The 56,496-nt window shown below is 63.6% G+C and carries 57 protein-coding genes (1 of these 57 running past the window's edge); 16 read left to right on the top strand and 41 right to left on the bottom strand.

Going from position 1 to position 56,496, the window contains the following annotated elements:
- Positions 1-46: 46 nt before the first annotated feature.
- Positions 47-703, bottom strand: coding sequence for a peroxiredoxin (locus QCE88_RS35950; RefSeq protein ID WP_309910311.1), 657 nt, complete (start codon positions 701-703; stop codon positions 47-49).
- 411 nt (positions 704-1,114) lie between these two features.
- Here QCE88_RS35950 and QCE88_RS35945 point away from each other — a divergent pair, with 411 nt between their 5' ends.
- Positions 1,115-2,614: an amino acid permease gene (locus QCE88_RS35945; RefSeq protein WP_309911024.1), complete on the top strand. Its 1,500-nt coding sequence runs from the start codon at positions 1,115-1,117 to the stop codon at positions 2,612-2,614.
- A gap of 62 nt (positions 2,615-2,676) precedes the next feature.
- On the opposite strand, the gene QCE88_RS35940 is transcribed toward QCE88_RS35945, so the two are convergent.
- From QCE88_RS35940 to QCE88_RS35845, 20 genes are all read right to left on the bottom strand, one after another.
- Complete coding sequence (locus QCE88_RS35940) at positions 2,677-2,979, bottom strand: hypothetical protein (protein ID WP_309910310.1); 303 nt, start codon at positions 2,977-2,979, stop codon at positions 2,677-2,679.
- Complete coding sequence (locus QCE88_RS35935) at positions 2,972-4,804, bottom strand: carbamoyltransferase (RefSeq protein ID WP_309910308.1); 1,833 nt, start codon at positions 4,802-4,804, stop codon at positions 2,972-2,974. The genes QCE88_RS35940 and QCE88_RS35935 overlap by 8 nt, the downstream gene beginning before the upstream one ends.
- A gap of 5 nt (positions 4,805-4,809) precedes the next feature.
- A complete protein-coding gene (locus QCE88_RS35930) occupies positions 4,810-5,808 on the bottom strand; it encodes an SGNH/GDSL hydrolase family protein (protein WP_309910307.1) in 999 nt (332 codons plus the stop codon).
- A 34-nt stretch (positions 5,809-5,842) separates the two neighbouring features.
- A complete protein-coding gene (locus QCE88_RS35925; RefSeq protein ID WP_309910305.1) occupies positions 5,843-6,961 on the bottom strand; it encodes a hypothetical protein in 1,119 nt (372 codons plus the stop codon).
- Positions 6,962-7,402: 441 nt separating this feature from the next.
- Positions 7,403-9,403, bottom strand: a complete 2,001-nt coding sequence (locus tag QCE88_RS35920; RefSeq protein ID WP_309910304.1) for an acyl CoA:acetate/3-ketoacid CoA transferase — start codon at positions 9,401-9,403, stop codon at positions 7,403-7,405.
- 115 nt (positions 9,404-9,518) lie between these two features.
- Positions 9,519-11,444 (bottom strand): potassium transporter Kup, encoded by a 1,926-nt coding sequence (locus tag QCE88_RS35915; RefSeq protein ID WP_409018277.1) that lies wholly within the window; start codon positions 11,442-11,444, stop codon positions 9,519-9,521.
- A 159-nt stretch (positions 11,445-11,603) separates the two neighbouring features.
- Positions 11,604-12,440 carry a ThiF family adenylyltransferase gene (locus QCE88_RS35910; protein ID WP_309910303.1) on the bottom strand — a complete coding sequence of 279 codons (837 nt, stop codon included), beginning with the start codon at positions 12,438-12,440 and terminating at the stop codon, positions 11,604-11,606.
- A gap of 72 nt (positions 12,441-12,512) precedes the next feature.
- A complete protein-coding gene (locus tag QCE88_RS35905) occupies positions 12,513-13,247 on the bottom strand; it encodes an ABC transporter ATP-binding protein (protein WP_309838060.1) in 735 nt (244 codons plus the stop codon).
- A 133-nt stretch (positions 13,248-13,380) separates the two neighbouring features.
- Positions 13,381-13,770 (bottom strand): DUF1493 family protein, encoded by a 390-nt coding sequence (locus QCE88_RS35900; RefSeq protein WP_309910302.1) that lies wholly within the window; start codon positions 13,768-13,770, stop codon positions 13,381-13,383.
- Entirely contained in the window at positions 13,767-14,141 is a 375-nt protein-coding gene (locus QCE88_RS35895) for a DUF1493 family protein (RefSeq protein WP_309910300.1), read from the bottom strand. The genes QCE88_RS35900 and QCE88_RS35895 overlap by 4 nt, the downstream gene beginning before the upstream one ends.
- 29 nt (positions 14,142-14,170) lie before the next feature.
- Complete coding sequence (locus tag QCE88_RS35890; RefSeq protein ID WP_309910299.1) at positions 14,171-14,506, bottom strand: DUF1493 family protein; 336 nt, start codon at positions 14,504-14,506, stop codon at positions 14,171-14,173.
- A gap of 16 nt (positions 14,507-14,522) precedes the next feature.
- A complete protein-coding gene (locus QCE88_RS35885; protein WP_309910297.1) occupies positions 14,523-15,005 on the bottom strand; it encodes an STM2901 family protein in 483 nt (160 codons plus the stop codon).
- A gap of 12 nt (positions 15,006-15,017) precedes the next feature.
- The gene (locus tag QCE88_RS35880; protein ID WP_309910296.1) at positions 15,018-15,488 is read right to left on the bottom strand and encodes a type VI secretion system tube protein Hcp; all 471 of its coding nucleotides are present in this window, start codon (positions 15,486-15,488) and stop codon (positions 15,018-15,020) included.
- Positions 15,489-15,624: 136 nt separating this feature from the next.
- Positions 15,625-17,568 carry a branched-chain amino acid ABC transporter ATP-binding protein/permease gene (locus tag QCE88_RS35875; RefSeq protein ID WP_309910295.1) on the bottom strand — a complete coding sequence of 648 codons (1,944 nt, stop codon included), beginning with the start codon at positions 17,566-17,568 and terminating at the stop codon, positions 15,625-15,627.
- Between the two features lie 10 nt (positions 17,569-17,578).
- Positions 17,579-18,451: a branched-chain amino acid ABC transporter permease gene (locus tag QCE88_RS35870; RefSeq protein ID WP_309820144.1), complete on the bottom strand. Its 873-nt coding sequence runs from the start codon at positions 18,449-18,451 to the stop codon at positions 17,579-17,581.
- Between the two features lie 85 nt (positions 18,452-18,536).
- Positions 18,537-19,745, bottom strand: coding sequence for an ABC transporter substrate-binding protein (locus tag QCE88_RS35865; protein ID WP_409018304.1), 1,209 nt, complete (start codon positions 19,743-19,745; stop codon positions 18,537-18,539).
- A gap of 347 nt (positions 19,746-20,092) precedes the next feature.
- Positions 20,093-21,082, bottom strand: coding sequence for a dihydroxyacetone kinase subunit DhaK (gene dhaK / locus QCE88_RS35860; RefSeq protein ID WP_309910293.1), 990 nt, complete (start codon positions 21,080-21,082; stop codon positions 20,093-20,095).
- A 21-nt stretch (positions 21,083-21,103) separates the two neighbouring features.
- Complete coding sequence (gene dhaL / locus QCE88_RS35855; RefSeq protein WP_309910291.1) at positions 21,104-21,739, bottom strand: dihydroxyacetone kinase subunit DhaL; 636 nt, start codon at positions 21,737-21,739, stop codon at positions 21,104-21,106.
- A gap of 82 nt (positions 21,740-21,821) precedes the next feature.
- Positions 21,822-23,660, bottom strand: coding sequence for a glycoside hydrolase family 15 protein (locus tag QCE88_RS35850; RefSeq protein ID WP_309910289.1), 1,839 nt, complete (start codon positions 23,658-23,660; stop codon positions 21,822-21,824).
- 106 nt (positions 23,661-23,766) lie between these two features.
- Positions 23,767-23,991, bottom strand: a complete 225-nt coding sequence (locus QCE88_RS35845; RefSeq protein WP_309910288.1) for a hypothetical protein — start codon at positions 23,989-23,991, stop codon at positions 23,767-23,769.
- Between the two features lie 139 nt (positions 23,992-24,130).
- Here QCE88_RS35845 and QCE88_RS35840 point away from each other — a divergent pair, with 139 nt between their 5' ends.
- On the top strand, positions 24,131-25,756 hold the full coding sequence (locus tag QCE88_RS35840; RefSeq protein WP_309910287.1) for a Na+/H+ antiporter: 1,626 nt from the start codon (positions 24,131-24,133) through the stop codon (positions 25,754-25,756).
- Here the strand turns inward: QCE88_RS35840 and QCE88_RS35835 are convergent, their stop codons facing one another.
- Together QCE88_RS35835 and QCE88_RS35830 are read right to left on the bottom strand one after the other, a co-directional pair.
- A complete protein-coding gene (locus QCE88_RS35835) occupies positions 25,757-27,181 on the bottom strand; it encodes a hypothetical protein (protein WP_309910285.1) in 1,425 nt (474 codons plus the stop codon).
- 243 nt (positions 27,182-27,424) lie between these two features.
- Positions 27,425-28,216, bottom strand: coding sequence for a TerC family protein (locus QCE88_RS35830; RefSeq protein ID WP_309910284.1), 792 nt, complete (start codon positions 28,214-28,216; stop codon positions 27,425-27,427).
- A gap of 141 nt (positions 28,217-28,357) precedes the next feature.
- On the opposite strand from QCE88_RS35830, the gene QCE88_RS35825 reads away from it, so the two are divergent.
- Both QCE88_RS35825 and QCE88_RS35820 read left to right on the top strand, forming a co-directional pair.
- The gene (locus tag QCE88_RS35825; protein ID WP_309910283.1) at positions 28,358-29,239 is read left to right on the top strand and encodes a LysR family transcriptional regulator; all 882 of its coding nucleotides are present in this window, start codon (positions 28,358-28,360) and stop codon (positions 29,237-29,239) included.
- 95 nt (positions 29,240-29,334) lie between these two features.
- A complete protein-coding gene (locus tag QCE88_RS35820; protein ID WP_309910279.1) occupies positions 29,335-29,760 on the top strand; it encodes an HPF/RaiA family ribosome-associated protein in 426 nt (141 codons plus the stop codon).
- Between the two features lie 75 nt (positions 29,761-29,835).
- Here QCE88_RS35820 and QCE88_RS35815 read toward each other — a convergent pair whose 3' ends face one another.
- The 3 genes from QCE88_RS35815 to QCE88_RS35805 form a co-directional block, all read right to left on the bottom strand.
- Positions 29,836-30,078 carry a hypothetical protein gene (locus QCE88_RS35815; RefSeq protein WP_309910278.1) on the bottom strand — a complete coding sequence of 81 codons (243 nt, stop codon included), beginning with the start codon at positions 30,076-30,078 and terminating at the stop codon, positions 29,836-29,838.
- A 52-nt stretch (positions 30,079-30,130) separates the two neighbouring features.
- Positions 30,131-30,424 (bottom strand): hypothetical protein, encoded by a 294-nt coding sequence (locus QCE88_RS35810; protein WP_309910277.1) that lies wholly within the window; start codon positions 30,422-30,424, stop codon positions 30,131-30,133.
- Positions 30,425-30,687: 263 nt separating this feature from the next.
- Complete coding sequence (locus tag QCE88_RS35805) at positions 30,688-30,876, bottom strand: hypothetical protein (protein WP_309910275.1); 189 nt, start codon at positions 30,874-30,876, stop codon at positions 30,688-30,690.
- A 36-nt stretch (positions 30,877-30,912) separates the two neighbouring features.
- Here QCE88_RS35805 and QCE88_RS42125 point away from each other — a divergent pair, with 36 nt between their 5' ends.
- The 7 genes from QCE88_RS42125 to QCE88_RS35775 all read left to right on the top strand — a co-directional run bounded on the left by QCE88_RS42125 (position 30,913) and on the right by QCE88_RS35775 (position 34,596).
- Positions 30,913-31,152 carry an aminotransferase class I/II-fold pyridoxal phosphate-dependent enzyme gene (locus tag QCE88_RS42125; protein ID WP_409018276.1) on the top strand — a complete coding sequence of 80 codons (240 nt, stop codon included), beginning with the start codon at positions 30,913-30,915 and terminating at the stop codon, positions 31,150-31,152.
- Positions 31,107-31,511 carry an aminotransferase class I/II-fold pyridoxal phosphate-dependent enzyme gene (locus QCE88_RS42120; protein ID WP_409018275.1) on the top strand — a complete coding sequence of 135 codons (405 nt, stop codon included), beginning with the start codon at positions 31,107-31,109 and terminating at the stop codon, positions 31,509-31,511. The genes QCE88_RS42125 and QCE88_RS42120 overlap by 46 nt, the downstream gene beginning before the upstream one ends.
- 31 nt (positions 31,512-31,542) lie before the next feature.
- Complete coding sequence (locus QCE88_RS35795; protein WP_309910273.1) at positions 31,543-31,743, top strand: hypothetical protein; 201 nt, start codon at positions 31,543-31,545, stop codon at positions 31,741-31,743.
- A gap of 213 nt (positions 31,744-31,956) precedes the next feature.
- Positions 31,957-32,664, top strand: coding sequence for a pyridoxal-dependent decarboxylase (locus QCE88_RS35790; protein WP_309910272.1), 708 nt, complete (start codon positions 31,957-31,959; stop codon positions 32,662-32,664).
- Positions 32,665-32,670: 6 nt separating this feature from the next.
- Positions 32,671-33,081: a hypothetical protein gene (locus tag QCE88_RS35785; protein ID WP_309910271.1), complete on the top strand. Its 411-nt coding sequence runs from the start codon at positions 32,671-32,673 to the stop codon at positions 33,079-33,081.
- 138 nt (positions 33,082-33,219) lie between these two features.
- Complete coding sequence (locus QCE88_RS35780) at positions 33,220-33,459, top strand: hypothetical protein (RefSeq protein ID WP_309910270.1); 240 nt, start codon at positions 33,220-33,222, stop codon at positions 33,457-33,459.
- 132 nt (positions 33,460-33,591) lie between these two features.
- On the top strand, positions 33,592-34,596 hold the full coding sequence (locus QCE88_RS35775) for a hypothetical protein (RefSeq protein ID WP_309910268.1): 1,005 nt from the start codon (positions 33,592-33,594) through the stop codon (positions 34,594-34,596).
- Here the strand turns inward: QCE88_RS35775 and QCE88_RS35770 are convergent.
- The 8 genes from QCE88_RS35770 to QCE88_RS35735 form a co-directional block, all read right to left on the bottom strand.
- Complete coding sequence (locus tag QCE88_RS35770; RefSeq protein WP_309910266.1) at positions 34,593-36,980, bottom strand: DNA polymerase II; 2,388 nt, start codon at positions 36,978-36,980, stop codon at positions 34,593-34,595. The two genes, QCE88_RS35775 and QCE88_RS35770, sit on opposite strands and share 4 nt — an antisense overlap.
- A 163-nt stretch (positions 36,981-37,143) precedes the next feature.
- Positions 37,144-37,803 carry a flagellar transcriptional regulator FlhC gene (flhC, locus tag QCE88_RS35765; RefSeq protein WP_309838019.1) on the bottom strand — a complete coding sequence of 220 codons (660 nt, stop codon included), beginning with the start codon at positions 37,801-37,803 and terminating at the stop codon, positions 37,144-37,146.
- Between the two features lie 18 nt (positions 37,804-37,821).
- The gene (flhD, locus tag QCE88_RS35760; RefSeq protein WP_309910265.1) at positions 37,822-38,139 is read right to left on the bottom strand and encodes a flagellar transcriptional regulator FlhD; all 318 of its coding nucleotides are present in this window, start codon (positions 38,137-38,139) and stop codon (positions 37,822-37,824) included.
- 525 nt (positions 38,140-38,664) lie between these two features.
- Positions 38,665-39,732 carry a purine nucleoside permease gene (locus tag QCE88_RS35755; protein ID WP_309910264.1) on the bottom strand — a complete coding sequence of 356 codons (1,068 nt, stop codon included), beginning with the start codon at positions 39,730-39,732 and terminating at the stop codon, positions 38,665-38,667.
- A gap of 215 nt (positions 39,733-39,947) precedes the next feature.
- Positions 39,948-42,524: a mechanosensitive ion channel domain-containing protein gene (locus tag QCE88_RS35750; protein ID WP_309910263.1), complete on the bottom strand. Its 2,577-nt coding sequence runs from the start codon at positions 42,522-42,524 to the stop codon at positions 39,948-39,950.
- A 459-nt stretch (positions 42,525-42,983) separates the two neighbouring features.
- Entirely contained in the window at positions 42,984-43,913 is a 930-nt protein-coding gene (locus QCE88_RS35745) for a cation diffusion facilitator family transporter (protein ID WP_309910262.1), read from the bottom strand.
- A 23-nt stretch (positions 43,914-43,936) separates the two neighbouring features.
- Positions 43,937-44,983, bottom strand: a complete 1,047-nt coding sequence (gene selD / locus QCE88_RS35740) for a selenide, water dikinase SelD (RefSeq protein ID WP_309910260.1) — start codon at positions 44,981-44,983, stop codon at positions 43,937-43,939.
- Between the two features lie 70 nt (positions 44,984-45,053).
- Positions 45,054-45,599, bottom strand: a complete 546-nt coding sequence (locus QCE88_RS35735; RefSeq protein WP_309910259.1) for a putative glycolipid-binding domain-containing protein — start codon at positions 45,597-45,599, stop codon at positions 45,054-45,056.
- Positions 45,600-45,831: 232 nt separating this feature from the next.
- Here QCE88_RS35735 and QCE88_RS35730 point away from each other — a divergent pair, with 232 nt between their 5' ends.
- Complete coding sequence (locus tag QCE88_RS35730) at positions 45,832-46,254, top strand: BspC domain-containing protein (protein WP_309910257.1); 423 nt, start codon at positions 45,832-45,834, stop codon at positions 46,252-46,254.
- 15 nt (positions 46,255-46,269) lie between these two features.
- Here QCE88_RS35730 and QCE88_RS35725 read toward each other — a convergent pair whose 3' ends face one another.
- A complete protein-coding gene (locus QCE88_RS35725) occupies positions 46,270-46,794 on the bottom strand; it encodes an Rrf2 family transcriptional regulator (protein ID WP_309910256.1) in 525 nt (174 codons plus the stop codon).
- Between the two features lie 430 nt (positions 46,795-47,224).
- Between QCE88_RS35725 and QCE88_RS35720 the strand changes: the two genes are divergently transcribed.
- Positions 47,225-47,446, top strand: coding sequence for a hypothetical protein (locus QCE88_RS35720; RefSeq protein ID WP_309820084.1), 222 nt, complete (start codon positions 47,225-47,227; stop codon positions 47,444-47,446).
- A 90-nt stretch (positions 47,447-47,536) separates the two neighbouring features.
- On the opposite strand, the gene QCE88_RS35715 is transcribed toward QCE88_RS35720, so the two are convergent.
- The 5 genes from QCE88_RS35715 to QCE88_RS35695 all read right to left on the bottom strand — a co-directional run bounded on the left by QCE88_RS35715 (position 47,537) and on the right by QCE88_RS35695 (position 50,698).
- Positions 47,537-48,331, bottom strand: coding sequence for an anti-sigma factor (locus tag QCE88_RS35715; protein WP_309910255.1), 795 nt, complete (start codon positions 48,329-48,331; stop codon positions 47,537-47,539).
- Positions 48,328-48,852 carry an RNA polymerase sigma factor gene (locus tag QCE88_RS35710; protein ID WP_309910254.1) on the bottom strand — a complete coding sequence of 175 codons (525 nt, stop codon included), beginning with the start codon at positions 48,850-48,852 and terminating at the stop codon, positions 48,328-48,330. Before QCE88_RS35710 ends, QCE88_RS35715 begins: the two co-directional genes overlap by 4 nt.
- 43 nt (positions 48,853-48,895) lie before the next feature.
- On the bottom strand, positions 48,896-49,033 hold the full coding sequence (locus QCE88_RS35705) for a hypothetical protein (protein ID WP_309910252.1): 138 nt from the start codon (positions 49,031-49,033) through the stop codon (positions 48,896-48,898).
- 103 nt (positions 49,034-49,136) lie between these two features.
- A complete protein-coding gene (locus QCE88_RS35700) occupies positions 49,137-49,520 on the bottom strand; it encodes a hypothetical protein (RefSeq protein ID WP_309910251.1) in 384 nt (127 codons plus the stop codon).
- 167 nt (positions 49,521-49,687) lie between these two features.
- Positions 49,688-50,698 carry an AraC family transcriptional regulator gene (locus tag QCE88_RS35695; protein WP_309910249.1) on the bottom strand — a complete coding sequence of 337 codons (1,011 nt, stop codon included), beginning with the start codon at positions 50,696-50,698 and terminating at the stop codon, positions 49,688-49,690.
- 217 nt (positions 50,699-50,915) lie between these two features.
- Here QCE88_RS35695 and QCE88_RS35690 point away from each other — a divergent pair, with 217 nt between their 5' ends.
- Positions 50,916-51,956, top strand: a complete 1,041-nt coding sequence (locus tag QCE88_RS35690; protein ID WP_309910248.1) for an aldo/keto reductase — start codon at positions 50,916-50,918, stop codon at positions 51,954-51,956.
- Positions 51,957-52,285: 329 nt separating this feature from the next.
- Entirely contained in the window at positions 52,286-53,467 is a 1,182-nt protein-coding gene (locus QCE88_RS35685; protein ID WP_309910247.1) for a 4-hydroxybenzoate 3-monooxygenase, read from the top strand.
- A gap of 45 nt (positions 53,468-53,512) precedes the next feature.
- On the opposite strand, the gene QCE88_RS35680 is transcribed toward QCE88_RS35685, so the two are convergent.
- Positions 53,513-55,789 (bottom strand): amylo-alpha-1,6-glucosidase, encoded by a 2,277-nt coding sequence (locus QCE88_RS35680; RefSeq protein WP_309910245.1) that lies wholly within the window; start codon positions 55,787-55,789, stop codon positions 53,513-53,515.
- A gap of 179 nt (positions 55,790-55,968) precedes the next feature.
- Here QCE88_RS35680 and QCE88_RS35675 point away from each other — a divergent pair, with 179 nt between their 5' ends.
- Positions 55,969-56,496: the 5' portion of a sulfite exporter TauE/SafE family protein gene (locus QCE88_RS35675; RefSeq protein WP_309911021.1), read on the top strand. 267 nt of this gene lie beyond the right edge of the window; the window shows 528 of its 795 coding nt (coding positions 1-528); it begins with the start codon at positions 55,969-55,971; the stop codon falls past the right edge of the window.

The raw sequence follows: 56,496 nt of genomic DNA, 5'->3' as shown, positions 1-56,496 counted from the left end.
CCGCTCGTTGCGGCCCGGCGCTTCATCGACGCGAAGCGAACGACGCTTACTTCGGCTGCGCGACCGTGCGCAGATAAGGCTTCAGTGTCTTGAAGCCATCCGGGTACTTCTTCTTCGCATCGTCGTCCGATACCGACGTGGGAATGATCACGTCATCGCCCGGCTTCCAGTTCACCGGCGTGGCCACCGCATGCTTCGCGTTGACCTGCAACGCATCCAGCAAACGCAGCACTTCGTCGAAGTTGCGGCCCGCGCTCATCGGATACGTGAAGGTGGCCTTCACCTTCTTGTCCGGACCGATCAGGAACACGGCGCGAATCGTTGCATTGTCGTTGGCGGTGCGCGGGCTGCCGCCGCTCGCGTTCGGATGGATCATGTCGTAGAGCTTCGCGACATTCAGGTCCGCGTCGCCGATCATCGGATAGTTGACCGCGCTGCCCTGCGTTTCCTCGATATCCTTCGCCCATTGCGCGTGATTCGTGACGGGGTCGATGGAAAGACCGATGACCTTGGTATTGCGCTTGTCGAATTCGGGCTTGAGTTTGGCCATGTAGCCGAGCTCGGTGGTGCAGACCGGTGTGAAGTCCTTCGGATGCGAGAACAGGATCGCCCAGTGGTCGCCAATCCACTCGTGAAAGCGAATCGTGCCTTCGGTCGTTTCCGCCGTGAAATCGGGCGCTTCATCACCAATGCGAATAGCCATATCTAATCTCCACATATAGAAAGAACCGGTGAACATTCCGCATGGGGCAGGAATGGTTTCCGGGTTGAAAACACTGAAAGTGCAACAGTCACGCCGATTATAGAGCGCGACGCCGGGCACGCGCTTCCGGCTTCCAAAGCCCTTGCACGCCGTGTGGCCTTGTCGCGCTGCGGTTCGACGTGAACACCCGTTACGCTGCGGCACGTTTCCTGCTGCCTTCGTGCTGTTTTGCAGACCTGCCGACGAGGCGTCGCTCGAATTCGACGGTGAAATCTGCTATTACGGAACGACGTGGTAACAAGAAGAAGTGGCAGGACCGCGCAAGATCCCGCATTCGAACAGGCGGACAGCCTTCGCCGTGCCACGTGGCGCGGCCGCCCTGCCGCCGCACAGGAGGCGATCGTGACCGTCATGCAAAGAAAATCCATCGCTACGCTGCAGGACGAAGCCGACGCGACCGATGACGCCCTTCAGGAACACGGCGGCCACGCGCTGAAACGTTCGCTCAGTTCGCTGGACGTCGTGATGCTGGGCATAGGCTGCATCATCGGCGCAGGCATCTTCGTGCTGACGGGCCATGCGGCGGCCACCAATGCCGGTCCGGCGATCATTCTATCCTTCGTGCTCGGCGCGATCGTCTGTGCGCTGGCGGGACTCTGTTACGCCGAGATGGCCTCCACGGTGCCGGTATCCGGCAGCGCCTATACCTATGCCTACGCGACGATGGGCGAACTCATCGCCTGGCTCATCGGCTGGGATCTGATACTCGAATATGCAGTGGGCGCGACGACTGTTGCAATCGGCTGGTCCGGTTATGTCGTGAGTTTCCTGCATTCATTCGGCGTCGACGTACCGGCGCAATTTGCACAGGCGCCGTTCTCGTATGAACCGGGACACGGCTGGAGCCATGCCGGCGGCGTGCTCAACATCCCGGCCATGGTGATCGTCGGACTGATCACCCTGCTGCTCGTGTTCGGCATACGCGAGTCGGCGCGCGTGAACAGCTTCATCGTGCTCATCAAGGTGCTGATCGTGCTGGCTTTCATCGGCGCCGGCATCGCTTACGTGGATACCGGCCACTGGGTTACCGCGAAGAACCCGACCGGCGCGTTCATTCCGCCCAATACGGGTGAATCCGGCGTGTTCGGCATGAGCGGCGTGTTGCGCGGCGCGGCGGTGGTGTTCTTTGCCTATATCGGTTTCGATTCGGTGTCGTGCGTCGCGCAGGAGACCAAGAACCCGAAACGCGACATGCCCATCGGGCTGCTCGGCTCGCTCACCATCTGCACGATTCTCTACGTGCTCGTCGCCTATGTGCTCACGGGCATCGTGCCCTACGACAAGCTCAATGTGTCGGACCCGATCGCGGTGGGCGTCGATGCCATCGGCATGCGCTGGCTCTCGCCCATCGTCAAGCTCGGGGCGATCTTCGGCCTGACCTCGGTGATCCTCGTGCTGCTGCTGTCCCAGCCGCGCATCTTCTATTCGATGTCGAGAGACGGCTTGCTGCCGCCGTTCGCATCGAAGATTCATCCGCGCTTTCACACGCCCTACATCACGACGATCATCACCGGCCTCATCGTGATGGTGCTCGCGGGATTGCTGCCCATCGGGCTGGTTGGCGAACTGGTGAGCATTGGGACGCTGTTCGCCTTCATGGTGGTCTGCATCGGCGTGCTGGTGCTGCGTATCACGCAGCCCGAGCTCAAGCGCTCGTTCAGGACGCCGGCGGTGTATGTGGTCGCGCCGCTGGGCGCGTTGTCGTCGCTGTTCCTGATGTCGGGGCTGCCCGCCGATACGTGGATCCGGCTCGTGGTGTGGATGGCGATCGGCGTCGTCATCTATTTCGTGTACGGCATCCGTCACAGCAGACTGCGCGATCAGCGCGACGGGCAGCCGGCGCGTCGCTGATACGTCAGATGTGAAAGAGCCGCCTGATCAGGCGGCTCCATCTTTCCAAGCGTCGAAAGCGCTCAGTACATGGCGTAAATGAAGTTCGACACCTGCTGAGTTTCCTCATCCGTGGCGCGCAGTTCACCCGCCATACTGCGCCATTCTGCTTCGAGCGCCGCGAGCGAGTCGAGCCCCTGGCGCCTCCAGATGTCCACGAGCGAGGCGATCATGTCGTCCTCGCTCACGATGGGCTCCGGCTCGAAGACATCCTGCAGATAGGACGCGCAGTCAGCGTCGAAGGCCGTGGGAATGAAGCCTTCGACTTCGGGCTTCAAGGGCGCGAGCCGTGTGGCGAAGAACTGGTTCAGGTCGGCATCAGTCAAGTTCATACTCCTTCTTCCAGGATTCATCCATCTCGACCGCAGCCTGCTCGTCGCGATAGAGAATGTAGTTGCCCAGCACGAGCGCGTCGATCTCGGTGCGCATGAAACAACGGTAAGCGTCCTCCGGCGTGCACACAATCGGCTCGCCGCGCACGTTGAACGACGTATTCACGAGCACCGGGCAGCCGGTGAGTTCATCGAATGCGCGCAGCACGGAGAACATGCGTGGATTCACATCGTGCGTCACGGTCTGGATGCGCGCGCTGTAGTCGACGTGCGTGATCGCGGGCACGTCGCTGCGCACCGCATTGACGATCTCCAGCATGTCCTCCGGATCCGCGGCGTCCTTCGGCGTGACGCGATGCGTCTCTTTCACCGGCGCGACCAGCAGCATGTAGGGACTGTCCGCGTCGATATCGAAATAGTCGGCTGCGCGCTCCTTCAGCACGATGGGCGCGAACGGGCGGAACGACTCGCGAAACTTGATCTTCAGGTTCATGCGCGACTGGGTATCGGCGGCACGCGGATCCCCGAGGATGGAACGTGCGCCCAGCGAACGCGGGCCGAACTCCATGCGCCCCGAGAACATGCCGACGATCTTCTCCTGCGCCAGCAGCGACGCCACCTGCTGCGCGCCCTCTTCGCCTTCCGGCAGCGCATGAAACACCGCGCCCTGACGCTGCATGAAGGAGAGGATTTCATCGTCGCGATACGCCGGTCCGATGAAACTCCCGCTTTGTGAATCGCCATGCGGTGCGACTTCGGGACGCGTTCCGCCGAGCACGTTGAAGTCGGCGAGATAGGCCGCGCCAATGGCGCCGCCTGCGTCTCCGGCGGCGGGCTGAATCCAGATCTCGTCGAAAATGCCTTCGCGCAGGATCTTGCCGTTGGCGACGCAATTGAGCGCCACGCCACCCGCGAGACACAGCTTGCTTGCGCCGGTGAGTTGCCTCAGCCCGACACACAGCTTCACCATGACTTCCTCGGTGACCGCCTGGATCGATGCCGCGAGGTCCATCTCGCGCCGCGTGATGCGCGATTCGGGCGTGCGCGGCGGACCGCCGAACAGGTCATGAAAGCGTGCGTTGGTCAGCGCAAGGCCGCGATGGAAGTCAAAGTAATCGAGATCGAGACGGAAGGAGCCGTCTGCCTTGATATCGATGAGATGCTGGCGAATCTTGTCGGCATAGACCGGCTTGCCATAGGGCGCGAGGCCCATCAGCTTGTATTCGCCGCTGTTGACCTTGAAGCCGCAATAGAACGTGAAGGCGCTATACAGCAGCCCGAGTGAATGCGGATAGCGGATTTCCTTCAGGATATCGAGCTTCGAACCGCTGCCGAAGCCGAGACTGGTCGTCGACCATTCGCCGACGCCGTCCACGCACAACACCGCCGCTTCCTGGAACGGCGAAGGAAAGAACGCCGACGCCGCATGCGAATAATGATGTCGCGAGAAATAGATCGGCACGTCGTCGCACGCGAGCATTGCGCGGATCTGTTCCTTGAAGTACGGCTTGACGCCGAAGAAGGACTTGACCGCTTTCGTGAAGAAGGCCTGCGACTCGGGCGCGAAGGCAATCGACGAGCGAATGATGCGGTCCGCGGTCAGCGCCGGATCGTCATAGAACGCAATGGCCGAGAGATCCGTGCCGTCGATCTCCGCCTCTTCGAGACAGTAGTTGATCGCGCCCGCCGGAAAGCCCGGATCGTGGCGCTTGCGCGTGAAGCGCTCTTCCTGCGCCGCTGCGACGATCTCGCCGTCCTTGAGAATCGCCGCCGCCGAGTCGTGATAAAACGCCGAGATGCCGAGTACGTAGCGTGCCATTGTCGTTATCCGATGATGTTTCGAAGCTGATTGGCCAAGGCTTCCCCCACCGCCCGATGCGCGGGCGGTGTCATGTGCACGTCGCCGCGAAAGCGGAAGCCCCGGCGCGTCTCGTCGTCGAACTTCCACAGGTCGTCCACGACGTGATGCACCGGCGCGCCGCACTCGGCCGCCAGTTCGTCGAAACGCTTGCGCACGTTCGCATAACTCGCCGTCTTCTCGACGTATTGATACACCGGCAGCACGGCGATCAGCACCGGCACCTTCACTTCGGCGCGCCAGTGCAGCAGGATCGCGCGCAGCAGCTTCCACGCGTGGCTGTCGGGCGAATCGTATTCGGGCACGGGCTGGAAGCGCGTGAGCTTCTGCACCTTGTCCTTGAACTCCGGCCCCATGCCGTTCACCATCTGACGCGCCTTGGAGAACAGGCCGCCGCCGGGCGCCGGCGTCTGATCCGCCTCGCGATGAAACGGCTGCGGCACAGGCACGCCCTGCAGGTCAATCGCGCCACAGTCCGACAGCTCGAACCACGGCTTCGGCACATAGAGCGGCGCGCCCTCGCGGTCCGACCATTCACGATGCTTCAGGACATTGCGCTGGATGTTCTCCACCAGCACGCTGATGACGACGGCATCGAACTCGATCTTCTTCGCGAACTCGCGATACACCAGATATTGCTGGTCCGTGCCGCTGCCAGACAGGCCGAAGTTGAGCACTTCCGTGTCGGGCAGGTTGTCTTCCAGTACGTCGGAATAGCGCTTGCCGTTGCTGACGCCGTCGCCGGCCGTGAAGGAATCGCCAAAGACCAGCACGCGGCGCGCGTGGCTCTTCTGCGGTGTGGCTTCGTGATTGCAGCGGAAGCCCGCGCCGTTCGTCTTGACGAGATAGCCGCCGCCCTCATGCGGGATCCGCAGCTTCAAACCTGGCACGAAGCGATAGCCGAACATCTCGTCGTACTGCATGAGCTGGCGGTGCAAGGGCGGCGCTTCTGCGCGTGCATTCATCGATCTCTCCGGTTCGCCCGTGGGGCGTCATTGCTTATCCCGCGACGGCCAGTTCGCCCGCGCGCACACCGTTCACGACTTCCGCCACGCCATCGACATAGACGTGACGCGGACTCGATGACGCAAGCAGATGCGCGAAGCCCGCGCTGCCCTCGCCGCCTTGCCATGCGTGCGGCCGGTCATACAGGCACAGATCGGCGCGCATGCCCACGGCAAGCGAGCCGAGATCGCGCAAGCCGAGCGCGCGCGCCGCGCCGTGCGTGAGCGAGTCGATCCACGCATCGCAAGCGGCGGCCGGACAGGCGCCCATCTCTTCCGCGCCCTGCGCGAGCCGGTGCAGCGCGGCGGCATCGAACGAGCAGGCCAGCGCGCGGGCGTTGAGCCAATGTGCCCAGATTCGATGCTCGACCAGCGAGGCCCGCACGAGCGGCGCACCGCACACGAGATTCACATCCGTTTCCGCGATGAACGCCGCGTCCTGGCGCGACACGTCGGCGGGACCGAACAGCGTGGTCTCGCGGCTCAGGATCGACAGGTAGGACAGCAGCCCGACCTCGGTGAAGTAGCGCGTCTGCCGATACTCGCGCTCGTCGTCATGCGAAGGACACAGCTTCACGCACAGGCGCTTGCGCAGACGCTCCGCCGCCGACGCTACCGCAAGCAGCGACGCAGCCGACCAGATGCGCGCGGGCACCACGGCGGGCAGGAGCATGCAGCGCGGATCGGGTGTGTCGAACGAGGCGTGCAGGTCGGCTTGCGGCGGCTCGTCGAGTTCGACGTAGATCAGCCGGCGCAGGCCGCCGCTACCCGCGAATGCGCAGGCATCAGGAAAACCGCGCTGGAACGAGCCGGCGGTGGTGATGCCGTGCGTGAGAAGCAGATTCGAGTGCTCGGGCCATGCGCCGGGCGCGATGCCCGCGTCGGCGTCGATGAGGCCGGGGACGCAGACGAGATCGCCGGCGTCGAAACGGTCCGTGCGTACGGACTCGCGCGGGGCAAGAATCCGTGCGATGCGATCGCCGTCTATCTCCAGGTCGCCGCGCACGAAACGGTGCGTGAGCGAATCGAAATACCACGCATCGGACAGCACCCACTGATTCGCATGGCACGCAAGCTGATCCAGCGCATTCATCTCGGCCCCCGTGTGCGTCATGCCGAGTCCCGGATGCGACTGTCCAGGCAAGAATCGGCACGCACGACGACTGTCCTCGCGCGGCGCACATGCGCCTGTCCGCGATGGCTTCGGTTCAGAATAGAAGTGCTATCCGGCGCGCGCCGCGGGTCTTGCGCGGCGCTTTCCTCGCGTACTGCGGCGGGTTTTGCGTTTGCGAATCCGCGCAGCTTTCCGGAGTGAAAACATTTTCTTCAGCGCGTTGACGGGCCGATGTGCGGAAAGCCACAAAGCCGCAAGCGGCTCAAAGCGTGCCGCTTGACCCGGTGCGATGCATCATGATCGTGCAGAGCGCCTGTTCATGGGGCTTCCGGGCGCTTTCAAGGTGCGTTTTCAGCGCCGTTTTTGTGCATCGCGCCAGCCGGCCGTGGCCGATAGGCGCTATGAAATGGCCGCTGCGCGACCCCGCTTGAACGCCGGCTTTCATTCCGCCGCGCGCCGGGATTCGTGTTCGCGCGCTTCTTCGGGACTTTCGTAGATATACGGCGCAAGTCCGCGGCGCTTCAGCGCATCGCCCAGCTTGAGGCGCAGGAAACTGCTGGTGGTGTAGCGCGTTACGCGCTCGTACAGCGTGTTGACCAGACGCGTGACCATCTCCGAATAGGCGTCGAGCATGTCGGGACGGATCGAGAAGTTGTCGTAGTTCACGATGGCATGCGGACGCGCCCTCGCGCCGCTCAACTGCTTCTCGACTTCGCGCTGGATCGCCTCGACGTCGCTTGCATTCTGCACTTCGTGTCCTTCGAAATTGATGAAGAACAGATTCTTCTCCGCGTCGTAACTGAAGCGTTCCGACAGATCCAGCCGCAGCAGGAGCGTGCGCAAGCCCATCGGTGCATCGCGAAAGATGCGTTCGTCCATCAGGCGCGGCGGCGGGTCCATCAGCGGGGCGAACCCCATCCTTGCGACGATGTCCCGCTCGATATCCACACCCGGCGCCACTTCTGTCAGCCGCAGCCCGTGTTCCGTGAGTTCGAACACGCAGCGTTCGGTGATATAGAGCACGGTCTGGCCGCGCTCGGCGGCGTACCGGCCACTGAAGGTACGGTGCTCCACCGCGTCCACGAACTTGACGCAATCGCCGTCGCGATGGATGCGCAACTGGCCGTCTTCTATCGCGAGATCCAGCTTGCCCGCATTGAAGGTGCCGACGAACACCACTTTCTTCGCGGCCTGGCTGATGTTGATGAACCCGCCCGCGCCCGCCAGCTTGGGGCCGAACTTGCTGACGTTCAGATTGCCTTCGCGGTCGGCCTGCGCGAGACCGAGGAACGCGATGTCGAGACCGCCGCCGTCATAAAAGTCGAACTGATAGGGCTGGTCGATGATCGCCTGCGTGTTGGTGGCCGCGCCGAAGTTGAGGCCGCCCGCCGGAATGCCGCCGATCACGCCCGGCTCGGTGGTCATCGTGAAAAGGTCGATGACCTGCTCTTCGTTCGCGACGCTCGCGATGCCCTCCGGCATGCCGATGCCGAGATTCACGACGCTGTTGGCCATCAATTCGAACGCGGCGCGGCGGGCGATGATCTTGCGTTCGGTGAGCGGCATCGGCGGCACCGAACTCGCGGCCACGCGCAGTTCGCTTGCGAATGCCGCGCTGTAGGGCTCGCCGAAGGTTTGCCAGTGATGGTCCGGCCGCGCGAGCACGACGCAATCCACCATCACGCCGGGGATCTTCACCTGACGCGAATTGAGCGTGTTGGATTCCGCCAGCCGCTCGACCTGCGCGATCACGATGCCGCCCGAATTGCGCGCGGCCATCGCGATGGACAGCGCTTCCAGCGTCAGCGCTTCTTTTTCCATCGTCACGTTGCCGTTGAGGTCGGCGGTGGTGCCGCGCACGATCGCGACATCGATCGGGAAGGTCTGGTAGTACAGGTACTCGATGCCGTCGATGGGCATGAGCCGCACGATGTCTTCGGTGGTGCGTGCGTTCAGCTTGCCGCCGCCGTGACGCGGATCGACGAAGGTACCGAGACCGACGCGCGAGAGCTGACCGGGACGATGCGCGGCGATGTCGCGGAACAGCTGCGAAATCACGCCTTGCGGCAGGTTGTAGGCTTCGATCCGGTTGTCGATGGCGAGCTTCTGCAAGCCCGGCACGAGCCCCCAGTGCCCGCCGATCACGCGCTTGACCAAGCCTTCGTGCGCCAGATGGTTGAGGCCCTTTACCCGGCCATCGCCCTGGCCCGCCGCATACACCAACGTCAGGTCCGCAATGGGCTCGGCGCTCTCGCGAAAGCGTTCTTCCAGCGCCAGCGCCACTTCCTCGGCAAAGCCGATGCCGACGAAGCCGCTCGTCGCGAGGGTATCGCCGGAACGGATCAGCCGCACGGCCTCGTGCGCCGACACGATCTTGCCGCGCTCGACGAGCCGTGCGGTGGAAGGAAACGGCTGGCGGGTCGGCGGGCTGCTGGCGGTCATGGCGTCTCCTGGTTGACGTGATCTGGTGTGCGTCGAGTGCATGCCTCGTGAAGTCTGACCTGATCCGGACGTGCCTGCCTGTGTGGGGCGCCCGCAAATCAGCCGATTTCCGCCGTCATATCTCGACGCGCGCGCCCAGTTCGATCACGCGATCGGCGGGCAGGCGCAGGTAAGCCGCGACATTGCCCACGTTGTGCAGCATGACCGCGAAGAGCCGCTCGCGCCATAACGCCATGCCCTGGCCCGGCGTCGGCACCACGGTTGCGCGGGACAGGAAATAGGAGATCGTCGCGCGATCGAACTTGAGCCCCGACGGACGGCACTTCTCCAGCGCGGCGGGCAGGTCCACTTCGTCCTTGAAGCCATAGTTCACGGTCAACTGGAAACAGCCGTCGCCGAGCGGCTGCAACGAGACGCGGCGCCCTTCCTCGACCCACGGCACCGGCGCGGTCGCGACGGTCAGGAAGACCGTGTGTTCGTGCAGCACGCGGTTGTGCATCAGATTGTTGAGCAGCGAATGCGGCACGCCGTTCGGATCGTTCGACATGAAGATCGCCGTGCCCTCCACGCGCGCCGGCGCCTGCGCATGCAGATTCGACAGAAACTGCTGCAGCGGCATCGTGCCCGCGCGCACGCGCGCTTCCTGCACCATCAGTTGGGCGCCGCGTCCCCAGGTGGCCATGATGGTGAACATCACGAGGCCGATTGCCACCGGAAACCAGCCGCCCTCCGCGATCTTGAGCAGGTTCGCCGAGAAGAACATGGCGTCGATCACGAAGAAGAACGCGGTCGCGAAGAGGCACAGGGCCCAGTTCAAATGCCACGCATAGCGGATCACGAAGAAGGTCAGCACGGTGGTGATGAGCATCGTGCCCGTCACGGCGATGCCGTACGCGGAGCCGAGCGCCGTCGACGAGCCGAAGCCCAGCACGGCGGCCACCACCGCCAGCAGCAAGGTCCAGTTGATGCCCGGCACATAGATCTGGCCGATCTCCCGCGCAGAGGTGTACACGACGCTCATGCGCGGCAGGAAGCCGAGCTGCATGGCCTGCTTGGTCATCGAATACGTGCCGGAAATGACCGCCTGCGAGGCGATGACGGTCGCGATGGTCGACAGCACCACCATCGGATACAGCATCCACGATGGGAACATCCGGTAGAACGGATTCTGCAGCGCCGTTGGATCGGCAATCAGCAGCGCGCCCTGACCGAGATAATTGAGCGCGAGCGCCGGAAAGACCACCGCGAACCAGGTAAGGCGGATCGGCAGTGCGCCGAAGTGACCCATGTCGGCATAGAGCGCTTCGGCGCCAGTCAGCGAGAGCACCACGGCGCCGAGCGCCACGAACGCGAGCCAGCGATGATGCACGCAGAACGCCAGCCCTTCGAGCGGATCGAGCGCGGCGAGAATCTTCGGCATGGCCACGATGTTCACGACGCCCGACACGGCCAGAATCACGAACCACAGCACCATGACCGGCCCGAACACCGCGCCGATGCCCGACGTGCCGTGCTTCTGCATCAGGAACAGCGCGACCAGCGCGACGAGCGTCACGGGCACGACATAGGGCTGCAGGCCGGGCGCGGCAACTTCGAGCCCTTCCACTGCGCTGAGCACCGAGATCGCCGGCGTGATGACGCCGTCGCCATAGAACAGTGCGGCGCCCATCACGCCGATCAGCAACAGCGCCTGCTTGAGGCGCTTCTTCGATTCGACCGACGACGCCGCGAGCGCGAGCAGCGCCATGATGCCGCCTTCGCCGTGGTTATTGGCGCGCAGGATCAGCGTGACGTATTTGAGCGAGACGATCAGTGTGAGCGACCAGAAGATCAGCGAGACGATGCCGATGACGTTGGCTGGCTGCAAGGCGAGCCCGCCTGCGGGATCGAACACGGTTTTGAGGGTGTACAGCGGGCTCGTGCCGATGTCGCCGTACACGACGCCGAGCGCCGCCAGCGAGAGCCCCGCCCACGCCGCGCGGCCGTGCGAACCGGACGCGTGCGGGTCGCCGGCCGGCATGCCGGGTGCAGTCGATCCCATGATTCCTCCCTGCGTTTTACGGGCCGCAGCGCGTGCGGCGGCCGATTTGTCAGAGGATGAGCGTCTGCCTTGTCTCGATAGCAGTATAGGGACGGTTGCGGGCTTGTGTTCGTGTTCGTGCTGGTGTTCGTGCTTGTGTTCGGGTTAGTGCGGTGCAACTCAGGCGTAGCGGATCTGCGCGACGGCGCGCAGGTCGTCGGCGCTTGCCGTGCCGTAGCCGAAGAACTCGAGATAGGCGGGAATCATTTCGAACAGCATGTCGGTGCCTACTTGCACCTTGCAGCCTTTGTCCATGGCCGCACGCAGCAGCGGCGTGTATTCCGACTTCATCACCACTTCGCCGACGAAGGTAGAAGGCGCGATGCGGTCGATATCGAACGGCAGGGGATCGCCCTCTTTCATGCCGAGCGGCGTCGCGTTGACGATCACGTCGAAACCGGCGGGGTCTTTGGTGTCGGTGCGCACGGTCAGCTGCGGATAGTGTTCACGCAGCCGCGACGCGAGTCCTTCCACCGATGCCGTGTTCATGTCGAAGACCGCCAGTTCGGCAACACCGGCGGCGGCGAGTGATGCGGCAATCGGCGAACCGACGCCGCCGCTGCCCAGCACCAGCACGCGCGCCCCGTCGAGCTTGCAACCCTTGCGTTCGACGCCGCGCACGAAGCCCGCGCCGTCGAACTGATCGCCCAGCAAGGTGCCGTCCGGGCGCTTCAGGATGGCGTTGCACGCGCCGGCGATGCGCGCGGTCGGGCTGACTTCATCCATCAGGCCGAGGGTCGTGATCTTGTGCGGCATCGTAACGAGCGCGCCGCGAATGTTGGTGAGCTTGAACAACTGCGGCAGGAAGGCGACGAAATCGTCCGGTTTGACACCCATCGGCATGACGACTGCATCGATGCCCTGCTTGTCGAACCACGGGTTGTAGATCATCGGCGCCTTGAAGGCTTCGGTCGGGTAGCCGAGATGGGCGATGAGAGTGGTCTTGCCGCTGATCATGGCTGCTCCTTGCGCAAAGGTAGGCACCGCGGAAAGCGCGTGCCTCCTCCATGATAGTGCGGTTCGCCAGGATCAGTGGCTCGCGCCGAGGTAGGCCGCCTTGACCGAGGGGTCGTTGCGCAACTGCTCCGCCGGGCCATGTGTGGCGACCCGGCCGTTTTCCAGCACGTAGCCGTAGTCGGCCACGTTGAGCGCGGCCGCCGCGAACTGTTCGACCAGCAGCATCGTGACGCCGTCCGCCTTCAGGCGCTCAATGATGCGAAAGACTTCGTCGACGAGAATGGGCGCGAGGCCCATCGACGGTTCGTCGAGCAGCACGAGATCCGGGTTCAGCATGATCGCGCGCGCCATGGCGAGCATCTGCTGTTCGCCGCCTGAGAGCGTGCCGGCCAGTTGATGGCGACGTTCCTTCAGCCGCGGGAACAGTTCGATCGCGCGTTCGAGATCGGCGTCCACATCGCCCTTCGGACGCGACCATGTCAGGCGTGGGAAAGCGCCGAGCAGGAGGTTGTCGGTGACGGACATCGTCGCGAAGACGCGGCGGCCTTCGGGAGAATGCGCAAGACCCAGGCGCGCGATACGGTGGGAGTCGAGCGAGTCGATACGCCGGGTGTTGCTGCCGACGCCCATGGTGATCTCGCCGTCGGTCGCCTTGATCATGCCGGAGATGGCGCGCATGGTCGTGGTCTTGCCCGCGCCGTTCGAGCCGATCAAGGTGACGACTTTTGCTTTCGGCACGTGAAGCGAGATGCCGTGCAGGACCTTGACTTTGCCGTAGCCGGCGTGGAGGTTGTTGATGGTCAGCATCGTGGGCGGGCTCTCTTCGTCTTCGGCGCGGGTTGTGCGGTGGGTGCTTTTTTCGGGGTGCTTTTTGCGGTTGCTTTTTCTGATTAGATACCCGTGGTGCGCGCTGGTCTATTAGCAACGGCCCTCGCTTGGATCAGGTGATTGGGTCGCGGATGCGGCGCAGGGCGTCGGTGTCCCATCTGCCCATGTCGATTGCGTGCTGAAGCATGCCGAGGGTCAGGGGTTCTGCAACCCGGTAGTCGACCAGTCCCCGCCTCTTGAACAGCCACTTCGTCAGAATTGGAATTCTGATACTGCGGAACGGATAGTAGCGGTTGTAAGCAAAATCGCCCCAGTCGATAGCAAAGCGTTCGAAATATTCCGCAAGTAGGTCCTCTATGTCCTCCGGCGCCATCTGAAGATCTTCTTCCAGCCGGTCACTCAGTTTGAATGGCTGGCGTTTTGGGTTACAGCCGTAATTTTGAATCAGCGCCTCAAAATCAGGCGAGAGTGCTAATGGTTGCGTCATTGCATTTGTAGTCAAGAGCTTGGATTGCCGATGCGCCGCAGCGCGTCAGTGTCCCATCTGCCCACGTCGATTGCGTGCTGGAGCATCCCGAGGGTCAGCGGTTCCGCAACCCGGTAGTCGACAATGCCCCATCTCTTGAACTGCCACTTGGTCAGAAACGGAATTCTGATTCCCTGGAACGGGAAGTAGCGATTGAAAGCGAAATCGCCTGGATCGACGGCAAATCGTTCGAAATACTCCACGAAGAAATCCTCTAAGGCTTCGGGGGACATTTCGAGATCTTCCAACAGACTGTGACTCGGCTTGAATAGTGAACATTTTGGATTGTGTCCATGCTTGCGAATCATTCCCTCAAGGTCAGCGGAGAGTGCCAAGGGTTCTGTCATGTGATCGACCTGTGGCGTTCTGCAAGACTTCACGGGCACTTACTCTCTTCGCCGACTCGTCGCAGCTCGTCAGTGTCCCATCTGCCAATATCGATAGCGTGCTGGAGCATTGCGAGAGTCAATGGCTGCGCCTCTTTATAATCGATAACGCCCCACCGTTTGAGCAGCCACTTTGTCAGGAAAGGAATTCTGATTCCGCGGTACGGAAAGTATCGATTGAAGTCGTAATCGCCCAGATCGACGGTGAAGCGTTCGAAATACTCTTCGAGCAGATCCGCCGCCGACTCTGGAAGCATTTCAAGGTCTTCGTCCAGACGGTCACTGAGGACAAGAGGCTGATGACCTGACTTGTAGCCGTGGTTCAAGACGACTGCCTCCAACTCAGCCGAGAGTGCCAAGGGTCGTGTCATTGATTCTGTCCTGCGGTCGAACGAGCGAGTTATAGCGGAGCATGGTTTTTATCTGAATCACAACGAGATCGTAGGCGACGACAGGCATCGAAAGAAAAGGCAGCCATCTACCTACGAAAGCACCGAGATGGCTGGTATGTCTGACTCGCGGCAGTAAGTAGCCCACGAGCGTAGGGAGGCGTTTCTTCATCTTGACATTCAGGAATTCCCGACAGATTACAGAAGCGAGTGATGTTCCTGGAATAGTGCCTTTTGGCTTTAATCGCGTCCCCAGCATTGGCGCGCCCAACACAATCGCAAACACAGCAGCAACCTCAACGACATCGAAGTGCTCGCAGATAGTCTCCACAAGCACGCAGAGATAAAGCTCCTCCTTCGTGAGATCATGCAGGTCCCCATAGCTATACAGGGAGGCCGATAACTCCCCATCGCTAATGAGCGCTTCGTAGCTCACGTCCCACCGCCGTTATCGAAACTGCCGCAGATCGATCACGGCCGTCACCGCGCCCATTGCGCCGCCGGTGATGCTTTGCGGGAAGTACTCCTGCTTCATGGTGGTGAAGGAGAGACTGACCGTCTCGATTGCCATGCTGCCTCCACCGGCCGGAGACACGTGGGTGATCACTACATCGCCAAGAGTTATCCGAAAGTATTCGAACGGCACCCCACCCGCTTTACGCAAGGTCAGCCTGACCTGCCTGATGCGTGTCCCGTTGAAGCAGTACACTGCGAGATTGGGCGAAGCGCGATCAATCTGGTGTATGAACGTCAGGTCTCCAGCACTGGCTTTGGATGCCCCGCCACCCGACCCTGACATGTTCGCCGCGTTCTGCCGAATATCCCAGTTCCACGAACTGGCCTGAATGGCACGAGGGTGCATTGCGTCCTGCGATTCGCCCTCGATACCGTCGATGTCTACAAAAATATCGCCAGACATGGATCTCCGCGCGCGGCCGAGGAAGCCGCTCCTCAGCGGCGGAATATCCTGACCGCTGAAGTCGGGATAAGTCGAGGTGAAGGCAGCTTATCGCCTGCGCGAAAACCTGATAACCCCGAAATATCCGAAATCGCCTTCACACCGCCTCAGCCGCCTGCCCGCCCAGATAGGCCTCTATAACCTTCTCATTCGCCTGAATCTCGGCAGGCTTTCCCTCGGCGATCTTCTGCCCGAAATCCAGCACCGAAACGATGTCGCACACGCTCATCACCACATCCATGTGATGCTCGATCAGCACCACCGTAATGCCGTGATTTCGCACCTTGCGAATGATCGCCACCAGCTCGCGGATATCCGGCGCAGTCAGCCCCGCCGCCGGTTCGTCGAGCAGCAGCAGTTGCGGATCGAGCGCCAGCGCCCGCGCAATTTCAAGCAGACGCTGCTTGCCATAGGGAAGATTGCGGGCCTCCTCGCCGGCCACATGTTCCAGTCCCACGAAGCGCAGCATGTTGAACGCCCGCTCCCGAGCCGCAAGCTCTTCGCGCCGGTAACGCGGACTCATCACGCCGACATCCGCAAGGTTCGACCTGAACGTATGATGCAAACCAACGAGCACGTTCTCCAGCGCCGTCATCTCGCCGAACAGCTGCACGTTCTGGAACGTCCGCGCAATGCCCGAAAGCGCAATGCTCGATGAAGTGCGCCCCGCAAGTGACTGTCCCTCGTACTCGATGGCGCCCGCCGTCGGCACATAGATTCCTGTCAGCACGTTCATCATCGTGCTCTTGCCCGAGCCGTTCGGTCCGATCAGCCCGTGGATCGTGCCGCGCCTGACCATCAGGTTCACGTCGTTGAGCGCCTTCAGTCCGCTGAACTGCATCAGCACGCCGCGCACGTCGAGGATCGCATCCGTGCCCGCCGCCTCGACCGCCGATACCGCATCGTCCTCGCGCGTCTGGTGGGCGAGTTCTTCGGTATCCACCTTGGTCACGCGCACGCGGCCGAGATTCAGTGTCTTGCGCACAAAGCCGACAATGCCGTCCTGCAGGTAGTACACGACGAGCAGGATCATCAGGCCGAAGATCGTCAGACGCCAGTCGGTCAGTGCCTCGATCCAGAACGAGAACACGGCGAGCCCCGCCGTGCCGATCACCGGCACCGCCACGCGCTGCAAGGTCGTGGTCTTGCGGGCCAGCGCCAACACGGCGCCCGCTACTACGATAACGGCCAGCGCCGTGGCAACCACACGAAAGTTCGAGATATCGTCGAGCAACTTCGGCAGCAGCACGATCACCGTCGAGCCGATGATCGCGCCCGTCCGCGTCTTGCGCCCACCCATGATGATGGCGAGCAGGAACAGGATGGTCAGTTCGAAGTTATAGGTATTCGGCGAGATGTACTGCTCCGAATACGAATACAGACAACCGGCGAGCCCCGCGAAACCCGCGCTGATCACGAACGCATACACCTTGTAGCGATACACCGACACGCCCATGCAATCGGACGCAATCGGGCTGTCGCGCAACGCTTCGAACGCGCGGCCCAGATGCGACTTCAACACCCGGTGCACGACGATCAGCGACACCACCAGCAGCGCCGCGACGAGCCAGTAGTACTGGACTTCATCGAGCCGATGCCCGGCGAACGACGGCTTCGGGATCTTGAGCCCCATCGGGCCGTTGGTGAGGAAATCCATCTCGTTGATGAGGATCTGGATGATCGTGCCGAACGCGAGCGTGACCATCGCGAGATAGGGACCGGACACGCGCAGCGCGGGCAATGCGAGGATCGCCCCGAAGCCGGCGGTGACGAGGATCGAGAGCGGCGCGGTCACGTAGAACGGCATGCCGAGCTTGATGAACAGCACGCCCGCCGTGTAGGCGCCCACGCCGAACAGCCCCGCATGACCCAGCGAAACCTGGCCGGTGTACCCCACCACGATATCGAGCCCGAACAGCAGGATCGCGTAGATCATGATGGTTTCGACGAGATGGATGTAATACGGATTGCCCGACGCCAGCGGAAACACCACCAGGGCGGCCAGGCCGACGAGCGCTGCGATCCAGTTCTTTGCTTTCATCGTGGCCGCCTCAGACTTTCTTGATCGCAGTCTTGCCGAACAGACCCGCGGGCTTCACCGCCAACACGATCAGCAGCAGCACGAGTCCCGGCACGTCCTTGTAGCCGGTGGAGATATAAAAGCCGGTCGTCGTCTCGGCGATGCCGAGGATCATCCCGCCCACGATGATGCCCATGCCGCTCGACAACCCGCCGATGATCGCCACCGCGAACGCCTTGAGGCCCAGCACCGCCCCCATCGTCGCGCCCGTCAGTGTGAGCGGCGCGATCAGCACGCCGGCGAACGCGGCCGTCAGCGACGACAGCGCATACGAGAAGGTAATGACGAGCCCGGTGTTGATGCCCATCAGCGCAGCCGCGTCGCGGTCATTGGCGGTCGCGACCACGGCCTTGCCGAAGATCGTCTTGCGATTGAAGAACTCGACCGCGAGCATCATGACGAGCGCGCCGCCGACCACGAGCAGTTCCATCGGCAGCACGTTCGCGCCGAAGACCTTGAGGGGCGCTTCCGGCAGCGGCGAAGGAAAGCGCAGGTCGTCGCGGCCCCATACGTTCTCCGCCACATTCTTGAAGATGATGCCGAGCGCGATGGTCGACATGATCCAGCCGAACTCCGACTTGATCCGGATGGCGGGCCGCACGCCGATGCGCTCGACGAACGAACCCTGCACGAGCCCGAACAGGCAGACCAGCGGAATCATCAGCCAGTAGTTGACGCCCGCCGAGACCAGCGTCAGGCCGACGAGCGCGCCGAGCATCAGCGCGTCGCCCTGGCCGAAGTTCAGCGTGCCCGACGTGGCGAACGTGAGTTGGTAGCCGAATGCGATCACGGCGTAGATCATGCCGAGCGCAATACCGCTGTAGACGAGTTGCAGGAGGATCATCGTCGGGGACCAGAAAGAGCATGAAAAAGCCGCACTCGCCTTTTTGGCGAGCGCGGCTCATATCCATATGCCGGAACGGCCGGCCTTAGTTCGCGGCCGTCGTCTGCTTGGTGCGCAGCGTGCTGCCGCCCTTCTTGTCGGCGTCGTAGGCATAGACCACGCGGCCGCCCTTCACCTCGCCCACCACCGGCACGTTCGGGCTGATCGCCTCGTGGTCGGTCTTCGTGAACGGCTTGTCGTAGACCATCACCACGCCTTCCACCTTCGTGTTCAGGTTCTCCAGCGCTTCCTTGACCTTCGGGCCATCGGTGCTGTTGGCCTGCTTGATCGCCGCCGCGAGCAGATACACCGAGTCATAGCCCTGCGCCGCCGACACCGGCGAATCGATGCGTTCGTTCTTCGGCTTGAACTCCTTCAGATACGCTTCGATGAACGCCTTGCGCTTCGGCGTGTTCGCTTCCTGAATGAAGGTCTGCGGCATGCGCGCGCCTTCGCCGTTGCTGCCGGCATTGTCGATGTAGTTCGCCATCGAAAGCGTCCAGCTGCCGATCAGCGGCACCTTCCAGCCAAGCTTCGCCATGCCGTTCGCGATCTGCGCGAGTTCAGGTCCGATGCCATAGGTCAGCACGGCCTCGGCGCCCGCTTCCTTCGCCTTCAGCAACTGGGCCGTCATGTCGACGTCCTTGATGTTGAACTTCTCGACCGCCACCGGCTTGACGCCCTTCGCGGCCAGCGCCTTCTCCAGATCCTCGCGGCCGAGCTGGCCATAGTTGGTCGAATCGGCGAGGATCGCGACCTTCTTGAAGCCGCGCTTCGTGACCGCTTCCTCGACGATCATCGGCGCCTGGATGCGGTCGGCTGCGGCGTTGCGGAACACGTAGTTGTCGGGCTGGTCGTCGAACTGCTTGGTCACCACCGTGCCGGTCGCGACGTTGTTGAACACCGGGATCTTCGCTTCCTGGAAGAAGCGCTGCGAAGCGAGCGCTACGCCGGTGTTGATGTAGCCCACCACCGCGACCACCTTCTCCTTGTTGATGAGTTCCTGCGCGATCTGCACGCCGCGCTCGTTCTTGGCTTCGTCATCGCGTTCCACCAGCACGATCTGGCGTCCGAGCACGCCGCCCGACTTGTTGATCTCGGCGGTCGCGAGACGCACGCCGTCGCGCATGCTCACACCCATGGACGACGAACCGCCGGTGAACGGCCCATCGACGCCGATCTTGATCGGGTCGGCCGCGTGCGCCAACGAAAATACGCCGAATGCGAGCACGCCCGCGATGAGCTTCATCTGCATACCCATGTGTGTCTCCGTCGCCTCAATTGTTATGAGAAGGTCGGCGCGACGAACCATCGGCGCGCGTGCCCGGTCCCGCTGCTTGATGCTCGCCGGCGCATGCAACGCTGTTAAGTGCGGTCTGCGTTATCGATTACATCGGCTTTGACCGATATTAGAAAAATGTAAGGATATGACCATATTCGGACATACCCGAGGGCGCGCGCGCTGGCACACACCCGGTGCATCGCACCGGTGCATGGCCTGGAATAAAGGGAAGTCGAGTCGGATGCGGGATGCGCCTGAACAGCATCCCAAAGCTTTTTGACGGCGTAACGAAAGGCGTCGGTTCGCGGGTATACGCGTAGCTACATGCCCCAGCGCAATCCCGCCGTGTGCACCGGGCTGTCCCAATGACGGGTCATCTCGTCGTCGAGCGTGCACAGTGTGATCGAGGCTCCCGCCATTTCGAGCGACGTGGTCAGCGCGCCGACCTGCGAACGCGCGATGCCGAGACCGCGTCCGTCGAGCCACCTGCGCACGGCGTCGTACAGCAGATACAGTTCGCCCAGCGCCGTGCCGCCCAGTCCGTTGACGAGCACGAGCAGGCGCGCATCGGCGGCGGGCTTCAAGTCCTCGACGATGGCTGTCAGCAGCTCGTCGGCGATCGCATCGGCCGTGGCGAACTTCGCGCGCCTGCGCCCCGGCTCGCCATGAATGCCGACGCCAATCTCGATCTCGTCGTCGCCGAGCGAGAACGTCGGCTTGCCGGCGGCAGGCACCGTGCAACTCGAAAACGCGACGCCCATCGACGCGATGCGCCCCGCCACGCGTTCTCCGAAAGTGCGGCACGCTTCCAGGTCCGCGCCCGTTTCGGCGAAGCTGCCGACCAGCTTCTCGACGATCACCGTGCCCGCGACGCCGCGCCGGCCCGTCGTGAAGCTCGAGTTCTCGACGGCGACATCGTCGTTGACGAGCACCGTGGCGTTGGGCATCTCGCAGAGCTCGGACGCCATCTCGAAGTTCATCACATCGCCCGAATAATTCTTCACGATGAACAGCACGCCCGCGCCGGTGTCGGCGGCTTGCGCGGCGGCCAGCATCTGGTCCGGTGTCGGCGACGTGAACACCTGGCCCGGACAGGCGGCATCGAGCATGCCGTAGCCGACAAAGCCGCCGTGCAGCGGCTCATGCCCCGAACCGCCGCCCGATATGATGGCGACCTTGCCCGGCTTGAGCGTCTTACGCACGATGAACGCCGGGTCGCTGTTCACCGTGACGAGATCCGCATGCGCGGCGCCGAAGCCCGCGAGACTTTCGCTCAGGAAGTCATCCACGCGATTGATGAACTTCTTCATGTCTCCGTCTCCTTGTGAGGTTCAGGCCGCGTCTTGCGCGAGGTGCGCGCAGACTGCCGCGATCATGAGCTGACTGGAACGCGCGCCTGGATCGATGTGACCGCGCGAGCGTTCGCCGAGGAACGAAGCGCGCCCCTTGGTGGCGAGCATGTCGCGCGTGGCGAGCATGTGCTCCTCCGCGACGCGCGGCAGCGCGTCCAGCACGTCCGCTCTCGACGCATTCGCGTCGGCCAGCGCGGTGAAGCGCTGTGCCACGGGAATCAGGACGTCCATCATGGTCTTGCTGCCGGTCGAGGTCTTGCCGCGTTGCCCGACTGCCTCGACGCCCGCCGCGAAAGCCCGCGCGAAGGCGGCGACGCTGTTGGCGCCGTCATCGACCGGCGTCTTGGCCATGCCGGTCAGCATCGAGAAGAACAGCGGTCCGGACGAACCGCCGACCGTGGAAAGCGTCTTGGCCGCCGCGAGCTTCAGCGCGGGCGCGAACGCTTCGGCTTCGATCTGCGCGCGCATGGCCACGAGTGCATCCATGCCGCGCAACAGGTTGATGATGTGATCGCCGTCGCCGATCGCCTGATCCAGCGACGCAATTTCGTCTGCATGTTCCTTGAGCGACGCGTGCGCCGCGTCGATGCACGCCATGACCGTCTTGCCGTCCATGCGCCGATCCTCCGTTCACGGGCAGAGTGAGCTGAGAGGATACCGCGTCGTGCCGGGTCACGTGGTTTGTCGAGCGGACGCTTCAGGTCCACGGAACATGCACACGGTCCAGATCCCGGTCGAGCTGATACGCGGCGCTGATGAGCGCGAGATGCGTGAGCGCCTGCGGGAAGTTGCCGAGTGCTTCGCCGCTCGTCGCCACTTCCTCGGAGAACAAGCCGACATGATTCGCATAGGCGAGCATCTTTTCGAAGACCAGCCGGCCCTCGTCGACGCGGCCCGCACGCGCCAGCGCCTCCGCGTACCAGAACGAGCACGCGGAAAAGCCGCCTTCCGTGCCGGGCAGACCGTCCAGCGTCGGGCCGCGCGTATAGCGGAAGATCAGCGGATCGACGCGCAGTCCACGGCCGATGGCATCCAGCGTGCCGATCCAGCGCGGATCCTTCGGCCCGATGAAGCGCACCAGCGGCATCATCAGCGTGGAGGCGTCGAGCGTATCGGAATCCGGGGTCTGCACGAAGCTCTGCAGTTCCTCGTTCCAGAAGTGCTCGTGGATGTCGCGATGAATCTCGTCGCGGGTGCTGAACCAGCTTGCGAGCGGCGCGGGCAGTGAACGCTTCTCCGCGAGACGCAGCGCGCGGTCCACCGTGACCCAGCACATCAGCCGCGAATGCAGCAGCGGACGCGTGCCGTTGCGGAACTCCCAGATGCCGTTGTCCGCATCGCGCCAGTGCTCGACCACGTAATCGACGGTGCGCGTGACGTGCCGCCAGCCCTCGTATGAGATCGCGGCGCCATACTTGTTGTACAGATAGAGCGAGTCGAGCAGCGCGCCATAGACATCCAGCTGAATCTGCGCACGCGCCTCGTTGCCGATCAGTACCTGTCCGCGGGCATCGCCCACGAGGCTGTCGAGACTGGCTTCCGCGAGCGCATCCTCGCCGTCGACGGAATACATCACACGCAACTGCCCATGGGAACTGCAATCGCGGCTGCGTTCGGCGATCCACTTCATGAAGCCCTCGGCCTCGCCGGTATAGCCGAGCCGCAACAGCGCATACACGCTGAAGGCGGCGTCGCGGATCCAGGTGAAGCGGTAATCCCAGCGGCGCGAACCGTCCTGCGCCTCGGGCAATCCGAAGGTCGGCGCCGCGACAATCGCGCCAAACTCCTCCGAACTCAACAGCTTGAGCGTCAGCGCCGAACGCAACACGACTTCGCGATAACGCCCGCGATACGTCGAGCGCGCCGACCAGGTCTTCCAGTAGTCGATCGTCGCCGCCAGCACCGCATCGTGTTCCGCCTCGATGTCCGCGAGGCCTTCCGGCAAGCCGAAGGCAAAGCATACGCAGTCGCCTTCTTCGAGGTCGAGCGTGGCGCAGGCGCGCGTGCCGTCGAGCGACAGCGGCACATTGGCGAGCAGTTGCACGGGCGACGAGCCATCGGCGGGAATGAATTCGACGCCCCGCTCCACCGCCCGCGCCTCGTGCGCCGCGCGCGCATAGTCGAAGCGCGGATCGCAGTTCACCTCCAGCGTCATGCGGCCATAGACGAGCCGCACGATGCGCAGCACGCAGTTCGGCGTCTGATCGGCGCGCGGCGCGTCGGCGGCCACCGGCATCAGGTCGAGCAGTTCGCAGACGCCGTCGCCCGTCATGAAGCGCGTGAGCAGCACGTTGGTCTCGGGCAGATACATCTGCTTGACGTTGGCATGCTGCGCGCGCGGCGTGATGGCGAACGAACCGCCGCGCTCGCCGTCGAGCAGCGCGGCAAACAGCGTCGGTGAGTCGATACGGGGAAAGCACATGAAGTCGAGCGCGCCGCGCAGCGAGACCAGCGCGGCCGTCTTCATGTTGCCGATCATGCCGCGCCCATCGACAGGCAACGCGACCGGTGGAACCTGCTGGGGATGATGTCCCATGACGATGTGCTCCCGGCGAGCCGTGGTTGGCGTCGTCGAAACGGAGCAAGTCATATTCCTGTCGCGCGCGCCAGAAAGCATCAGAGCGCGACAAAGCCTGGACAGATCAGCGCGCGGCGGCTTGCTCGGAGGTGCCTGCGGCGGGTTCAGCCGGCGCGCTGCCGAATATCGGGGCGCTCGCTGCGCCGTCCTGTGCGGCCAGCGACGTAGTGTGCGGCACCGGTGCCGCCGCAGTACGCGAATGGCCGATGCCCGCGATATAGACCACCGCCGCCACGGCCACGCCTATCAACACCGCTGCCACGGCAAAGCCTGACGACTTTCGCCTCATTGTTCCTCCTGATCGGATACGATGTCCCCGGCCCGCGGGCCGGCCCCGCGCCGATGGTAGCAGCGCCGCCCGTCCAGGCCGCGTGGGCCGCCGCGCATTGCAGCACAGATCGATCAAAAACCTGACCCGAGGGACATTCATGCACGCCGTCACGGCCTTCAATCTGGTGCTCATCTCGTTGATCGCGATCATCGCGCTCGAAGTCCTCGCGCGCAGGCTGCGTCTGCCGCCCGCCGCCGCGCTGCTGATCGGCGGCGTCGCCATGGCCTTCGTGCCGGGATTGCCGAAGTTCGAACTCGATCCCGAACTCGTGCTGGTCGTGTTCCTGCCGCCGTTGCTCATGTACGGCGCGTATTTCTTCGTATGGGACGACTTCAAGCGCAACCTGAGCGGCATTCTGCTGCTGGCAATCGGCGCCGTGGCCTTCACCACCTTCGTGGTCGGCGTGGCCGTGCATCTCGTGGTGCCATCGCTGCCCTGGGCTGCCTGCTTCGCGCTGGGCGCGGTCGTCTCGCCGCCCGATGCCGTCGCCGCCAAGGCCGTGCTCGAACGGGTCGCGTTGCCGCGGCGGCTGATGGTGCTGCTCGAAGGCGAGAGCCTGCTCAACGACGCAGCCGGCCTCGTGCTGTTCCGCTTCGCGCTTGTCGCGGCCATGAGCGGCGTCTTTAGCGCGCCGCGTGCCGTCGCCAGCTTTGCGGGGCTCGCGATCGGCGGCGTGGTGGTCGGCATCGTGGCGGGGTACATCGCCGTGAAGCTGATGCGCGCGCTCGCCGACGACTATCTCGTCATCACCACCTCGATGCTCACCGCGTGGGTCAGCTATATGGCGGGCGAGATGCTCGGCGTGTCCAGCGTGATCGCCACGGTGACCTGCGGCATGATGGTCGGCTGGCATCAGCACGAAGTGTTTTCGGCGGCGCAGCGCATGCGCGGCACGGCCTTCTGGCAGGTCGTCGTGTTCGTGCTGGAGGCGCTCGTGTTCGTGCTGATCGGCCTGTCGCTGCGCGGCATCGCGCTGCGCCTGGGCGGCGTCGGCGATGCCTTTTCGCTGCTCGGGCCTGCGTCGGCCGCGGTGATCGGCGTCGTGATCGTCTCGCGCTTCGTGTGGGTGTTCGGGGTCGAGGGACTGAAAGGCATCGTGTGGACGCTCAAGGGTCGCAAGCATGCGAATGCGGGCGCGGATGCCGAAGACGCCCGCGCCATGAAGCCCGACTGGCGCGCGGCCACCGTGGTCAGCTGGGCGGGCATGCGCGGCGTCGTGACGCTCGCGGTCGCGCTCTCGCTACCCGAGGACATGCCGGGCCGCGACCTGATCCTGTTCGCGGGCTTCGCGGTGATCCTCGTCACGGTGCTGCTGCAAGGCGCGACGATCGGCCCGCTGATCAAATGGCTCGCGCTCGCGGCGGGGCACGAACGCTCGGCGCGGCATCTGAGCGAGCCGCAGGCGTGGGCGCGCATGGAAACCGCGCAACTGGCCGCCATTCAGCCGCTCGTCAGGGACGCGAATGGCGAGGTCATTCACCCGCGGCTGCTGGAGCAGTACACCTATCGCGCGGATTTGTCGTCGCGCTTCCAGAACGAGGAAGACTTCCCGACCGAGGCACGTCATGCGCACTACGGTGTCGTGCTCGCCGCCATCGCCGCAGGGCGTGCCGAGTTGCTGAAGATGCATCGCGGCGGGCAGATTCATGACGAACTGCTGCATTCGCTCGAACGCGACCTCGATCTGCAGGAGATCATCGCGCTGCATTCTCGCGGTGCGTGATCAGTTGCCGGCGTCGCGGGAATGAGCGGGCGCGGCGAGCGGCAGGTCTTCCGGCGTTTCATCGCCCGACATCCAGGCGAAACTCGTGACCGCCGCGCGCGCGTTGTTACGCAGGCGGATGATCCATTGCCCGGGCGGCGCTGCTTGCGCCGTGGGCTGAACGGCGACGAGGATCATCGGCCGGGCGCCGCGCGCGCCCCGGCCGAGATGCACCACGCTGCATAGTGTCTCCGCGCGCCGCATGCAGACGCCGATCTCACCGCGCGTAAGCCACGCACTGCCGACGCCGTCCGGCGTGACCACTTGAATGTCGATGTCCGGTTCTGCGCCGGCGCCGTCGAGCCAGATCTCCGCGAAGCTCGGCGACGCGCAACCAGCAGGCACCGGCCACGGCAACGCAGCCTGCGTGATGATGGTTCGGGTGTCGCGGCACGGCGCCCAGTTGTCCGTACCGGACGGAAGAATGATGGAGCACGCGCCGATGTCCATCAGCTCGTCGAGCGCGCCTTCAATCAGCGAACTGCCGTCCTGCTGCCACGCGACGTCGCCGGCGTTCATGCTGACGAGCGGATGGCTGCGCGGCCCGCCAATATCGTGTGCCCGCTGCGCCACATAGCGGACGGCGTCGAGCAGGCTGGCATCCGGGCTGGGCCCGACGCCGCCACGCAGCGTGTGGCCGCGCGCAGCGTGGCGGAGCTGTACTCCGATCATCGGCGGGCGTTCCTCAGGGCCTGCGGGCGGACCCGGACGATGCGCAAGCGCCTCACTCGACGCGGTGCATGCATCGCTCAATAGCGCGTTCATCCGGTTCTTCAGCAGTTCACCGCCGTACCCGAGACCGCGCGCGCTGTTCACTGCATCGTTCTGGTTCCAGAAGCAATGAAAGCGCGTGTCCGTGCCGAACGAATACTGCGCGTGACGCCGATGAAAAAATGAAAGCTCCTCTTCACACACGCCCACGATCATGCGTGCCGGAAAAGCGCAGGCCGGTACGGGGCTGAGCGCGGCCCTGCCGTGAGGACGCACGCCGTTCGACGGCGCGAGCGTCGCCATTCCGGTCAGCCGTTCGATTTTTCCGGAAAGATCGGTTCCGAGCCGTGTGAAGAATTCGCGCGTGACGTGAGCGGTGCAAAAACGCGTGCTGTCGAGCCTGTCCGGAGGTTCGCGATACAGCGCGGACATCCAGATCCAGTCCTGCCAGCCATGGCGATCGATTTCCTGTGCGAGCTGCCGCGCCGTGACGCCGCCCCGTTTCAGTTCGAGCGCGATCGGCATGCGTTCGTCCGACCCGCCGCCGCGATGGCCGCGCCTGCCCAGGTATGCCCACACGAGATAGGGGTCGAGCCGGATCCCGGACGCGAGCGTCTGGCGGGCTGCTTCGCCAAACACATCGCGGGGATCAGCCCTCTCCCAATGCGGCGCCATGCCTGTTTCCCTTTTTTTATCCGTGTCGCCGTAGCTTGAACGAGGTTGACCTCGAGCTTCACGGCAACACAACTCATCTGTTTATTTCGGGTAACGAAATTCAAAGCGCGCCCGATCAGGGCATACCGTAGTCACTCGGCGCGCGCTTGGCAAGCGGGATTGCCCTTGCCTTTCGCACGCAAGGTGGCTCCTCCGACATTACGCACACGATTGCGGTGTACCGAGTGTTATGGGGCAAGTGCTTCATTCGACCGCGCGCGGGTCCGGTTCGGGAAACACGGGCGAGAGCGTCCGCGCATCGCGCGACGTCTTCTTTCTGCGCGCCAGCAGATTCAGGCCTTCGACAAAGCCCGCGAAGCCCATCGCGGCGTAGATATAACCCTTGGGCACATGCGTGCCGAACCCTTCGGCAATCAACGTCATGGCGATCACGAGCAGGAACGACAGGGCCAGCGTCACCACCGTCGGATTGCGTTCGATGAAGCGCGACAGCGGTTGCGCTGCAAACAGCATCGTCGCGACTGCGAAGATGACGGCGATGAACATGATCGGCAGATGCTCGGTCATGCCGACCGCCGTGATGATGCTGTCGACGGAGAATACGAGGTCGAGCAGCAGGATCTGGCCAATCGCGGACCAGGCGGTCATCGTGGCGACACTCGACGCGACGCCCGGCGCATCGTGCGCGCCCTTCCCGACGTGATGATGCATCTCCTTGGTCGCCTTCCACACGAGAAACAGGCCGCCCGCCAGCAGGATCAGGTCGCGCCAGGAGAAGGCATGATCGAACAGCGAAAACACGGGTGCGGTGAGACGCGCGATCCACGCGACCGTGCCCAGCAGCGCAAGACGCATCACGAGGGCGAGCATGATGCCGATGCGCTGCGTGCGCGCGCGTTGCTCGACGGGAAGCTTGTTGCTGAGAATCGAAATGAACACGAGATTGTCGATCCCGAGCACCACTTCCATCACGATCAAGGTGACGAGTGCGGCCCAGACGGCGGGATCGGTGGCAAGCGCAAGAAGATATTCCATGAATTTTTTCTGGAGGTTGGTCAGCTGAGGAATGCTGCCATCATCCACAGTCCGTCTCGACGGAAAAATCAGCGATAATCGAAACGGTACTTCGGTTTTTCCGAAGCTGGAGTGACGCCAACGCCGCCGGGGAATATTCGCATGCTCAATTATCGTCACCTGCACTACTACTGGGTTGTCGTCAAGGAAGGCGGTTTCGCGCGCGCCGCCGAACGGCTCGACATGGCCGTGCAGACCATCAGCGCACAAGTGCGCGAGCTGGAAAAGTCACTCGGGCATCAGTTGCTCAAACCGGCGGGACGCGGCGTCACCATGACCGAAGCGGGCCAGGCCGCGTTCGCCCGTGCCGAGGAAATCTTCCAGCTGGGGCAGATGATTCAGGACGAGGTGCGCGAAGCGGCGAGCGGCACGCTGGCACGGCTCGCGGTCGGCCTGTCGGACGGCATCTCGAAGCTCGCCGCGCATGCGTTGCTTGCGCCGGTCCTCGAAAATCCTTCGCTGCGGCTGTTGTGTCATGAAGGCGAGACCGACGAACTCCTCGGCGAACTGGCGCTGCATCGGCTCGATCTCGTCCTGTCGAGCCATCCCGCGCCGCATAACCAGAACCTGCGGCTGACGAGCGAGCGGCTCATCGCGTCGCCGGTGGATTGGTACGGGCCTGCGTCGATCGTCCGCAAGAGCGCCATCGACCGCTTTCCGGAAAGTCTCGCCACGCTGCCAATGCTTCTGCCCACGGGTCACTCCTCGCTGCGCGCGCGGCTGGATCGGTGGCTGGAAACGCAGGCGATTGCGCCGCGCATCGTCGGCGAATTCGAGGACAGTGCACTGATGGCGGTATTCGGCGCGCGCGGGCTCGGCGTGTTTCCGCTCGCCGAATACGGCGCCGGCGACGCACCCCTGCTGCGCGGTCTGCGCTGGCTCGGCCGCTCGCCCGACGTGAAGGAAGAGGTGCATGCCATTGTCTCGCGGCGCGGGCGACATCATCCGTTGACACAACAGGTACTCGCCAGCGCGCTCGGCTAACTTCGGTTTTTTCGAAGTCTTGTTTCCATCCACTCTGCTTTTTCGAAGCGCTGCCGCCTCTTAATCTGAACCTCACGTTCACCAAGGAGGCGTTCATGAAAGTCCTGTTCAAGTCCCGCGACCCCGAAGCCATCGCGATGCACGAACTGGCGAAAACCCGCAGCGAATTCGTTTTCCGGCGTCTGGCGTGGCTCATTTCCAAGGCGACGGTCAGCCTGTCGGACATCAACGGGCCGCGCGGCGGCCTTGACAAGCGCTGTCAGGTGGAAGTGCAGGTCAGCAAGGAGAACAAGGTCGTGGCGACCTCGATCGCCCGAGACTGGCGCGGCGCGATCGATCTCGCGCTCGCTCGCGCAGTGCGCTCGCTCGTGCGCCGCCGTCAGCAGGTCAAACCAAAGACGCGGCGTGTGCGTGCCGGCAGCATCGCGTGGAATCTGACGCCGGAACCGGAACCGGCGCTGCAGGCCGCCGTGGCGCCGCGCATCCGCATGCTGCGCAGGCTGGCGGCGGGTAACGTGTGATGAAGCCCACGCGGACTCGCGCCGCGTAGAAGCGAACTTCAGGCGCTCGCGTCGCGGCGAGCGCCTGTCCGCCTGTTAGCGTTCGGCCACTGCGACGCGCGGCCCGCGCTCCGCCAGCCGCCCGTCGAGTTCGGCCTTGCCGTACTGGATGGCGTAGTTCTCGGCAGCCTGTGCCGTCGGGAACGAACGGAACGGCCCGATCGCCCGGCGCGTGCCGCCAGGACGCTCGATCAGCAGCGTCGCGACGAATTCGCCGGACAAATGCCGCACGATCGCGGAAAGCTCACAACCTCGATACTCGACTGGAGTGGAGTCCATCGCTCACCTCGCTCGCTTGAATGGACAGGGGATGAGTCAATCTACTCAAGTGTCAAAAAACACGTAACCCCGCTTGTGAGTGCCTGCGAACGCAGGCAGAACGAATCTTTCGTTTGTCCAACGGCACCGCTATCCGCAAACGATTGGCCGATTTCCATCCGGCCAGCGTCCTTCGGCTGTCCGCCAGATTCTTCGATTCCGTTTTAAGAATTTTCTCGCTCGTTAAACATATAACCTGATTTATTCTGTTTCTCGAAACCACGCGACGAATAGCCCATTTGATTTTCAGCCTGATGCCTGTAGAGCATTGTGCTTTTTGCGCGTTCTGAATAATTTCAATATTCAAGATTGAAATCATGGAGGAACCACTTTGATATCACCGTTCGCACCTCGTGCGATTGACAAGTTTGGGCCCTTGGTTCCGAAGCCGCCCAATCCCGACAACCTCGATACCCTGCTCTTGAGAAACAACGAGAATCCTTTTGGCTCCGAGCACTTTCGCTACCTTGGTTTCGGCAACGATGCAATATTCAGGCTGCATGAAAGCTATCTGAACCGGCTTCGCTTAGCCGAGGAAACGCACCACAGGCGCCAGTCGCCCTCAATGCTTCAAACCTCATTCTGGCAACGGGTGCCGCTGGTGCGCTCGAACAGGTATTCAAGGCGTTTTTCGAAGCCGGAATTGACCGGATAGCCCTGACGCCGCCGTGTTTCGGGTTGTTCTCCCGGTTGGCGGCAATCCATCGGATCGAAGTCCTGGCCGTTCCACTTGCTGGTCCCGCATAAGACCGCCTCCATGTCGATGCCTTGTGCGAAAGTCCGGTCAAAGGTGTCGTGCTATGCGATCCGAATAATCCAGTTGGAAGCCGTCTTAATCAAGTCGACGTCGAGTTGCTGCTGACGCGCTTCAAAGGCCTTGTCATCATGGACGAAGCCTATGTCGAGTACAGCCGCTTCCCCTCGAATCTGCGTCATCTGGAAGCCTTTCCCCGGCTTCTGATTCTACGCACGATGTCAGGGCGCTTGGCATGGCCGGACTGCGAATCGGCGCGGCGCTCGGTGCCGAAAGTCTGATTGAACCGCTGCGCCGGGTTCAACTGCCGTTTGCGATCTCGTCCGTGGCGGCGAACGCCGCCCACGTAATCCTCGCACACCCGGCCAGGATCATGCGCGGAATCGAGCAGTTCCGCGGCGAACGCGACGCGTTCTTTCAGAGTCTGGCGTCGCTTGCCTGTGTCTCCGCCATCTGGGGCGGCGACGGCGGCTTCATCAGCATTCGCACGCGGTCTTTCAGCAAGGTTTTCCATGCAACGCGCGCCTGCCGCATCGAACCGCTTTTCAATCCCGAAGGCGTGCCCGATTGCATTCGTTTTTCAATCGTTCCGGCCGCCGAAAACGAACGCGTCATTCGCGCATTGAGACCGATCAGTTAGTCATTCAGTCAACCCGTCTCCGCATATAAGAGTGAATTATCCAGAAAATCTTGCAATGCATAATAAGTCGAGAGTCCAGGTCATCAAGCGCCGCGCCATCCTGGCCATTACGTCGATTCAGGTCGATGGTGAAACCCTTCGCTCGGCGAGCATCGCGATTTTCGTCTTTCGCGATTTTATTCCAGACCAAGGATGCAGCTCATTCAGCGGGGTCAGTCTGAAAAAACGGTGAAAGCTTGGACAATCATGTTCACCCTGTGCGTTCGATGATTCTGCTTTCCAGCGGTTCGGTCTATCTGACCGGGGAAACGGATCCGCTGCTGTCCGAACGGCCGCCGCCAAACGACCGGGCGCAGCTCCGCGCGGTCGAGTTGCTGGGCGCGTATTGTCACGGCGGCTGCAAGCGGAGACCACGCCGTAGCCCGCGCCGCAGTATCTCGCGCACATGAATTCGGATCCGCTGCTGCCCGCGGGACTCGCGTACTTCGCCGCGATGCTCTACAACCCAACCAACGTCACGCCGGAAGCTTCGCCGGTCACCACGACGCTGGAACACGAACCGAGCGACGACTTCTGCGGTCTCTTCGGGTTCGATCCGGAACAAGGCTGGGCGCATCTCACGTCCGGCGGGCATGCCGCCAATGACGAAGCCATGTGGATCGCCCGGAATCTGCGGCGCGTGCCTTTTGCGCTGGTCGAAGGGAGTGGTGCACCGGATGCCGTCCGCCTCTGCAACCTGCCGCCTCGCGAGATCGTCGCGCGGCTCGCGCAAGCGCTCGAACACGAGCCGCCGGACCGTTTGCGGGCGCGGATCAACGCACTCCACGATCATCCCGCACTGACTGGCGGGAGAATTCTCGTGGCGAGCGGGCGTCACTATTCCTGGGACAAGTGCGCCGACTTGCTCGGACTGGTGCTCGAGCCGGTAGAGATGGACGCGTCGATGCGCATCGACGTGCCGGCGCTGTGCGAGTGCCTGTTCGCCCATTTCGCGGCGGCGCGTCCGGTAGTTGCCGTGGTCGCCACGGCGGGAAGCAGCGGCGAGGGCAGCGTCGACGAGATTCACCGCATCGCGGCGCTGCGGTTCGAGTGCGAAGAGCGCTTTGGCGCGTCCTTCTTCCTGCACGTCGATGCCGCGTTCGGCGGTTATTAACGCACCTTGCTTGAACCTTCCATCGATGAAGACGCACGCACGGCGCCGCCCGTCTCGGAAGTGCTCAAGCCGGAGGTCGTGGAAGCACTGCAAGCGCTCTGTCATGCCGACACCATCACGGTCGATCCGCACAAATGCGCCGGCGTGTCCTATTCCGCCGGCTGCCTGGCGATTCGCGACCGCCGCTTCTCGTGGGCCATTGCCAGCCAGACCGGCTATTTCAGGCCGTCATCTTCGCGACTACGGGAACCTATGGAAGCCGGTCCTCACACGCTCGAGGGCGCGCGGCCGGGCGCCGCCGCGGCGTCCGTGTGGACCGCGCATTGGCTGTTCGGCCTTCAACGCAGCGGGTTGGGCGCCTTGCTGGCCGGCAATGCACTGACCGCCACACGGCTCCATCACGCGCTCAACGCGTAACCTCCCTTCCTGCTCAACGGGGTCACTCACCGCTTCAAAAGCCTGTTCTCACCGGATCTCTGCATCCTCAATTTCTGCATCCATCCAGCGGAAACGGTAGTATTAAGCGCGCGCAGAATTGAACTACTCAGTGAGCGAATGATCGGCAGCGCACAGTTGCATGGTGGCGGAGATGAAAAGCTGCCATGGTTTTCGCATAATCGGGTGTCGTTGCGAGACGTCATGCCGGGCGCTGTTGATCCGGACGCCGATGAGCAAGACGAAACGACCCTGGTGCGCTGCTGCGTCATGAAACCTGTCGCGCACGACGCGTTCGATGCATTCCTGCGCAATAGCCTCGATCGCCTTTTTGCGCGGATCGAGGGAAGAGAAACCTGAAGCGGCCCGACAAGGCGCCTCCCGATGCATGGGGTGGCGGACCACCGGACCGCATTCCGCGGTCCGGTCTGTTCGGGCCAGCCGTCCGACGGTCTGACCGTGCGCCGACCCGTCGCGCACTCCACTCGCTTCATGACCAAGCCCAAAGAAGACCGACATCGCCGAACCGCCGCGTGCCTGATCGCCTGCGCGGCGCTCGGCGTCGCGAGCATGCCCGCCCATGCGCAGGAGTTCACCTTGCTGGCCGGCCCGCTCAAGAGCAGCAGCCAGCACACCTATTCGTGGGAGGCCAGCTATCGCGAGGGCATGGGCCGCTACGCCGCATGGAGTTTTTCCTGGGTCAACGAAGGCCATATCCCGGATCATCACCGCGACGGCCAGTCGCTGCAGTTCTGGGGGCGGCTGCCGCTCTGGAACGACCGGCTGGAACTGTCGGCGGGCGCGGGTCCGTATCGCTGGTTCGATACCAAGCAGGCGCAACTGGGCGGCGGTTATTCCAATACGCACGGCTGGGGCGGCCTGTTTTCGCTGCGCGCCGCGTATTACTTCGATAGCCGCTGGATCGCCGAGATGAAGCTCAATCGCGTGCAGGCGTCCGGCGGCCCGGACACGACCGCGCTCCTGTTCGGCATCGGCTATCAGCTCGATGCACCGGAAGGCCACGGACCGCGCGCACGTCCGCTCTCGCGCTCGACCAACGTGACGAACAACGAAGTCACGGTCATGCTCGGGACGACCATCCTCAACAGTCTCGACTCGGAGTCGAATCTCGCGGAGAGCGTCGAGTACCGGCGCGGATTGTGGCATTACGTCGATGTCACGGCGTCGTACCTGCACGAAGGCGGTCACGTACAGTCGCGCCGCGACGGTATTGCCGCGCAGATCTGGGCCACGCGCGCGTTCTTCGACGACCGGCTGACGCTCGGCGTCGGCGCCGGTCCCTATCTGTCGATCACGCAAAACGACGACCTGCCGCAGAACCGCACCGGCGATGGCCGTTTCTCCGGGCTCGTGTCGCTGTCGGCGAGTTATCGGTTCGATCAGCGCTGGCTCGCGCGCGTCACGTGGAATCGTGTGGTGACCCGCTACGACCGCGATGCGGACATCATCGAAGCGGGCGTCGGGATACGCTTCTAGAACAGCTCCTGCTGACCCGACATCAGTCCGGCGAAGTCGTCGCGCATGAAGGGCAGGATGCCGTCGGCAACGGGCTGGAGTTGCTTGCCGACGTAGTGCTCGTAGTCGATCGGCGCGTGGCGCGCCTCCACCGGCTCGGGACCGGCCGTCGTCATGACATAGCTGATCCAGCCGCCGTTCTGGTATTGCAGCGGCCGGCCCTGCTGCCGGTTGTATTCATCCGCGATACGTGCCGCGCGCACTTGCGGCGGCACGTTGCGTTGATAGTCGCCGAGCGTGCGGCGCAGGCGCTTGCGATACACGAGCAGTTCGTCGAGTTCGCCGCGCCGCGTGCGGCCGACGTAATCGCGCACGTACTCGTTGTAGGGCTGGCCCTTGAAGATGCGCGTATAGAGTTCCTGCTGGAAGCGTTGCGCAAGCGGCGTCCAGTCGGAGCGCACGGTTTCCAGCCCCTTGTAGATGATGTCGTCGCTGCCGTCCGCGCGCGTCGTCATGCCGGCGTAGCGCTTCTTGCTGCCCTCTTCCGCGCCGCGGATCGTCGGCATCAGGAAGCGCTTGAAGTGGGTTTCGAACTGGAGCTCGAGCGCGCTCTCCAGCTTGAAGGTCTCGTGCAGATGCTCGCGCCAGTACTCGTTCACGTGCGCGACGAGCGCCTGACCGATGCGCGCGGCGTCGTCCTCGCTGCGCGCCCGCCGCAGCCAGACGAAGGTCGAATCGGTATCGCCGTAGATCACGGTGTAGCCGCGCGCCTCGATCAGCTCGCGCGTGCGATGCATGATCTCGTGGCCGCGCATCGTGATCGACGAGGCCAGGCGCGGATCGAAGAACCGGCAGCCGCTCGACCCGAGCACGCCGTAGAACGAATTCATGATGATCTTGAGCGCCTGCGACAGCGGCTTGTTGTGCTGGCGCTTGGCCGCTTCGCGTCCTTGCCAGACCTGCTCGACGATCGCGGGCAGGCAATGGAGGTCGCGTGCGAAACGTGCGCCGCGAAAACCTGGCACTGTGTTGGCTTCGTCAGACAGGCTCATGCCTTGTGCAAGCCCGGCCGGGTCGATCAGGAATGTACGGATGATCGACGGATACAGGCTCTTGTAGTCGAGCACGAGCACCGAATCGTACAGGCCGGGCCGCGAATCCATGACGAAGCCGCCGGGGCTGGCTTCCTCCGGCACGTCGCCAAGATTCGGCGCGACATAGCCGAGCCGATGCATGCGCGGCATGTACAGATGCGTGAACGCCGCGACCGAACCGCCGCTGCGGTCCGCCTGCAGGCCGGTGACGGTAGCGCGTTCGAGCAGAAACGAAAGCAGTTGGGTTTTCTCGAAGATGCGCGTGACGAGCTCGCAATCGACGAGGTTGTAACGTGCGAGCGCCGGCTTGTCGTGCTGGAAACGCCGCTCGATTTCGTCCATGCGCGCATAGGGCGTGTCGATCGCCTTGCCTTCGCCCAGCAGCGACTGCGCGACATGCTCCAGGCTGAACGACGGAAAACTCCAGGTTGCGGAGCGCAACGCCTCGATGCCGTCGATCACGAGCCTTCCCGCGATCGAGATAAAGAAGTGATTGCGGTTGATGCCGTGTTCGCGCCACTCGACCGTGCTGCCGTCGCGGCCGAGTGTCAGGGGCACGCCGAAGTCGTCGGCATGACGCTGCAGCACGCGCAGATCGAACTGCACCACGTTCCAGCCGATGATCGCGTCCGGATCATGATGCGCGACCCACGCGTTGAAGCAGCGCAGCATGTCGGCGCGCGTGGCGCAGTATTCGAGCGCGAAGTCGATGTCGCCGGGTGTCTCCTCGGAAGCCCCGAGCATGTAGACCTGACGCGCGCCGCAGCCTTCGAGTGCAATGGAATAGAGTTCGCCGCGCGCACTTGTTTCGATATCCAGCGACACGAGTTTCAGCGCCGGCCGATAATCCGGCGCCGGCTTCAGCTCGCTCTCGACGGTTCCGTTGCGCGCAACGCCTTCGAACGATACCGGCGCCGTGATGAAACGCTCCATCAGATAGCGCTCGGGCGGGCGGATATCGGCTTCATAGACATTCACGCCCGCTAGGCGCAGGTTCTTTTCGAGCGCGAGCAACTGGCGATACTGCGCGCAGTACAGTCCGAGCACGGGCTTTTGCTGGAAGTCGCGCAACGGCAAGTCGCGCACGTAAGCATCACGCACGGCGCCGACCAGCGGCTCGGCCTTCGCGCGATCTTCCTCGCGAATGAACGCGACGCTCGTTTGCACGCCGATGCGGATTTTCTGCGGTCCGTCATCGGTGGCGAGCCAGAAATCGACTTCGGCGCCGGCAGCCGTGTCGCGCCAGTGACGAGTCAGCAGAAAACCCTGTCGTGCGGAAGCCAGATCGTTATCTTCGAGAGCGCGTGCCATCGAAGCATTTTACTTGGCGCGAAAACAAACAGCCCGGCGTGAACATCGCGCCGGGCTGAAACATTCGAATGGAACTGCGGTGAAAAGATAAGTGCGGTGGCGGCGGTCCGGTCGTCTACCGTCCTGGTGGGCGGTCCCCGCAGGCGCCCGGTGCCGCCACCGCTCAAGCAGCCTGTGCGACCAGGCCCGCCCGTTGCGACTGTAACGCCGCTACGTGATCGAGTACCGTGTGCTCCGCGTGCTCCGGCACTTCGTTCTTCGACATTACCTCCAGCGCGGCTTCTTGAATGGCCTGTTTCGCGGCCGCCGCTTTCTTGGTCTTCCCCGCGCGTGACGGCGGCTGGCAGGCCCCGCACACCACGTTGTTCTGCAAATCATGTTTGTGTGCGACAAACTTCCCGGTGCAGCGGCAGCATGAGGTCATCTGCAGCATGCCCGCGTCGAAGAAGCGCACAAGAGTCCAGGCCCGCGTGAGATCGAGTACCGCCTCGGCGCCGCTATGATTGCAGTGCTCGAGATACAGCCGATACCCTTTGGTCAACGCATCGAGATGCGAGCAACCAGCTTCGTTCTTCAGGAACGTATAGGTGTTGTAGAACAGCGATGCGTGGATATTGGCAAGCCACGTCATGTACCAGTCCGCCGAGAACGGCAGCATGCCCTTGGGCGGCGATGCGCCCTTCACTTCGCGATAGAGACGAATCATGCGGTCCCGCGAAAGCGTCAACTCGCTCTCGAGCACTTGCATGCGCGCACCGAGTTCAATCAGCGCGATGGCGCGGAACACTTCCTGGGCGTCTTCAGTGAGGCTCTTCTTCAGCATGGCTCGCTCCGTCGTCACTTAAGCGAACTGTTCAGCTGGCTGGCCAGCCAGCAGGATTGCAGCGTGCGTCGAAGCAATGTCCGCATTCTTGGCGGGTTGCGTCAAAGCCGACAGCATCGTGTGATCGTTGAACCGGAAAGCGCAAAGCAGGTTGTCCGACGAAGCAAGCTTGACGACCTGAGCGAGCGTAAGGCCCGACAGCAAGTCAGCCAGTTCCGCCGACAGACCGAGCCGGAACATCCCGATGGCGCGGTCTTCGCGCAGCAAACGCTGCGCGAGCATGATGTACGACAGATTGATTTCCCGGATCGATTCCAGCGTTTCGCGACCGTTCATGGTTGCAACTTCCAGTAAATCCCCGAATTTCCCGCCGGCTTTTTGCCGATATCTTTTTTGTGCCTCACCAGGCTCGTTCCGCCCGGCTACGTACTGCGTAATCTTTGTTTCAGTGCGTTACATCTTGTAACAACACTGTGAAACGGATTCTAAGTACCGGCTGCAGCGAAAGCAAGGTCATCTCAATAATATTTTGTTGCAAACAACACTTCGTATCGGTAATTTTTTCGATCGATTCAAAGTTACCGGTTTCCGGTGTGATCTTTATTCTTCTGATGTATTCACGACCTGAACCTAGCAATTCTCTTTTTCTTCAGAGTATTTGCCCAACGTCAGCCATAACGGGCGCTTCCGCGAGTCCGTTGACAGTATTTCGACGAAATTTCTGAGTATTCGTCAGATGAAAAAGGCAGTAAAAAGCCGCATTTCCGATGTTTCACGGAGATGCGGCTTTATAAGTAATAAATACCTGTCGCGTGTTACCGAGGTGTTACGGCCATTAGCTGTCGCCCTGTTACAAACGCGTTAACGCTGAGGCACTCCTTTTCGCCATGCGCCCCAATGTGTAACAACCTCTTGCACGAACGGATTGCCCGTTAGATACAAATTTTCGATTGCCGGCGTGAAACCGCCTTGCGACGAATAGTTCAGAAGATTATCCGCGGCGGTCTGCCCCTCGTAGGGACGATCGAAGTCCGAGCCCGCCCGCAGCACCGCCAGTCTCGACAGATCGACACGCTTTACACTCGCCGCCCGCTTGAGCGCTTCAAAGGTCGCGTTGTCTTCCTGCTGCGTCGTGCAATAGACGCCCTTGCCGTCCGTCAACAGACGGGTCCACTCGCGTGCCCGCTCACCAATGTATTTTCCCGACCACCACGTGTCGCCCGCCAGCGTGTCGCACTGAATCACGCGCGGCGGCTGGTTCGCGGGCGCATAGCCGAACTTCGCACGCGCAACCTTTGCTTCGTCGCTGTCCGAAAGGGGCACGTTTCGCGACATGGCGTAGGCCGCGTCAGCGAGCGACGGATTCAACGCGAACACCTCTGTCCGATAGTCGAGCGGCGGTTTCTCCTTCGGCCCCCTTGTGTTGATGCCCAGGAGACCGCTCGGCCAGTCGGCGGGTTTTTCGCGCGCGTCCAGTTCCCACTGGATGCCGAAATCGACGAGATACTTCGCCCAGGCCGCCGAACCCACCGTGCCGCGCTTCGGATCGATGCCCGCGATACCCGCAATCAGAAAGTACGTGTTGCGCAGGTCGAACCGGTCGGAGAAGGTCAGCGCCATGATCGAGGCCGCCGCATTGGTGTGGCCCATGCCGGTGGTCATGACGCAGACTTCGTCGCGATTGCAGTGAACGGCGGGATAGTCCGGCGACAGCCCCGGCACCTGCACGGTATCCCACGGACCGAGCTTGTCGAGCCAGACCTGGCCTTCGGGTCCGAACATGCTGATGATCATGACCTTGACCGGACGGCCGCCATCGCCGTGTCGGTCGTGATCGTTGCCGAAATTGTCGTCGCGCTGTTGAGCGAACGCGCAGCCGGTGACGCTGATCAGGCTCGCGACACCCAGTGCGAGCGCGGTTGCGCGCATCGATTTCCTGGCTTTTCCGGCCGGGGATGTCGTTCGAAGCGCGCTTGATGGATGGTTCGGACGTGACGCGGGAGCGATTTTCATGCGGGCGGATCCTCGTAAAGGTTCGACCTTCGAAAGAAGACCGCGCCCGCTCACCGGGCACGGCCAGCCCGCGCAATTATAGGAGAGCCAATAAGCGCTCCATGTTGCAAATCGTGTCGACGCGCGCCCGCTTAGGAGCCGCCTTGCGTCGCGCGCGGCGGCGGCGCGCTGGAGGCCACGCCGGCGGAACCGGCGGCCTCGCTGGTCGGATGCTGGGCCGCACGCGATGGCTCGCCGCGCTGCTCCGCGCCCGCCTTGTCCGCATCAGCAGGATCCTGTACAGGATCCTGAGCGCCCTCCGCATTGCCGCCGTTGACAATGACGAAATTGCGCTGCGGATTCGCAATCTCGATGCCGCGCGCCGTGAATTCGTTGAGAATGCGCCGGTTGAATTCGCGCTGCACCGGCCAGCGCGAGCTGTCGCGACACTGGATCTGGCCCGCGAGCGTGACGGTCGAACCGTCGACGGCATCGACGCCCCAGAAGCTGAAGTCTGACAGAATGCCGTCGCGGAACGCGGCATCGTCGCGCAATGCCGTGCCAATTCCTTTCAGCGTGGAGATCGCCAGATCGACGTCCTGGCCGAGTGCAATCGACACCCGCACCGCCGCGTTGCCGATACCCCGGTTCGTGTTGTTCACCGTCGAAACCGAACTGAACGGCACGGTATAGAGCGAGCCGTCGCCGCCACGCAGGCGCACCGTGCGAATCGACAGATATTCAACCGTGCCCGAAACACCCGCGAGCGTGACCCAGTCGCCGACCTGCATCGCGTTCTCCATCAGCAGGAAGATGCCGGTGATCAGATCCTGCACGAGCTTCTGCGAACCGAAGCCGAGCGCCACACCGAAGATGCTCGCGCTCGCCAGCAGCGGCGCCGTGTTCACGCCGAGTTCCGACAGCCCCGTCAGCACGACGACCATCGCGATGACGATGAACAGGCCGCTGCGCATCATCGGCAGCAGCGTGCGCAGGCGCGCGGCGCGCAGGCGTTCGCCGCTCGCGGTCCACTGTTCGAGACGCCGCTCGACCACTGCATTCGCGCCTTCCCACACCAGCAACGCGAACAGCGCCGCAACCGCGATGGTCACGATCGCCGACGCCAGCCGGTTGCCGATGCCGCCCGCCGTGAAGAAATGGATGATGTCGATGCCCCACACTTCGAGCAGCGCGATCAGCGTGACGATCCCGATGAGAACCTGCACGAAGCGCCGCAAGCCCGGGTAATAGCGATACGCGCGACGGCGCACGATGGATTGCTGCGCGGTGTCGTCCTCGTCGTCCTGATGAAAAACGCGACCGAGCGCGCCGAACGCGACGATCGCCAGCACGCGCGCGCCGATCAGCACCAGCAGCGACAGGCCGCCGAGATGGAACAGCGTGCGATAGCCGTTCTGCACGTCGAGCGCCCACACGAACCACAGCGCGATGACGAAGAAGATTGCGACGCCGGCCCACACGTCGGCGACCCAGTTGCCGAACAGCCGCACCGAGCGGTTCACGCGCGCCCGCTCGCGAATGCTTTGCGCCACCGAGCCGCGCGACTCGAAGATGACATACGCGATCATCAGATGCACGATCAGCAGCGTGACCTTGAGGATGGCGATGCGCGCTTCGCCGGACAGGCCGATATCCTCGCCCGCATTCGCGAGCGCGATGCCCACGCCGGCCACCGTCGCAATCCGCCTCACGCAGCGATGCGTGTACACCGCATAGACATCGCGCATTTGCAGCAGGCGCAGGCCGCTGGCTCGCGGCGCAAGGAAGAACCCGCTGACGATGACGACTGCGCGGCACACGAGATAGACATCGATCAGCGCGCCCGCGACGCGCGCTTCGGGCGTGTTGTCGTCGATGAAGAACGACATCAGCAAGGTCACCACGCCGATGAACACCAGCAGCGGCGCCAGCGTCAGCACGCCATGCAGCAGCGCGCTCGGCAGGCGTTGCAGCAAGGTCCAGTGCCGCGCGGCATGACGTTGGCCACGCGCGCTGTCGACCTTGCGTTCGGCGAGATGCATCGCGGTTTCGTCGCCGCTGCGCGCCGCGACGTCTTCCGCGTGCTCGGCTGCGCGCTGGTCCTGAACAAGTTCCGGTTCCTGCACTTCGGCATCCGCCACGCCACGCGCGGCGAGCCGCGCGCGCGGTTTCCTCAAAAGACGCGAGCACAGCAATTCGAGCAGCAGCGCGGGCAACAGCGACGCCAGCACCGTCCATGCGACCCGGCCCAGCAGCGTGCGTCCCTGATCGGTCGCGGTGCTGCCGCGCCACCATGCAGCGACCGAACCGAAGTCGAGCAGCGTGGAAATCGAATGACGCATGCCCGAGCCGATCTGCACGAGCCAGTGACCGGCCTGACGCGACAACTGCGAGGCCAGGCCGTTCGCAGTCAGCGAATGCGCCAGCACGCCGGACGCGCCGGACGCGGGCGCCGCCGTGGTCGCCGATGCATCCTGCGGCGCGCTCGCGGGCTGGGGCGTGGCCAGCGCGCCCGCGGCGGCGACCGCGCGCAGCGTGTCCTCGACCTGCGAGCGGCGCGCGGGATCGTTGAGCACGGAGAGCGCATCGCGCGCCTGTTGCGGGGTCAGCGCGACCGCCGGCTGCGACGCATGCGTCGCGGCGCTGGCTGCGGCGAAGGTGGATGGCGAGAAGGTCGAGAGCAGACTCGACACGGTGACGAACAAAACGGCAAGAAGAACTTTGCGCATGGGTCGGATGAAGTTGACGAAATTTCGGGGACTCGATGCGGACAACGCGCACGACATGAGGTGATGCGAAGAAACCTGCGCGGCGGAAGCGTTTCCGGGGCGCTTTGCTGCTGCGGAACAAACGCTGCTTGCAATGCAGCGTGAAATCACACTGGACGCTTGCATCGATGCAAAAGAGCGCGAAACAGACGGGGCGCATCGCCACGACACGCCATATATTGCTGACCGCCCTGATCGGGGTAGCACTTGGCGCGCCCGCTGCCGCGCAGACGGCGCGCGGAAGTCAAGACATAGCGGCATCGGCGACCGCCGCACCCTCGCGATATGACGCCGCGCCTTTGCCCGAAATGGGCGTCACCCAGGTTCCAGCACGCGGACAAACACAGTTGCCCGCCACGCCCGTGACACCGCGGCCGCATCCAGGCGCATCCGGAGGAAGTCTACGCTAACGCACCCGCATCACGCGGCAGCGGCGGGTTCGTTGCGATCGCGCGCGACATCCGGCTCGAAGAACACCCAGCGCACTTGCGGAAAGGTCTGCTGCAAGTCGTCCTCGATCACGTTGATCGCGTCGATCATCGCGCGGCCGCTCGGGTAGTCGATCATTTCCGCCTGCACCGCCACGACCACGTGCTTGCCCCATTGCAGCGTGATGAGGCTGATGATCCGCGTGATCTCGGGACGCGCCCGCAAGTGCGCGTCAACCGCCTTGCGCACTTCGGGGCTCGCGGACTCGCCAACGATCATCGACTTCACTTCGCGCGCCACCAGATACGCGATGATCATCAGCAGCACGCCCACGCCGATGGAACCGGCCGCGTCGAAAGCGGGATTGCCGGTGAGCATCGTCATCAGCACGGCGGCGAACGCGATGGCGAGACCCATCAGCGCGGCGACATCCTCGCCCGCGACCACCAGCAATTCCGATTCGCGTGTTTCGCGGAACCAGCGCCACAGGGGCTTGTTGGGCGTGTTCTTGCGGATCTCGCGGATCGCGCCCGCCAGCGAAAACGCTTCCAGCACGACGGAGATGCCGAGAATGACCAGCGCCACGACCGGATTGGACAACGGCTCGCGATGCATGAGCCGGTGCGCGCCTTCATAGACCGAGAAGGCGCCGCCCACGAAGAACAGCAGCAGCGCCACGATCAGCGCATAGAAGTAAATCTCGCGGCCCGAGCCCAGCGGATGCAGCGCATTGGCCGGCGCCTGCGCGCGCTTCAGCCCGAACAGCAGCAGCAATTGATTGCCGCAGTCGGCGGTGGAATGGATGGCCTCGGCGAACATCGAGCCCGAACCGGTGAACGCCGCCGCCCCGAACTTGCAGACGGCGATGCCGAAATTTGCGGCCAGCGCGTAGAAAATCGCTTTCGGTGATTCTTCGTTCATGCGGTCGTGTGCTTGAGTGGTGGTCAGGAAACCTCGACGCGTCCCGCGCCATCGACCATTTCGCCGATGACGGCGGCAGCGTCGAAACCATCGGCGCGGAAGATGGCGAGCACGTCGTTCACGGCGTCCGGCGCGCACGAAACGAGCAGGCCGCCCGAGGTCTGCGGGTCGGTCAGCAAAGCGCGCGCCTCGTCGCCCTGGACGAGCAGCGTGATGTCGCTGCCATAGGCGTTCCAGTTCCGTCCGGACGCACCGGTGAAGATGCCTTCGCGCACGAAGTCCAGGACCTGCGGCAGCCACGGCAGGTCTGCATAGCGGATGCGCGCCGTCAGCTGCGCACCGCGCGCGAGCTCGAGCGTGTGGCCGAGCAGGCCGAAACCGGTGACGTCGGTGAGCGCGTGCACGCCGTCCAACTGCGCGAGTTCCGCGCCGGGCCGATTGAGCTTGGTCGTCGCCGCAATCATCGCGGCATAGCCGGCCGCGTCGAGCCGATCTTTCTTGAGCGCCGCCGACAACACGCCGACGCCAAGCGGCTTGCCAAGCACCAGCACGTCGCCGGGACGCGCGGCGGCGTTGCGCTTCACGCGCGACGGATGCACGACGCCAATCGCCGCGAGGCCGTAGATCGGCTCGACTGAATCGATGGAATGGCCGCCCGCGACAGGAATGCCCGCCTCGGCGCAGACCGCTTCGCCGCCCTTCAGCACTTGTGCGATGACCTCGTGCGGCAGCACGTTGATCGGCATGCCGACGAGGGCGAGCGCGAGGATCGGCTTGCCGCCCATCGCGTAGACATCGGATAGCGCATTGGTCGCGGCGATGCGGCCGAAGTCGAACGGGTCGTCGACGATCGGCATGAAGAAGTCGGTCGTGGCGACGATCGCCTGCTCATCGTTGAGCCGGTAGACGGCGGCGTCGTCGGCGGTGTCGTTGCCGACCAGCAGGTCCGGGAACACCGGCAGCGGCGTCGCGCGCTTCAGCAGGTCCGCCAGCACGCCGGGCGCGATCTTGCAGCCGCAGCCGCCGCCGTGGGACAGGCTCGTGAGACGAGGAGAAGTCGTATCGTTCATGATCGGAGAAAGGGGTGTGGATCGGTGCATGCCTGAATGGGCATTATCGCTGCTCCCGTTGCAACACGTTCTACACGATCCGTTTGAACAAACCGGGATAGTCGAGCACGAGGCCGTCGGCATCGACGGTGATCTCCGCCGTGAAGCCCGTATCGAGCCCTTCGTAGCGATAGCGCCGCTCCGGTTCGATGCACGTGTACGCCTGCTCCGCCGCGCTCACTGCCAGTTCGGGCACGCGCACATAGGCGACCCGGATCACGCGCCGCTCGCCGCGTGCGAGCGCGAGCCGGCGGATCGGCAGCGTATTGGTGAAGGGCGTCGCGGTGAGATCGACGTCGATGCAGCCACGCAGCGCATCGAGCGGTGTGCCGTTTGCATCGCGCCATGTGTTGCCGTCCTGGCGATGCAGATCGAGCGCCGCGCCGCCCGCGAGCTTCAGTGCGAGGCGCGTGACCTGCCAGCGCGTATCGCATTCGATGCGGTAGACGAGACCGAATGTCTGCGCATCGCTTTCGCCGACCACAGCGCTCTCGATCACGATGTCCTTCCCGGACACGTCCATCACGAGATGCTCGAGCCCCGTGCCATCGTCCTGCGACCAGCGCGCCCTCTTCATCACGTGCCCTCCCCGGCATGATCCGGCTCGACCCAAGGATACAACGCGTCACAAAGCCTTTCGATACGCCTTCGAGCGTCGCGTTCCGCTCGACGGCACGAAACCTCACACGGTATACTCCGCGCCATCCCTGCGCAGGCGCGCGCATCGTGTCCACAGCGCCATTCACGCGATCCGTGTCCCGGCGATCCGCGCCTGTCGAACGTCCCCGCTTCTTTGGATCGCCCACCGCATGAAGAACACTCTTGCTCCCGCCTTGCTGGCGCTCGCGCTGTCGGCTTCGATGTTTCAGCTCGTCCAGGCGCAGGAAACGCCGGACCTGCCCGAGGACTACTCGTATCTGACCAAGCTGCGCGTGCCCGACGCCGTCGTGCAATGTGTCGCCGCCTTCGACCGCTGGGTGGAACACGCCCCGAAGTACGACACGCTGATCGTGCCCGACCGCCGCGTGCTGGCCGCGAAGATCGACAGCGAAACGCCGATCCTGAGCCTCGGCAATCCGATTCCGGTGGACAAGGTCATCGTGATGCGCGCCTTCGCCAAGGCACGCGGCACGGAACAATGGACCCGCATGGACAGCCGCTGCGGTGTGCGCGACGGACAAGTGGTCGGCGTTTCGCTCACGCCCAACATGAAGCCGAAGATCGTCCGCTGATCTTCCCGGTTTGAACTACTTCTGCCGGGGACGCCGCTGCGTTGTGCGGCCGTCCAGCCACTTGACGACCTGCCGACTGTAAGCGCGCGGCGCCTTCGCGTGAACGCGGCCCGCCAGGTCCGCCAGACGGTCCGCCGCCAGCGCCTCGCGCATGCGTTTCTCGGCGTTCTTCATCACCGCGTGCACGGCGCATACGCCGCTGGTCGACCAGGGCGGCGCGTCCTCGCCGAACACCGCACAGCGCGCGCGAATCTCCCGGCATTCGAACAGCGGCTTGTCGCCATCGATGGCATCGACGACATCCAGCACGCTGATCTCACTCGATGGCCGTGCGAGCGCAAAGCCGCCGCGCGCGCCTTCCGTCGCCACGACGAGTCCCGCCTTATGCAGCTTCGTGAACAGCTTGGCGACATAGTCTGCCGGCACGCCCTGCAATTCAGCGAGATCGCGCACGCCGGCCTCGCGCACGCCGTGTGGCGGCTCCGCGAGATACAGCATGCAGTGCAACGCATACTCCACTCCAGTGCTGATATGAGCCATGTCCACTCCGACGCGTTGTGTCGGAGTTCAGTATAGCCCTGCTCATGCCCCATGCAATGCCGCCGACAGGCGCCGGCGCGCCTTTACAGACGGCCATCGCGAATATTTCAGGTTATACGTTTGCTTACAAAGGAACACGGCTTGTCATTTTGCGAACCGCTAAATTGGTCTCCATGGATTCACACGGAGAAACCCATGAAAAGAATAGCGATCCTTGCAGCGCTGGGCGTGTTGTTGAGCGGTGCGCTGTCCGGCTGCATCGTCGTTCCGGATGGCGGCGGTTATCACCATCATCACGGCGACTACTATCGCTGACCCGCTGACCGGACCCATGCTGCACCAAGTCAACCTGGATTGAACATGTCGCAGTTCGTGACGTAGTTCATCTTTCGAACCCGCGGCGTCCAGACACGAAACAGGAGCAAACATCATGAACAAGACGAAGAAGAGTGTGTTGATCGCCACCCTTGCGGCGGCCCTGGGTTTGGGCCTCGCGAACGCTGCCTCGGCGGACACGCATCACTACGCGCCGCATCACGTCAGCGTGGGCTGGCACGGCGAACGGTACTGGGACGGGCATCGCTATTGGCAGCGGCGTGAGTGGGAAAGCCATCATCATCACGTAGCGCCGCCGCCTCCGCATCGCTATTGATGCATCGGGCATGCGCTTGAATGAGTGCATGAAAAAGGCCGCAGCGATCTCACCCTCGCTGCGGCCTTTGCAATGTGCGGACGGCGCGCGTCACCAGCGCTTCGGATCGCCGCCGAGTTCCTTGCAGGTGTCGTAGGCGATCGCCTGCAGCTTTGCCTCGCCGATCTGCCCCGACAGCGCGTAGCCCACCCGGTTCCACGCCCAGTAGAAGGTGGTGCGCTGTCCGTCGCGCAGTACGCGGATTTTCGTGTCGTTGCGCCGGATGGTCGCGGTGGTCATGTATAGCGTCAGCCGTTCGCCTGCCGCGTTCTGGTACATGAACTGCGCTGCGGGCCCTTCCTCGTCCGGCAACAGCCGTCCGCCAACCAGCTGAAATCCGTATTCCGTCAGCGATGGAATCGTCACCGAACGGTTCAGGCGCTTGGAGAGCCACGTGACGAGGTGGTCCTGTTGCGACGCCGCCACTTCCACCGCGTGCCGTTGTTCGGGCGCATACACCGCGTAGGCGATGTCGGCGCGTTCCGCGAAAGGCGGGCTCGACTCGCCGAGCGCCGGCAACAGCATGTGCAGCAGGAAGCCGCACGCCACACCGACCACCATGAAGCACGCGGCCAGCAGATAGCGCTCGCGCGGGCGCGGCTTCAGGCGGATGACCTGCGGCTCGCCCTGATCGGCGAACAGCGCGCGCAATGCGTTGTCCTGCGCGCGATAAGCGGCCACGGTCGCCTCGCTGACGGGATCGCTGGCAACGCGCTGGGCCGTGGCTTCGCGCTCGTCGCCGGTCAGTTCGCCATCGACGAATGCGGACAGCGCCTGAAGCTCGCGATCCGGCACGGGCTGCCCGGTGTGCGCGCCGTTGCCGGGTGAACGGTCTTGATCGGTCATGAGCGGCTCACCACTTTCAACGACGACGCCGACGCCTTGCGGTTCGGTTCCTCACCGAGCAGAACCCGCATGTGCTCGCGCGCCCTCGACAGACGCGACATCACGGTTCCGGTCGGCACGTTCAACACCACGGACGCCTCCTGATAACTCATTTCCTCGACGCATACGAGCAGCATCACTTCGCGCTGCTCCACCGGCAGGCAATAGAGCGCCCGCTGAATGTCCCGCAACACCAGTCCGTCGACTTCTCCGCGCGGCGCGGCCATCTGCCGCCAGGGCGCGGTTTCGTCGTCCACTGCGATATCGCGCCGGCCACGCAATTGATCGATATACAGGTTGCGCATGATGGTGAACAGCCACGCGCGCAGGTTCGTGCCTGCATGAAACGATCCCGCGCGATTCAGCGCGCGTTCGGTGGCGTCCTGCACGAGATCGTCGGCCCAGGCGCGGTCGCCCGTCAGCGCGCGCGCATAGCGGCGCAACTGCGGCAGGTGCGCGAGGAGATCGCCTTCGAAGCTCACGTTACGCGCTTCCTGCGTCGGGCTCGCTGCTCCCAATCGGCCATCAGTAGCTTCCTCCGCCGGCAGGTCCGCTCGGCGTACCTGATGAAGGCGCCGCCTGCGATCCGCTCGCACAGCCGGCCAGCGCCGCCCCGAGGGCGAGCGCGACCAGGAGCGCCGTCACTCCGATCGATCGTTTCATGATCGTGTTCCTTTCAGTGTATTGACTGGCGGACGAGCCGCTTTATTCCGCGGGCCCGTCCTTGCCATGTCATGCCGTGCGTGGCCGTGTGTTGCGGGATCGCTTACGGCTTCACGACATGCCACACGTCGCGGAAATTGTCGCCGTTCTTGTCGCCCGGTTTCGTGTCCTTCGCGAAGCGGTACACACGCTTGCCGTCATAGGCCCATTGCTTGCCCCCGTCGGCGGCTTCCATGCTCCATTTGCCTGACGGCTTGTCGGAGTCGGTGGCCATCGCTGCCGGCCACGCCTGCGCGCAGCCGCCCGTGCAGGCGCTCGGGCTGCCCTTCGAATCCTTGTCGAAGGTATAGAGGGTCATGCCGTTTTCATCGACGGCCATGCCGTTGGCTTCCTTCGGCGCCGCCGCTTGGGCGGACGAAGCAAAACCCGCCGTGAGCACGGCCTGAGCGGCAAACGCGGCGACGGACATCAGGATGCGCTTCTTCATTTCATCTTTCCTTGTTGTAGAAGTATCCGTAGAACGTTCGTCAGCGCTGCACTATTCCGCGGACGATGAAATTAATCGATGCGGCAGCGCCGTCGCATCGCCAGACGGCATCCATTCAAGACCATTCGGCCGCGCTCGGCCAGTGATTCGTGATGTCGCGTGCACGCTCAGACGCCGGCGGCGGCCGCCGTGGCGTCGCGCCAGCGGCGTGTGTCGCGCAACGGCGGCGCACCGAACAGGCGGCTGTACTCCCGGCTGAACTGCGAAGCGCTCTCGTAGCCGACGCGATGCGCGGCCGTCGCGGCATCGGCGATATCGAGCAGCATCAGGCGGCGCGCCTCCTGCAAGCGCAACTGCTTCTGATACTGCAGCGGACTCATTGCGGTCACGGCCTTGAAATGATGATGCAGCGACGACACGCTCATATGCACATCGCGCGCAATGTCTTCCACGCGCAGCGGCTGATCGAAATGCTGGCGCAGCAGCTGAATGGCCTTGGCGATGCGCTGCGTCTGGCTGTCCTGCAGCGCGATCTGCCGCAGACGCGCGCCGGAGCCGTTCATCAGCAGCCGATAGAGAATCTCGCGCGTCACCAGCGGCGCGAGGATCGGCACGTCTTCGGGCGTGTCGACGAGCCGCAGCAGACGCAGGACCGCGTCGAGCATCGAGTTGCCCAGGCGGTTCACATAGAGGCCGCGCGAGGCGTCGGCCTGGGTCGCGGGCGGCAGCTTTTCGTCCTGGATCAGCGAGGTGATTTCCTCGACATCGAGCTCCAGCCGCATGCCGAGATACGGCTCCGATTCGCTCGCCACCGACACCTGACCGCACACCGGCAGATCCACCGACGACACCAGGTAATGCATCGGGTCGTACACATAGGTTTCGTCACCGACCATCAGCCGCTTGCTACCCTGCGCGATCAACGCGAGCGCGGGCGTCTGGATGCCGTGCTTCGGCCCGCCGGGATTCATGATGCGATGCAGGACCAGCCCCGGCACCGGCGTTTCGATCGACCCTTCGCAGCCGGCGGTAAAGCGGTCCAGCAGCGTGACGAGATCGAGGCGGGCCTGATCCAGCGCCGTGTCGTGTGCGTGGCTGTCGTGGCCGCTGTTGCGCCCCTCCCGCGGATGCTCGTGCTCCTCTTTGCCGGCGAATTCGGGTGTGTCGTTCAAAGCCATGATTTCCGGACCATTTTCGAGATGGGAGAGTGCGTTCAGCATACTCGCGCGAGGGGGAGATTGCGCGGGGATACCCGATGCGTTTGCAGAAACGGGCAAGGATCGAGCAGGATCAGGCTATGAACGCGCGCCGCTGCGGGACGATACTGCACTGCCGGGACGGTTTGTCGCCAGCTTGTGGCGATGCCGCGCCCCGTTCAGCCATTCGGGAGCAACCATGCGCTACAGAAAATTCGGCAATACCGGTCTTTTCGTCTCCGAACTGTGCCTCGGCACGATGACGTTCGGCGGCGGGACCGGCGGAATCTGGGACAACATCGGCAATTTGCAGCAATCGGAAGCCGACACGCTGGTGGGCCGCTCGCTCGATGCGGGCATCAACTTCATCGACACCGCCGATGTCTATTCGGACGGCCGTTCAGAAATCATCACCGGCCAGGCGCTGAAGAACCTCAAGGTGCCGCGCGAGAACGTGGTCGTCGCGACCAAGATTCTCGGCGAAACCGGCACCAAGGGCGTCAATTCGCGCGGTGCGTCGCGCTATCACATCATCGATGGCGTCAAGGCGAGTCTGCAACGCCTGCAACTGGATCACGTCGACCTGTATCAGATCCACGGTTTCGATCCGGCCACGCCGATCGAGGAAACGCTGCGTGCGCTCGACACGCTGGTGCAGCACGGACATGTGCGTTATGTCGGCGTGTCGAACTGGGCCGCGTGGCAGATCATGAAGGCGCTCGGCATTTCGGAGCGGCTTGGACTGGCGCGCTTCGAATCGCTACAGGCCTATTACACGATCGCGGGACGCGACCTGGAGCGGGAACTCGTGCCGCTTCTGCAAAGCGAGAACGTCGGCCTGATGGTGTGGAGTCCGCTCGCAGGAGGCCTGCTTTCAGGCAAGTTCACGCGCGACGGCGGCAAGGAAGAAGGCAGCCGCCGCAGCAAGTTCGATTTTCCGCCGGTCAATGTGGACCGCGCTTACGACTGTGTCGATGTGATGCGGCGCATGGCCGAGTCGAAGGGCGTGACGGTCGCGCAGATTGCTCTGGCGTGGCTGCTGCATCAGAAGGTCGTGACGAGCGTAATCATCGGGGCCAAGCGGATCGAGCAACTCGACGACAACATCGCGGCCACCCAGGTGAAACTCAACGAAGACGAACTGGCGGCGCTGGATGAAGTCAGCCAGTTGCCCGCTGAATATCCGGGCTGGATGCTCACGCGTCAGGGAGAGGCGCGGCTCAAGCAGATGAAGGAGTAGTCACAGGGCTGAAGTGGGCTGACGGGTGGGCGCTCCCGCCCTTCGTCGGGCCGCGGGGCCGTAGGCGGTACGACGTGTTCGTCTGCTGCCGCGTAGCGCTGTCGATTCTGCGCTATGTGCGGCACGGGCGCATCGTCAGCCTGTCGTCGGTCGGCAGCAAGGAAAGGTCGTAGAGCGGTAGGGATTTACCCTCGGTTCACAGCGATTTGCCGCCTTTTACCCCCTTTATCTCGAAATAAGATATTTCTTATCCCGCTTATCGCATTGCTGCATAGAAGCAAGCTGTCGACACTGTACGCACAACATCACATTGCCTCTCGGAGACAACCATGCGTACTCAAGTCGGCATCGTCGGCGCGGGCCCGGCCGGGCTTCTTCTTTCTCATCTGCTGCATCTGCGCGGTATCGAATCGGTCGTGCTCGAGGCGCGCAGCCAGAACGACATCGAATCGACGATCCGTGCCGGCGTGCTCGAACAGGGCACGATGGACACCCTCAATCAGGCCGGCCTGGGCGCACGGATGCAGGCTGAAGGCGCGTTACACCACGGCTTCGAGCTGGCTTTCGAGGGTCAGCGCCGCCGCATTGCGCTGACCGAGCTGACCGGCCATTCGATCACGGTCTACGCGCAGCACGAAGTCATCAAGGATCTGGTGGCGGCGCGGCTGGCCGCGAACGGCGCGCTCAAGTTCAATGTGTCGGACGTCTCACTGCACGACTTCCACGAAGGCAGCGACCGCAAGCCGCGCATCGCGTATCGGCACGAGGGCCGCGACGAAACGCTCGAATGCGACTTCATTGTCGGCTGCGACGGCTCGCAAGGTGTTTCGCGTCAATCGATTCCCGAAGCGGTGCGGCAGGATTATCAGCGCATCTATCCGTTCGGCTGGTTCGGCATTCTGGTTGAAGCGCCGCCCTCCTCGGACGAACTCATCTACGCGCGTCACGACCGGGGCTTCGCGCTCATCAGCACGCGCTCGCCGGGCGTGCAGCGCATGTACTTCCAGTGCGACCCGAAAGATACCGTCGATGCCTGGTCCGACGATCGCATCTGGGCCGAACTGCACGCGCGCGTCGATACCGCCGATGGCTGGCAGATCACCGAAGGCCGGATCTTCCAGAAGAACATTGTCGGCATGCGGAGTTTCGTGTCCACGCCGATGCAGTCCGGCAAGCTGTTCCTCGCCGGCGACGCCGCTCACATCGTGCCGCCGACGGGCGCGAAAGGCCTGAATCTGGCAGTGTCGGACGTGCGTGTGCTGAATGCCGCGCTCCTCGATTTCTACAAGGAAGGCAGCGGCGAGAAACTGGCGCAGTACACGGAAACCGCACTCAAGCGAGTCTGGCGCGCCGAGCACTTCTCCTGGTGGATGACGCGCATGCTGCACAAGCTCGATGACACCTCGCCGTTTGAACAGCGCCTGCAGGTCGCGGAACTGGAACACGTGACGACCTCGCGCGCGGCCGCCATCGCGCTTGCCGAAAACTACGTGGGCAGCGTCGCGGTTTAAGCATCTGCGCCTGCATGGCGCCTGACGGCGCCATGCGGAGGCACCTCACAGCACCGCGACCACGCGGACATCACCCTCGACCGACGGAATCACCTGCCCGCCGACGCGCCGGAACGTGATCGTCACGTTCTTTTCGCCGAGCCGCAGATCCCCGATTTCCAGCCAGTCGATGCCCTCGGGCAATTGCGGACGATCGATGCGCACTTCGTTCTTCACCGCATCCACCGATACGCCCAGACACGCTTCCAGGATCATGAACGGTGTACCGGCTGCCCAAGCCTGCGGCAGACACGCGACCGGATACGCAATCGGCCGTTCGCCACGCTGGCGCGTAAAGCCGCAAAACAGCTCGGGCAGGCGCATGTCGAAGGTGACGGCCGCCTCGAACAGCGCCTGCAGCAGGCCGACCGCCGCGCCGCGATCGCCGTAGCGGGCCAGACCGCGCGCACACAGGGCCGTGTCATGCGGCCAGACCGAGCCGTTGTGATACGACATCGGATTGAAGCGCGGCTGTCCCGCCGCCAGCGTGCGCACGCCCCAGCCGGTGTGGAACAGCGTGGATTCGAGCTGACGTGCAACCGCTTCGCCGCGTGTCCGGTCGACGAGATCGAAGGCCAGCAAATGCCCCGCATTCGATGACAGCACACGGCACAGCTCGCCCTTGCCGTCCAGCGCAATGCCGTAGAAATCCATCTCCGGCATCCAGAACATTTCCTCCACCCGCTCGCGGATGTGACGCGCACGGCGTTCGAACTCGCTGGCCCGCTCTTCGTCGCCCCGTTCGCGTGCGAGACGCGCCATGGTGGAAAACGCCGTCGATGCATAACCCTGCACCTCGACGAGTGCGATTGGACCAATGGGGAACTTGCCGTCCGCGTGAAACACGGAATCCTGGCTGTCCTTCCAGCCCTGGTTGGCAAGACCGTGTTCGGAGGCACGCTGATAGTCGAGCAGGCCCCATGGATTCTTGTCGCAGTGGCGCGCCACCCAATCAGCCGCGAGTTGCAGCGCAGGCCAGATTTCGTCGAGCAATGCGCGGTCGCCGGTGCGCTCCGCGTAGGCGCCCGCCAGCACGATGAACAGCGGCGTGCTGTCCACGCCACCGTAGTAAAGCGCGAACGGCACTTCGCCGGTGGCGGCCATCTCGCTCTTGCGCGTCTCGTGCATGATCTTGCCGATTTCGGCGTCGCGGAACGCCGAATCTTCGCGGGCCTGGTGTGCCGCCAGGAAACGCAACACGCCGCGCGCGAGTGTGGGATGCAGCCAGAGCATCTGCAGCGACGTGATGATGGCGTCGCGTCCGAAGGCCGTGGAAAACCATGGAATGCCGGCGTACGGATACGGACCGGTCTCGAGATCCGTGGTCAGCAAGCCAAGATCCGCCAGGGAACGGTCGATCCATTCGCTGAAGAGCGGATTGCTCGAACGCACGCGTGCGCTGGCCCGACGCCGGTCGCGCATGCGCCGGTGCGCCTCGACGAGCGCTTCGCGGATGGCCGGCCGGCCCGATTCGGGCTCGCACTCCGCGGCTTCGGCTGCGTTGCGCTTGCTCTCCTCGCTGGCGTCGCTCAATGCCCGGGTGACGGCCGTCACGGACAGATACACCGAGATGGCCGTCTCCGACTGGATATGCAGCGCGTAATCGGCACGCGAGGGCGACAGCACGTCCGGCGCGGGCGTGAACTGGATGCGCGCGGTGCGCTCCACTTCGTCCAGACCGACGTAGCACAGCACGACCTCGCCGTTTTCCACCACGGGCGGACGCAGGCTGCCGCGCTTGCCGCGCTTCGCGCCGCGCACCTCGAACATGTCCAGGAAATCCGCCTTGAACGAAATGGACAGCGGCACCGTGGACGGCTCCGTGCCGTAGTTGGTGAGTACGATGCTTTCGTGCAGCACGTGCCCGGACAACACGCGCTTGCGCTCGACGTGAATCACGCCTTCCGGCGTGCGCGCGCCGCCGATGGGCGGTAATGGCCGGTTCGTCAGATGCGCGGTGAATACGGCGTTGTCGCTCGATACGCTGCCAGAAAGCAGCGAAGGAGCGCGGCCGCCAAAAGTCAGGACGAGTTCGGACAGCACCCGCGTGTCGTTGACGAACAGACCGTCGTCGCCGCCGCGGATGTCGCCGTTGGCGTCGTACACGGCGAACGTGTTGCCCGACTTCAGCACGAACTGGCGCTCGCTCGGCATGTTGGAATGCTCGGTGGGAATGAACGCCTCGTCCGTGGCGGCGGGCTTCAATTGCGCCTCCGTCTGCTGCTGTTGTTGCTGTTGTTGCTGCTGTTGGCCGAGGTCCTGCTTCTGTTCCTGATTAGTCATTGCACCTTCCTGAAAGTGATCTGAAGGGTGTTCGTGAACTACGATTGAATGCACCCGAAGTGGCGGCGCATATGCCGAACGCTCGTACGCACGGCACCTGCATGCACCAGGTAAAGCGCTTACCCGCTATCATCGACGGTTTTTCGACTCCACCAGGCCTGACGGGTTCTCCGCGCGCAATGTCATTTCCGCATATTGATCTACTCTATTCCGCCTCGGGCCTCGCGGTGGGCTTCCTGGTCGGACTGACGGGCGTGGGCGGCGGTTCGCTGATGACGCCGCTCCTCGTCCTTCTGTTCGGCATTCACCCGGCGACGGCCGTGGGCACCGACCTGCTCTACGCTGCCGCCACCAAAAGCGCCGGCACACTGGTACACGGCCTCAAGGGCTCCGTGGACTGGCGCATCACCGGCCGGCTCGCGGCGGGCAGCGTGCCCGCGGCCGCCATCACGCTCTACTTCCTGCACGCGCACGGCATAGGCTCGCCGGATACCGCACGCCTCATTCAGGTAATTCTTGGCAGCGCACTGCTGATCACCGCTGTTTCACTCATCTTCCGCCCGCAACTCGCGCGCCTCGCTTATCAAAAGGGCCGCAACCGCCCCGAGCAGCCGGCGCGCACGGTTGCCTGGACCGTCTTCACCGGCGCCGTGCTCGGCGTGCTGGTTTCGATCACCTCCGTGGGCGCAGGCGCGATTGGCGTGACC

This window comes from Caballeronia sp. LZ035, assembly GCF_031451175.1.
Lineage (GTDB): Bacteria > Pseudomonadota > Gammaproteobacteria > Burkholderiales > Burkholderiaceae > Caballeronia.
This window is presented reverse-complemented; position numbering and strand designations above follow the sequence as displayed.

Bases quoted from the DNA above. Each gene is read 5' to 3' on its own strand.
- QCE88_RS35950 (WP_309910311.1), bottom strand. From the start codon at position 703: ATGGCTATTCGCATTGGTGATGAAGCGCCCGATTTCACGGCGGAAACG.
- QCE88_RS35945 (WP_309911024.1), top strand. From the start codon at position 1,115: ATGCAAAGAAAATCCATCGCTACGCTGCAGGACGAAGCCGACGCGACC.
- QCE88_RS35935 (WP_309910308.1), bottom strand. From the start codon at position 4,804: ATGGCACGCTACGTACTCGGCATCTCGGCGTTTTATCACGACTCGGCG.
- QCE88_RS35930 (WP_309910307.1), bottom strand. From the start codon at position 5,808: ATGAATGCACGCGCAGAAGCGCCGCCCTTGCACCGCCAGCTCATGCAG.
- QCE88_RS35925 (WP_309910305.1), bottom strand. From the start codon at position 6,961: ATGACGCACACGGGGGCCGAGATGAATGCGCTGGATCAGCTTGCGTGC.
- QCE88_RS35920 (WP_309910304.1), bottom strand. From the start codon at position 9,403: ATGACCGCCAGCAGCCCGCCGACCCGCCAGCCGTTTCCTTCCACCGCA.
- QCE88_RS35915 (WP_409018277.1), bottom strand. From the start codon at position 11,444: ATGGGATCGACTGCACCCGGCATGCCGGCCGGCGACCCGCACGCGTCC.
- QCE88_RS35910 (WP_309910303.1), bottom strand. From the start codon at position 12,440: ATGATCAGCGGCAAGACCACTCTCATCGCCCATCTCGGCTACCCGACC.
- QCE88_RS35905 (WP_309838060.1), bottom strand. From the start codon at position 13,247: ATGCTGACCATCAACAACCTCCACGCCGGCTACGGCAAAGTCAAGGTC.
- QCE88_RS35895 (WP_309910300.1), bottom strand. From the start codon at position 14,141: ATGACAGAACCCTTGGCACTCTCCGCTGACCTTGAGGGAATGATTCGC.
- QCE88_RS35880 (WP_309910296.1), bottom strand. From the start codon at position 15,488: ATGTCTGGCGATATTTTTGTAGACATCGACGGTATCGAGGGCGAATCG.
- QCE88_RS35875 (WP_309910295.1), bottom strand. From the start codon at position 17,568: ATGAAAGCAAAGAACTGGATCGCAGCGCTCGTCGGCCTGGCCGCCCTG.
- QCE88_RS35870 (WP_309820144.1), bottom strand. From the start codon at position 18,451: ATGATCCTCCTGCAACTCGTCTACAGCGGTATTGCGCTCGGCATGATC.
- QCE88_RS35865 (WP_409018304.1), bottom strand. From the start codon at position 19,745: ATGCAGATGAAGCTCATCGCGGGCGTGCTCGCATTCGGCGTATTTTCG.
- dhaK (WP_309910293.1), bottom strand. From the start codon at position 21,082: ATGAAGAAGTTCATCAATCGCGTGGATGACTTCCTGAGCGAAAGTCTC.
- dhaL (WP_309910291.1), bottom strand. From the start codon at position 21,739: ATGGACGGCAAGACGGTCATGGCGTGCATCGACGCGGCGCACGCGTCG.
- QCE88_RS35850 (WP_309910289.1), bottom strand. From the start codon at position 23,660: ATGGGACATCATCCCCAGCAGGTTCCACCGGTCGCGTTGCCTGTCGAT.
- QCE88_RS35845 (WP_309910288.1), bottom strand. From the start codon at position 23,991: ATGAGGCGAAAGTCGTCAGGCTTTGCCGTGGCAGCGGTGTTGATAGGC.
- QCE88_RS35840 (WP_309910287.1), top strand. From the start codon at position 24,131: ATGCACGCCGTCACGGCCTTCAATCTGGTGCTCATCTCGTTGATCGCG.
- QCE88_RS35835 (WP_309910285.1), bottom strand. From the start codon at position 27,181: ATGGCGCCGCATTGGGAGAGGGCTGATCCCCGCGATGTGTTTGGCGAA.
- QCE88_RS35830 (WP_309910284.1), bottom strand. From the start codon at position 28,216: ATGGAATATCTTCTTGCGCTTGCCACCGATCCCGCCGTCTGGGCCGCA.
- QCE88_RS35825 (WP_309910283.1), top strand. From the start codon at position 28,358: ATGCTCAATTATCGTCACCTGCACTACTACTGGGTTGTCGTCAAGGAA.
- QCE88_RS35820 (WP_309910279.1), top strand. From the start codon at position 29,335: ATGAAAGTCCTGTTCAAGTCCCGCGACCCCGAAGCCATCGCGATGCAC.
- QCE88_RS35815 (WP_309910278.1), bottom strand. From the start codon at position 30,078: ATGGACTCCACTCCAGTCGAGTATCGAGGTTGTGAGCTTTCCGCGATC.
- QCE88_RS35805 (WP_309910275.1), bottom strand. From the start codon at position 30,876: ATGGAGGCGGTCTTATGCGGGACCAGCAAGTGGAACGGCCAGGACTTC.
- QCE88_RS42120 (WP_409018275.1), top strand. From the start codon at position 31,107: ATGGCCGGACTGCGAATCGGCGCGGCGCTCGGTGCCGAAAGTCTGATT.
- QCE88_RS35790 (WP_309910272.1), top strand. From the start codon at position 31,957: ATGAATTCGGATCCGCTGCTGCCCGCGGGACTCGCGTACTTCGCCGCG.
- QCE88_RS35780 (WP_309910270.1), top strand. From the start codon at position 33,220: ATGATCGGCAGCGCACAGTTGCATGGTGGCGGAGATGAAAAGCTGCCA.
- QCE88_RS35775 (WP_309910268.1), top strand. From the start codon at position 33,592: ATGACCAAGCCCAAAGAAGACCGACATCGCCGAACCGCCGCGTGCCTG.
- QCE88_RS35770 (WP_309910266.1), bottom strand. From the start codon at position 36,980: ATGGCACGCGCTCTCGAAGATAACGATCTGGCTTCCGCACGACAGGGT.
- flhC (WP_309838019.1), bottom strand. From the start codon at position 37,803: ATGCTGAAGAAGAGCCTCACTGAAGACGCCCAGGAAGTGTTCCGCGCC.
- flhD (WP_309910265.1), bottom strand. From the start codon at position 38,139: ATGAACGGTCGCGAAACGCTGGAATCGATCCGGGAAATCAATCTGTCG.
- QCE88_RS35755 (WP_309910264.1), bottom strand. From the start codon at position 39,732: ATGCGCGCAACCGCGCTCGCACTGGGTGTCGCGAGCCTGATCAGCGTC.
- QCE88_RS35750 (WP_309910263.1), bottom strand. From the start codon at position 42,524: ATGCGCAAAGTTCTTCTTGCCGTTTTGTTCGTCACCGTGTCGAGTCTG.
- QCE88_RS35745 (WP_309910262.1), bottom strand. From the start codon at position 43,913: ATGAACGAAGAATCACCGAAAGCGATTTTCTACGCGCTGGCCGCAAAT.
- selD (WP_309910260.1), bottom strand. From the start codon at position 44,983: ATGAACGATACGACTTCTCCTCGTCTCACGAGCCTGTCCCACGGCGGC.
- QCE88_RS35735 (WP_309910259.1), bottom strand. From the start codon at position 45,599: ATGAAGAGGGCGCGCTGGTCGCAGGACGATGGCACGGGGCTCGAGCAT.
- QCE88_RS35730 (WP_309910257.1), top strand. From the start codon at position 45,832: ATGAAGAACACTCTTGCTCCCGCCTTGCTGGCGCTCGCGCTGTCGGCT.
- QCE88_RS35725 (WP_309910256.1), bottom strand. From the start codon at position 46,794: ATGGCTCATATCAGCACTGGAGTGGAGTATGCGTTGCACTGCATGCTG.
- QCE88_RS35720 (WP_309820084.1), top strand. From the start codon at position 47,225: ATGAACAAGACGAAGAAGAGTGTGTTGATCGCCACCCTTGCGGCGGCC.
- QCE88_RS35715 (WP_309910255.1), bottom strand. From the start codon at position 48,331: ATGACCGATCAAGACCGTTCACCCGGCAACGGCGCGCACACCGGGCAG.
- QCE88_RS35705 (WP_309910252.1), bottom strand. From the start codon at position 49,033: ATGAAACGATCGATCGGAGTGACGGCGCTCCTGGTCGCGCTCGCCCTC.
- QCE88_RS35700 (WP_309910251.1), bottom strand. From the start codon at position 49,520: ATGAAGAAGCGCATCCTGATGTCCGTCGCCGCGTTTGCCGCTCAGGCC.
- QCE88_RS35695 (WP_309910249.1), bottom strand. From the start codon at position 50,698: ATGGCTTTGAACGACACACCCGAATTCGCCGGCAAAGAGGAGCACGAG.
- QCE88_RS35690 (WP_309910248.1), top strand. From the start codon at position 50,916: ATGCGCTACAGAAAATTCGGCAATACCGGTCTTTTCGTCTCCGAACTG.
- QCE88_RS35685 (WP_309910247.1), top strand. From the start codon at position 52,286: ATGCGTACTCAAGTCGGCATCGTCGGCGCGGGCCCGGCCGGGCTTCTT.
- QCE88_RS35680 (WP_309910245.1), bottom strand. From the start codon at position 55,789: ATGACTAATCAGGAACAGAAGCAGGACCTCGGCCAACAGCAGCAACAA.